54 protein-coding genes (2 of these 54 cut by a window edge) are annotated in these 57,671 nt (G+C 60.7%); 37 read left to right on the top strand and 17 right to left on the bottom strand.

The genetic code is table 11. From position 1 onward, the window contains the following. A protein-coding gene (locus DT594_RS12665) for an efflux RND transporter permease subunit (protein ID WP_149332996.1) crosses the window boundary here: on the bottom strand, nt 1-2,191 show its 5' portion. 998 nt of this gene lie to the left of the window's left edge; only the first 2,191 of its 3,189 coding nucleotides appear in the window; the start codon lies at nt 2,189-2,191; its stop codon lies beyond the left edge, outside the window. Nucleotides 2,192-2,272: 81 nt separating this feature from the next. Continuing rightward, a complete protein-coding gene (locus tag DT594_RS12660) occupies nt 2,273-3,424 on the bottom strand; it encodes an efflux RND transporter periplasmic adaptor subunit (protein WP_218574513.1) in 1,152 nt (383 codons plus the stop codon). 336 nt (nt 3,425-3,760) lie between these two features. Between DT594_RS12660 and DT594_RS12655 the strand changes: the two genes are divergently transcribed. Then, nucleotides 3,761-4,741 (top strand): AraC family transcriptional regulator, encoded by a 981-nt coding sequence (locus tag DT594_RS12655; RefSeq protein ID WP_149332995.1) that lies wholly within the window; start codon nt 3,761-3,763, stop codon nt 4,739-4,741. Nucleotides 4,742-4,793: 52 nt separating this feature from the next. On the opposite strand, the gene DT594_RS12650 is transcribed toward DT594_RS12655, so the two are convergent. Both DT594_RS12650 and DT594_RS12645 read right to left on the bottom strand, forming a co-directional pair. Next, nucleotides 4,794-6,167: a sensor histidine kinase gene (locus DT594_RS12650; protein ID WP_149332994.1), complete on the bottom strand. Its 1,374-nt coding sequence runs from the start codon at nt 6,165-6,167 to the stop codon at nt 4,794-4,796. Then, nucleotides 6,164-6,832 (bottom strand): response regulator, encoded by a 669-nt coding sequence (locus DT594_RS12645; RefSeq protein WP_149332993.1) that lies wholly within the window; start codon nt 6,830-6,832, stop codon nt 6,164-6,166. Before DT594_RS12645 ends, DT594_RS12650 begins: the two co-directional genes overlap by 4 nt. 184 nt (nt 6,833-7,016) lie before the next feature. Between DT594_RS12645 and DT594_RS12640 the strand changes: the two genes are divergently transcribed. The 7 genes from DT594_RS12640 (at nt 7,017) to DT594_RS12610 (ending at nt 13,855) form a co-directional block, all read left to right on the top strand. Continuing rightward, a complete protein-coding gene (locus tag DT594_RS12640; RefSeq protein ID WP_149332992.1) occupies nt 7,017-8,279 on the top strand; it encodes an OprD family porin in 1,263 nt (420 codons plus the stop codon). Between the two features lie 61 nt (nt 8,280-8,340). Then, entirely contained in the window at nt 8,341-9,321 is a 981-nt protein-coding gene (locus DT594_RS12635; protein ID WP_149332991.1) for a Bug family tripartite tricarboxylate transporter substrate binding protein, read from the top strand. A 96-nt stretch (nt 9,322-9,417) separates the two neighbouring features. Beyond that, nucleotides 9,418-9,876 (top strand): tripartite tricarboxylate transporter TctB family protein, encoded by a 459-nt coding sequence (locus DT594_RS12630; protein ID WP_096345386.1) that lies wholly within the window; start codon nt 9,418-9,420, stop codon nt 9,874-9,876. Between the two features lie 2 nt (nt 9,877-9,878). Next, nucleotides 9,879-11,387 carry a tripartite tricarboxylate transporter permease gene (locus tag DT594_RS12625; protein WP_149332990.1) on the top strand — a complete coding sequence of 503 codons (1,509 nt, stop codon included), beginning with the start codon at nt 9,879-9,881 and terminating at the stop codon, nt 11,385-11,387. Beyond that, nucleotides 11,380-12,417 carry an AbrB family transcriptional regulator gene (locus DT594_RS12620; protein ID WP_246164631.1) on the top strand — a complete coding sequence of 346 codons (1,038 nt, stop codon included), beginning with the start codon at nt 11,380-11,382 and terminating at the stop codon, nt 12,415-12,417. Before DT594_RS12625 ends, DT594_RS12620 begins: the two co-directional genes overlap by 8 nt. An 87-nt stretch (nt 12,418-12,504) precedes the next feature. Next, nucleotides 12,505-13,389, top strand: coding sequence for an alpha/beta hydrolase family protein (locus DT594_RS12615; protein WP_149332989.1), 885 nt, complete (start codon nt 12,505-12,507; stop codon nt 13,387-13,389). Between the two features lie 34 nt (nt 13,390-13,423). Further along, nucleotides 13,424-13,855, top strand: a complete 432-nt coding sequence (locus DT594_RS12610) for a PaaI family thioesterase (protein ID WP_096345390.1) — start codon at nt 13,424-13,426, stop codon at nt 13,853-13,855. Between the two features lie 15 nt (nt 13,856-13,870). Here the strand turns inward: DT594_RS12610 and DT594_RS12605 are convergent, their stop codons facing one another. Further along, entirely contained in the window at nt 13,871-14,548 is a 678-nt protein-coding gene (locus tag DT594_RS12605; RefSeq protein WP_149332988.1) for a type 1 glutamine amidotransferase domain-containing protein, read from the bottom strand. Between the two features lie 83 nt (nt 14,549-14,631). Here DT594_RS12605 and DT594_RS12600 point away from each other — a divergent pair, with 83 nt between their 5' ends. From DT594_RS12600 to DT594_RS12585, 4 genes are all read left to right on the top strand, one after another. Next, on the top strand, nt 14,632-15,375 hold the full coding sequence (locus DT594_RS12600) for a 5-oxoprolinase subunit PxpA (protein ID WP_149332987.1): 744 nt from the start codon (nt 14,632-14,634) through the stop codon (nt 15,373-15,375). Then, nucleotides 15,372-16,079: a 5-oxoprolinase subunit PxpB gene (pxpB, locus tag DT594_RS12595; RefSeq protein WP_149332986.1), complete on the top strand. Its 708-nt coding sequence runs from the start codon at nt 15,372-15,374 to the stop codon at nt 16,077-16,079. The genes DT594_RS12600 and pxpB overlap by 4 nt, the downstream gene beginning before the upstream one ends. Beyond that, entirely contained in the window at nt 16,076-17,020 is a 945-nt protein-coding gene (locus DT594_RS12590) for a 5-oxoprolinase subunit C family protein (RefSeq protein WP_149332985.1), read from the top strand. Before pxpB ends, DT594_RS12590 begins: the two co-directional genes overlap by 4 nt. Before the next feature lie 187 nt (nt 17,021-17,207). Continuing rightward, complete coding sequence (locus DT594_RS12585; RefSeq protein ID WP_149332984.1) at nt 17,208-18,275, top strand: BMP family ABC transporter substrate-binding protein; 1,068 nt, start codon at nt 17,208-17,210, stop codon at nt 18,273-18,275. Between the two features lie 65 nt (nt 18,276-18,340). Here DT594_RS12585 and DT594_RS12580 read toward each other — a convergent pair whose 3' ends face one another. Further along, nucleotides 18,341-19,699, bottom strand: a complete 1,359-nt coding sequence (locus DT594_RS12580; protein ID WP_149332983.1) for an amidohydrolase family protein — start codon at nt 19,697-19,699, stop codon at nt 18,341-18,343. A gap of 546 nt (nt 19,700-20,245) precedes the next feature. On the opposite strand from DT594_RS12580, the gene DT594_RS12575 reads away from it, so the two are divergent. Continuing rightward, on the top strand, nt 20,246-21,265 hold the full coding sequence (locus tag DT594_RS12575; RefSeq protein WP_149332982.1) for an isopenicillin N synthase family dioxygenase: 1,020 nt from the start codon (nt 20,246-20,248) through the stop codon (nt 21,263-21,265). A 48-nt stretch (nt 21,266-21,313) separates the two neighbouring features. Here the strand turns inward: DT594_RS12575 and DT594_RS12570 are convergent, their stop codons facing one another. Genes DT594_RS12570 through xdhA form a run of 7 tightly spaced genes read right to left on the bottom strand, consistent with a single transcriptional unit; the run spans nt 21,314 to nt 29,390 of the window. After that, complete coding sequence (locus tag DT594_RS12570) at nt 21,314-22,513, bottom strand: urate hydroxylase PuuD (RefSeq protein WP_149332981.1); 1,200 nt, start codon at nt 22,511-22,513, stop codon at nt 21,314-21,316. Further along, nucleotides 22,494-23,867 carry a guanine deaminase gene (guaD, locus tag DT594_RS12565; protein ID WP_149332980.1) on the bottom strand — a complete coding sequence of 458 codons (1,374 nt, stop codon included), beginning with the start codon at nt 23,865-23,867 and terminating at the stop codon, nt 22,494-22,496. Before guaD ends, DT594_RS12570 begins: the two co-directional genes overlap by 20 nt. After that, complete coding sequence (uraH, locus tag DT594_RS12560) at nt 23,867-24,211, bottom strand: hydroxyisourate hydrolase (protein ID WP_149332979.1); 345 nt, start codon at nt 24,209-24,211, stop codon at nt 23,867-23,869. The genes guaD and uraH overlap by 1 nt, the downstream gene beginning before the upstream one ends. Then, a complete protein-coding gene (gene uraD / locus DT594_RS12555) occupies nt 24,208-24,708 on the bottom strand; it encodes a 2-oxo-4-hydroxy-4-carboxy-5-ureidoimidazoline decarboxylase (RefSeq protein ID WP_149332978.1) in 501 nt (166 codons plus the stop codon). Before uraD ends, uraH begins: the two co-directional genes overlap by 4 nt. Continuing rightward, nucleotides 24,705-25,574 (bottom strand): xanthine dehydrogenase accessory protein XdhC, encoded by an 870-nt coding sequence (gene xdhC / locus DT594_RS12550; RefSeq protein WP_149332977.1) that lies wholly within the window; start codon nt 25,572-25,574, stop codon nt 24,705-24,707. Before xdhC ends, uraD begins: the two co-directional genes overlap by 4 nt. After that, nucleotides 25,559-27,928: a xanthine dehydrogenase molybdopterin binding subunit gene (xdhB, locus tag DT594_RS12545; protein WP_149332976.1), complete on the bottom strand. Its 2,370-nt coding sequence runs from the start codon at nt 27,926-27,928 to the stop codon at nt 25,559-25,561. The genes xdhC and xdhB overlap by 16 nt, the downstream gene beginning before the upstream one ends. Then, nucleotides 27,921-29,390 carry a xanthine dehydrogenase small subunit gene (gene xdhA / locus DT594_RS12540; protein WP_149332975.1) on the bottom strand — a complete coding sequence of 490 codons (1,470 nt, stop codon included), beginning with the start codon at nt 29,388-29,390 and terminating at the stop codon, nt 27,921-27,923. Before xdhA ends, xdhB begins: the two co-directional genes overlap by 8 nt. Nucleotides 29,391-29,628: 238 nt before the next feature. Between xdhA and DT594_RS12535 the strand changes: the two genes are divergently transcribed. The 7 genes from DT594_RS12535 (at nt 29,629) to DT594_RS12505 (ending at nt 37,088) form a co-directional block, all read left to right on the top strand. Beyond that, on the top strand, nt 29,629-31,179 hold the full coding sequence (locus tag DT594_RS12535) for an ABC transporter ATP-binding protein (RefSeq protein WP_149332974.1): 1,551 nt from the start codon (nt 29,629-29,631) through the stop codon (nt 31,177-31,179). Continuing rightward, nucleotides 31,166-32,254 (top strand): ABC transporter permease, encoded by a 1,089-nt coding sequence (locus DT594_RS12530; RefSeq protein WP_149332973.1) that lies wholly within the window; start codon nt 31,166-31,168, stop codon nt 32,252-32,254. Before DT594_RS12535 ends, DT594_RS12530 begins: the two co-directional genes overlap by 14 nt. Nucleotide 32,255: 1 nt before the next feature. Beyond that, on the top strand, nt 32,256-33,182 hold the full coding sequence (locus DT594_RS12525; protein ID WP_149332972.1) for an ABC transporter permease: 927 nt from the start codon (nt 32,256-32,258) through the stop codon (nt 33,180-33,182). 51 nt (nt 33,183-33,233) lie between these two features. Next, a complete protein-coding gene (locus DT594_RS12520; RefSeq protein WP_149332971.1) occupies nt 33,234-33,986 on the top strand; it encodes an outer membrane protein OmpK in 753 nt (250 codons plus the stop codon). A 60-nt stretch (nt 33,987-34,046) separates the two neighbouring features. Beyond that, entirely contained in the window at nt 34,047-34,694 is a 648-nt protein-coding gene (locus DT594_RS12515) for a TetR/AcrR family transcriptional regulator (protein ID WP_218574526.1), read from the top strand. Nucleotides 34,695-34,775: 81 nt separating this feature from the next. After that, entirely contained in the window at nt 34,776-36,122 is a 1,347-nt protein-coding gene (locus DT594_RS12510; RefSeq protein WP_149332969.1) for an amidohydrolase family protein, read from the top strand. Nucleotides 36,123-36,137: 15 nt separating this feature from the next. After that, a complete protein-coding gene (locus DT594_RS12505; protein ID WP_149332968.1) occupies nt 36,138-37,088 on the top strand; it encodes an isopenicillin N synthase family dioxygenase in 951 nt (316 codons plus the stop codon). Between the two features lie 49 nt (nt 37,089-37,137). Here the strand turns inward: DT594_RS12505 and DT594_RS12500 are convergent, their stop codons facing one another. Continuing rightward, on the bottom strand, nt 37,138-38,505 hold the full coding sequence (locus DT594_RS12500; protein WP_149332967.1) for an 8-oxoguanine deaminase: 1,368 nt from the start codon (nt 38,503-38,505) through the stop codon (nt 37,138-37,140). Nucleotides 38,506-38,885: 380 nt separating this feature from the next. On the opposite strand from DT594_RS12500, the gene DT594_RS12495 reads away from it, so the two are divergent. Both DT594_RS12495 and DT594_RS12490 read left to right on the top strand, forming a co-directional pair. Then, nucleotides 38,886-39,827: an isopenicillin N synthase family dioxygenase gene (locus DT594_RS12495; RefSeq protein WP_149332966.1), complete on the top strand. Its 942-nt coding sequence runs from the start codon at nt 38,886-38,888 to the stop codon at nt 39,825-39,827. A gap of 25 nt (nt 39,828-39,852) precedes the next feature. Then, the gene (locus DT594_RS12490; RefSeq protein ID WP_218574512.1) at nt 39,853-40,842 is read left to right on the top strand and encodes an ABC transporter substrate-binding protein; all 990 of its coding nucleotides are present in this window, start codon (nt 39,853-39,855) and stop codon (nt 40,840-40,842) included. Nucleotides 40,843-40,892: 50 nt separating this feature from the next. Here the strand turns inward: DT594_RS12490 and DT594_RS12485 are convergent, their stop codons facing one another. Both DT594_RS12485 and DT594_RS12480 read right to left on the bottom strand, forming a co-directional pair. Next, complete coding sequence (locus DT594_RS12485; RefSeq protein WP_149332964.1) at nt 40,893-41,657, bottom strand: alpha/beta fold hydrolase; 765 nt, start codon at nt 41,655-41,657, stop codon at nt 40,893-40,895. Continuing rightward, a complete protein-coding gene (locus DT594_RS12480; protein ID WP_149332963.1) occupies nt 41,650-42,615 on the bottom strand; it encodes an isopenicillin N synthase family dioxygenase in 966 nt (321 codons plus the stop codon). The genes DT594_RS12485 and DT594_RS12480 overlap by 8 nt, the downstream gene beginning before the upstream one ends. A gap of 124 nt (nt 42,616-42,739) precedes the next feature. On the opposite strand from DT594_RS12480, the gene wrbA reads away from it, so the two are divergent. The 9 genes from wrbA (at nt 42,740) to DT594_RS12435 (ending at nt 50,705) form a co-directional block, all read left to right on the top strand. After that, nucleotides 42,740-43,393, top strand: coding sequence for an NAD(P)H:quinone oxidoreductase (wrbA, locus tag DT594_RS12475; RefSeq protein ID WP_149332962.1), 654 nt, complete (start codon nt 42,740-42,742; stop codon nt 43,391-43,393). Nucleotides 43,394-43,584: 191 nt separating this feature from the next. Beyond that, nucleotides 43,585-44,625, top strand: a complete 1,041-nt coding sequence (locus DT594_RS12470; protein WP_178091517.1) for an ABC transporter substrate-binding protein — start codon at nt 43,585-43,587, stop codon at nt 44,623-44,625. A gap of 93 nt (nt 44,626-44,718) precedes the next feature. Continuing rightward, nucleotides 44,719-45,597, top strand: a complete 879-nt coding sequence (locus DT594_RS12465; protein WP_246164630.1) for an ABC transporter ATP-binding protein — start codon at nt 44,719-44,721, stop codon at nt 45,595-45,597. After that, nucleotides 45,597-46,400, top strand: coding sequence for an ABC transporter permease (locus DT594_RS12460; RefSeq protein ID WP_149332961.1), 804 nt, complete (start codon nt 45,597-45,599; stop codon nt 46,398-46,400). Before DT594_RS12465 ends, DT594_RS12460 begins: the two co-directional genes overlap by 1 nt. A 1-nt stretch (nt 46,401) precedes the next feature. Continuing rightward, complete coding sequence (locus tag DT594_RS12455; protein ID WP_149332960.1) at nt 46,402-47,358, top strand: DMT family transporter; 957 nt, start codon at nt 46,402-46,404, stop codon at nt 47,356-47,358. Nucleotides 47,359-47,629: 271 nt separating this feature from the next. Continuing rightward, a complete protein-coding gene (locus tag DT594_RS12450; RefSeq protein WP_149332959.1) occupies nt 47,630-48,625 on the top strand; it encodes an ABC transporter substrate-binding protein in 996 nt (331 codons plus the stop codon). Nucleotide 48,626: 1 nt separating this feature from the next. Continuing rightward, entirely contained in the window at nt 48,627-49,430 is an 804-nt protein-coding gene (locus tag DT594_RS12445) for an ABC transporter ATP-binding protein (protein WP_149332958.1), read from the top strand. A 7-nt stretch (nt 49,431-49,437) separates the two neighbouring features. Further along, entirely contained in the window at nt 49,438-50,199 is a 762-nt protein-coding gene (locus tag DT594_RS12440) for an ABC transporter permease (RefSeq protein WP_149332957.1), read from the top strand. Nucleotides 50,200-50,228: 29 nt separating this feature from the next. After that, the gene (locus DT594_RS12435) at nt 50,229-50,705 is read left to right on the top strand and encodes a nucleoside deaminase (protein WP_218574511.1); all 477 of its coding nucleotides are present in this window, start codon (nt 50,229-50,231) and stop codon (nt 50,703-50,705) included. Nucleotides 50,706-50,723: 18 nt separating this feature from the next. Here DT594_RS12435 and DT594_RS12430 read toward each other — a convergent pair whose 3' ends face one another. Then, nucleotides 50,724-51,707: an AraC family transcriptional regulator gene (locus DT594_RS12430; RefSeq protein ID WP_149332956.1), complete on the bottom strand. Its 984-nt coding sequence runs from the start codon at nt 51,705-51,707 to the stop codon at nt 50,724-50,726. 448 nt (nt 51,708-52,155) lie between these two features. Between DT594_RS12430 and DT594_RS12425 the strand changes: the two genes are divergently transcribed. The 6 genes from DT594_RS12425 to DT594_RS12400 form a co-directional block, all read left to right on the top strand. Further along, nucleotides 52,156-53,484: a flavin-containing monooxygenase gene (locus DT594_RS12425; protein ID WP_149332955.1), complete on the top strand. Its 1,329-nt coding sequence runs from the start codon at nt 52,156-52,158 to the stop codon at nt 53,482-53,484. Beyond that, nucleotides 53,481-54,374: a bile acid:sodium symporter family protein gene (locus DT594_RS12420; RefSeq protein ID WP_149332954.1), complete on the top strand. Its 894-nt coding sequence runs from the start codon at nt 53,481-53,483 to the stop codon at nt 54,372-54,374. Before DT594_RS12425 ends, DT594_RS12420 begins: the two co-directional genes overlap by 4 nt. Beyond that, the gene (locus tag DT594_RS12415) at nt 54,367-55,296 is read left to right on the top strand and encodes an SDR family oxidoreductase (protein WP_149332953.1); all 930 of its coding nucleotides are present in this window, start codon (nt 54,367-54,369) and stop codon (nt 55,294-55,296) included. The genes DT594_RS12420 and DT594_RS12415 overlap by 8 nt, the downstream gene beginning before the upstream one ends. A gap of 57 nt (nt 55,297-55,353) precedes the next feature. Further along, a complete protein-coding gene (locus DT594_RS12410; protein WP_149332952.1) occupies nt 55,354-56,166 on the top strand; it encodes an SDR family oxidoreductase in 813 nt (270 codons plus the stop codon). Between the two features lie 37 nt (nt 56,167-56,203). Continuing rightward, nucleotides 56,204-56,950 carry a sulfite exporter TauE/SafE family protein gene (locus tag DT594_RS12405; protein WP_149332951.1) on the top strand — a complete coding sequence of 249 codons (747 nt, stop codon included), beginning with the start codon at nt 56,204-56,206 and terminating at the stop codon, nt 56,948-56,950. A gap of 407 nt (nt 56,951-57,357) precedes the next feature. After that, nucleotides 57,358-57,671: the 5' portion of an ATP-binding protein gene (locus DT594_RS12400; protein WP_149332950.1), read on the top strand. 712 nt of this gene lie beyond the right edge of the window; 314 of the gene's 1,026 nt are visible here — the first part of the coding sequence; the start codon lies at nt 57,358-57,360; the stop codon falls past the right edge of the window.

Raw genomic sequence — 57,671 nt, 5'->3', positions numbered from 1 at the left:
ACTGCGGCACGTTGGCCTGGTAGGAGCTGAACGGGTAGAACATGCCGGGCGTCTCGCTCAGCGCCAGGGCCAGTTCGTTGGTGGCGTTCTGCAGTTCGCCGTAACCGGCGCCGCGACGATCCTGTACGTACAGCGAATACCCCGAACCCGCGCCCAGACCGAACACCGGTGGCGGCATAAAGGTTATGGCGAAGCCTTCGTTGATGCCGCCCAGTTGCGCGTTGATGTCATCGGAGATCGCCTGTGCGGTGCGGTCACGCACCTCGAAGTCGTCGAACACCATAAACACCGTACCTACGTTCGGTGTGTTGGTACCCTGCAGCGCATTGAAGCCGACAAAGGCCAGCGCGTCAGATACGCCTTCTGTCTCCAGTGCCAGCTCACTGACCCGCCGCGCTACCGCTTCGGTACGGTCCAGCGAAGCACCTTCTGGCAAGCGGATACTACCGATCAGGTAAGTCTTGTCCTGAATCGGAATAAAACCGCCGGGCACCTGGGTGAACATCAACGCAGTACCGCCCAACAGGAGTAGATAAACGCCAAAGACCAGGCCGCGTTTACTCAGGCTGCGACCGACCAACGATTCATAGCGTTGCGCATTGCGCAGGAAAAAGCGATTGAACGGACGGAATATCCAGCCAAACAGACGGTTGATGATGCGCGCCGGCAGATCCGGCGGGGCGCCATGCGGTTTCAACAATGCAGCCGCCAGAGCGGGCGACAGGGTCAACGAGTTGATCGCTGAAATCACCGTGGCAATGGCGATGGTCATCGCAAACTGACGGTAGAACTGTCCGGTGATGCCATCCAGAAAGGCCATCGGCACGAATACCGCACAGAGCACCAGACTGATGGCAACGATCGGCCCGCTGACCTCACGCATCGCCTGATGCGCAGCAGCCAGCGGCGACAGTCCTTCCTCGATATTACGTTCGACGTTCTCCACTACCACGATGGCGTCGTCCACCACGATACCAATCGCCAGCACCATGGCGAACAGAGTCAGGGTGTTGATCGAAAAGCCCATCAGCAGCAAGACCGCAAAGGTACCGACAATGGATACCGGTACCGCCAACAGGGGAATCAGCGACGCGCGCCAGGTCTGCAGAAACAGAATCACCACCAGCACCACCAGCGCGACAGCCTCGAGCAAGGTCATGATCACGGCCTTGATCGAGGTGCTGACGAACACGGTCGGGTCGTAAGCTACTTCCCAGCTCAGGCCCTCTGGAAAATCTTCTTCCAGTTCAGCCATTTTTGCCCGTACTGCCGCGGATACGTCCAGGGAGTTGGAGCCGGGCGCCTGGAAAATCGGCAGAGCCACGGCCTGGCGGTTATTCAACAGCGCGCGCAAGGAGTCCTGCGAGGCCGCCAGCTCGACCCGCGCCACGTCCTTGAGCAGCGTCACCTCACCTTCCTCACCGGTTTTCAGAACAATATTTTCGAATTCCTCGACCGACTCCAGACGGCCCTGGGCGTTGATCGAAATCAGCAGATCCGAGCCGTCCGGCATCGGTGGGGCACCGATCTGCCCGGCTGAAACCTGAATGTTCTGCTCGCGCACCGCAGCGCTGATATCACCGGCGGTCACGCCGAGCGCAGCAGCACGCTGTGGGTCTATCCACAGGCGCATGGCGTAGTCGCCGGCACCGAACAGGCCGGCCTGACCGACACCGGAAATGCGTGCCAGCTCGTCACGAATATGCAGCACCGCATAGTTACGTATATAGGTGGCGTCCAGACTGTCATCCGGCGAGGTCAGGTGCACCGCCATCATCAGGTTGGGCGACTGCTTCTGGGTAGTCACGCCGAGCTGGCGCACATCCTCCGGTAGCCGCGGCAACGCCTGGGATACGCGGTTCTGCACCTGCACCTGAGCCTGATCCGGGTCGGTACCCAGGGCAAAGGTCACGGTCAGCGCCAGGCTGCCATCGCTGCCGGCCACCGATTTCATGTAGATCATGTCCTCGACGCCGTTAATGGCTTCTTCCAGCGGCGTGGCCACGGTCTCGGATATGGTCTTGGGGTTGGCACCCGGATAGCTGGCGCTGACCAGCACGCTGGGCGGCACGACCTCGGGATACTCGCTGACCGGCAGCAGCGGAATACTGATCAGCCCGACGACGAAGATAATGATCGACAGCACCGAGGCAAAGATCGGTCTGTCTACGAAGAAACGCGAAAAATTCACGGCAACAGCCTCCCGGAACGCATCCGGAAGACGCGCCCGTATCAGTCAGATGAAGGAAAGGTTAAATGGAGCGCTACTGCCTCACGGCGCTGTCGCGACGACTACAGGTTCCTCGCCACGGCGCATATCCACCTGCTGCGGAACCACTTCAATGCCGGGGAATGCGATCTTCTGCAACCCGTTGACCACCACGCGCTCGCCCGCGGCCAGACCCTCGGTGATTACCAGCAGCCCATCGACCCGGCGGCCGGTTTCGACAATGCGGCGCTCGGCACGATTCTCATCGTCGAGCACATACAGGTAGCGGCGATCCTGGTCAGTCATCACGGCTTTCTGATCAACCAGCAATGCGGCACTGGCCGAGGCCACCGGCATTTCTACCCGGGCAAACTGGCCAGGGCGCAGGGCGCCGTCGGGATTGGCCACCTGTGCGCGGTACTGCAGGGTGCCGGTGCGCGAGTTGTACTGGTTATCGACGAAGTCCAGTTGTCCTTCAAACGGGAAGTCCTGCCCGCCTGGCAGACCGATGCGCACCGGCACGGCCTGACCGTGGGGATTGTCCTGCACGGTTTGCTGATCACTCTCGAAATAGACGTAGAGCGGATCGACCGAAACCAGCGTGGACAGCAAGGTCGCATCGGCGCTGGCCAGATTGCCGCGGGTCACCTGAGCACGGCCAATACGACCGCTGACCGGCGCCTTGACCTGGGTATATTCCAGATCCAGTTGCGCGCTTTGCAAGGACGCCGCAGCTGCATTGACTGCCGCCTGGGCCATGGTCTTGGCCGCATTGCGCTGTTCGAACTCCTCACGGGAGATCGCCCGGCGCTCCCACAATTGCTCGGACCGCGCAGCCTCGCTGCTGGCCAGCGTCAACTGGCTGCGCATGCGCGCCAGTTCTGCCTGGGCCAATTGTTCGCGGGCTTTGTAGGGGCGTGGATCGATAACGAAGAGCACGTCGCCCTCGCTGACCAGCTCGCCTTCTTCAAAACCGACCTTATCTATATAGCCGCTGACGCGCGGGCGCAGTTCCACCGTTTGCGGCGCCTCAACGCGGCCGCTGAAGGCGCCCCACAGGGTCACAGGTTCAGCACGCACTTCGGCGACCTCAACCTCTGGCGGTGGGGGTGCGGCGGAGTTGTCCTGGCCTTGAGCCTCGCAGCCGGCCATAACGGCCAGCAGCAGGGCGCCAAGCAGCGTCACTTTGGCGTCCTTGAAGGTGATTGCTTGCATGTGGTTCTCACTTCCCATCGGGGTCACTGAACATGATCATTTACAGAAAGACGCCGAGGGCGCCTTGGTAGGGGTAAACGATACGATCAGTGCGCCAACGGCGGGTAGCGCATTACTGCCATATGATTGCCTAATTCTATTTAGCCAGAAATAAGCAGTAACGGTGCCTTACCCAAAACAGGTCATCGACTCCAACAATTGCACCGTCATAGGGCTTGTTTCAAGCATGTTTGCGCGATCCTGCCGGTTTATTGCCTAATTCTGCAAAAGTCATACAAGCGTCATCTGCCTTACCTGATCCTGTATATACTACGTGCAAGCCTTTGGAGGTCAATCATGAATACCGTCGCCCACTCAAGTGTTGTTCTCGACCCCGCCCTTAGTTCCACGTCCCTGCCGGTCGAGCCGATGTGCCGCGAGCTGGCCGACCTGGTCGCCGCCAGAATGACCGAAGAAGGTGTCTATGAAACCGACATTCCAGGTCTGGATCTGTTTCGCGTGGATGCGCCTACGAGCTGCATGTCTACCGTTTACGAACCCTCGCTGTGTGTCATCGCCCAGGGCCGCAAGATAGTGCAGTTAGGTGATCGGGAAATCGTCTACGGCGCCCTCAGCTATATGGTCTCCAGTGTTGATCTGCCGGTGAACGGCTATGTGGTCGATGCATCGCCGGAGAACCCGTTTCTGGCAGTGAAGATCAATATCGACCCGGCCGAGGTCGCTGAACTGGTACTGCAGCTGGGCGACGCCGCACCATCAGAACCGGTTGATTGCCCTTATTCGGCCTGCGGCCTCTGCGTGGCCCAGGTCGATCTGGGCATCCTCGATGCCATGACCCGTCTGGTAAGGCTGCTCGATTCGCCCACCGACGCGCGCTTTCTGGCGCCCTTGATCCAGCGCGAGATAATCTACCGCGCGCTGGTGGGCGAAATGGGCTCGCGCATGCGCGAGTTCGTATCCGCCGACAGCCAGTCGCACCGCATTTCCAGGGTAATTTCGGTACTCAAGGACCGATTTGCCGAACCGTTGCGGGTGCGGCAACTGGCCGAAGACGTGAACATGAGTGAGTCGACGCTGTATCACAGCTTCAAGCAGGTCACGCGCATGTCCCCGGTGCAGTTCCAGAAGAAGCTGCGATTGCACGAAGCGCGTCGACTAATGCTTAGCGAGGGCCTGGAAGCGGCCACCGCCAGCTACCGGGTCGGCTACGAAAGCCCCTCGCACTTCAGCCGTGAGTACAGCCGCATGTTCGGCGCGCCACCGCGTGCCGATGTGATCAAATTGCGTGGTGAGACGCGTATGAGTGTGCCTGCCTGAGCATTCGTTTCAGTAGCGGCTGGAGCATCAACCAACCGAGCAATAGCTGAGCTCAGGCAGGGAAACCAACCCTGACCAGCAACCCGCCGAGTGGGCCTTGATGCAAGGTGATCTCGGCGCGGTGGGCACGGCAAATTTCGCCGACGATCGACAGGCCCAACCCGGTGCCTTCGCCCTGGTGATAAAAACGCTGAAAGACCTTTTGCCGCTCGCTCTCGGGGATGCCGGTACCGGTGTCTTCAATCTCCAGCGAGCGCGGCGCGCGCAAGCGCAGAATGACCTGCCCGCCCTTTGGCGTGTGTTGCAGAGCATTGGATATCAGGTTGCTGATCAGCTCCTGCAGCAAGGTCGGTTCGCCCCACACCTCGAACGGCCGCTCCGCCTCCAACGCCAACTCAATACCCTGCGAATGGGCCAGCGGCACCATGCTGATGGCCAACTCCTGCACCAGTGGCTGCATCGCCACCCGCTCGGCACTGCCTTCGGCCACAGCCCGCGCGCCCCGCTCAATGCGCGCCATCGACAGTAGCCGATTCGCCAGCTGAATAGTCCGGTCCGTACTTTGCTGCGCTTCACGCAGCGCCTGTTTCCAGGCCTCGGGCTCGGGAGCACGCAAGCCCAGCTCAATCCGCGCCTTGAGCGCCGCCAGCGGGGTGCGCAGCTCGTGGGAAGCCTCAGCAATAAAGTCGCGCTGGCGCTCGAAGTTCTCACGCAAGCGTCCGGTAAAGTGGTTGATAGAATCGACCAGCGGGGCAACCTCACGCTGCAAGCCCTCGGTACTGATGGGACGCAGATCATCACTGGCGCGCCCCGCGACTTCTTCGCGCAACCGCTTGAGTGGCCGTAATGCAGCGCTGACCGCAAGCCATGCGAGTAGCAGTGCACTGACGGCCAGCAACCCCAGATTGATCAACGACTGGCGTAATAGCGTGTGCGCCATGCGGTCCCGGGCTTCGAGGGTTTCAGCGACGCGAATCTCGGCCATACCCGGATTGGCACCGCCGCTGATCGGCTGCAACAGGCTGACCAGTCGCACACCAGCACCGCGATAATCGGCATCGTAAAAGCGGGCCAGGGCAGGGTAGTTACGGGTCATCTCTACGCTGGCGTCAGGGCCGGGGAGGTCCTCGTAACCGGAGACCGGCTCGCCCTCCAGGTTCAGCACCTCGTAATACAACCGGCCGGTGATGTCGTAGGCGAAATTGTCCAGCGCGATATACGGCACTTCCACCACCAGCTTGCCGTCGTCGTCATACAAGCGCTCGGCGATCGCCCGCGCCGAGGACAGCAACGAGCGATCATAGGCCACATCCGCAGCCCGGCGGGCGTTCCAGTAAGCCGCAGTACTGCCCAGCACCAGCAGGATCGCCAACATCAGCGCCAGGCGCCGTAACAGGCGGCCGCGCAGGCTGCCGGAATCGCTCATGTCTGGACTTCCAGCAGATAGCCCAGGCCGCGGAAGGTAACAATGCGTACCGGGCTGGCTTCCAGCTTGCGCCGCAGCCGCGAGATATAAATTTCGATAGCTTCCGGGTTGGCATCCTGATCCAGCCCGAAGACCTTGCCAGCCAGTTGCTCCTTGCTCATCAGCCGGCCCGGACGGGCAATCAGATTTTCCAGCACGGCGTGTTCGCGTGAAGGCAGTTGCAACGCCTGGCCACACAGCGTGAAGCGTCGGTCATTCAGATCGTAGACCAGCTCACCACACTGTTGCTGACGCTCGCCGCCCATCAGGCTGCGGCGTAGCAGCGCGTTAACGCGCGCCTCCAGCTCACTGAGTTCGAAGGGTTTGGCCAGATAGTCATCGGCGCCCAGGTTCAGCCCGCGCACCCGGTCAGCCACCTCGCCGCGCGCGGTAAGCATCAGCACTGCCAGGGTCTGGCCGCGTTCACGCAACAGGCGCAAAACCTCAAACCCATCCATGCGCGGCAGCCCGACATCGAGGATGGCCAGCGCATAGTCTTCGCTGCGCAGGGCCTGATCAGCGACCACCCCGTCGTGCAGGGTATCCACCGTCCAGCCCCCGGCCTTGAGCATGCGGGTCAGGCTGTCGGCCAGTTCCGGATCATCTTCCACCAGCAAAATGCGCAATGCAGTGCCTCTCGTTTCGCCGCTTTCGACAGAGTGTACACCGCCAAACATGGGCGGCGAGCATGAAAGGTTGGCGAAAGGTTAGCGCTTTAGGATCCCTCTCAAGCTCACCCAAACACCCGGGTGCAGTACGACTCAGGGCGCAGAGATCGCCCGGAACAAAAACAACAATGGAGTTTATCTGATGCAAGCAAAGTTGCACCTCACGCGCCGCCTTCCTGCGGTATTACTGCTTGGCTCGTCGACCCTTATAGCGCAAGGCGTTTCAGCCCAAGGGTTTGTTGAAGACAGCAGCGCGACACTGAGCACCAGCAATATCTATTTCAACCGTGACTTCCGCGAAGGCGATGGCCAGTCCAAACGGGAAGAATGGGCACAGGGTTTTATCCTGCACGTTAAATCCGGCTTTACTCCCGGCACCATTGGCTTCGGCCTGGACGCCCAGGCGATGCTCGGCCTCAAGCTTGACTCCAGCCCGGACCGCACCGGCACCGGCCTGCTGCCGGTACATGATGATGGCCGCGCGCCGGACGAATACAGCAAATTGAATCTGACCGCCAAGGCGCGCGTGTCCGAGTCCACTTTGCTGGTCGGCAGCCTGTTGCCCAAGCTGCCGACGCTGAACCCGAATACCAGCCGGATTCTGCCGCAGACCTTTGAAGGTGGCATGGCGACGATCAATGAATTCGACAACCTGAGCATCAGCATCGGCCGCTTGACCAAAGCCAAGGATCGCAACTCCACCGATGCCGAGGATCTGACCTCGAACAACAAGAACCAGCGTTTCGGCGGCTCGTTCACTTCAGATCATTTCGATTGGGTAGGCCTGGACTACAAGTTCAAGCCGACCCTGGCGGGCAGTTATCACCTGGCACAACTGGATGATATCTACCGCCAACATTTTATCGGCCTGACCCACCAGTTGGCCCTGGGCGAGGGCAGCCTGAAATCCGAGCTGCGCGTGGCCATGTCCGAAGAGCAGGGCGCGGCCCAGGCAGGCGATATCGACAACCAGGCGTGGCAGGCTCTGTTCAGCTATGCCATCGACGGTCATCGCGTTGGTTTCAACCTGCAGAAAATGCGCGGCGATAACGCCTTTCCGTATATCGATGGCAGCAACCCGACTCTGGCCAACTTCGTGCAGATCAACGACTTCGCCGAAGCCGGACAGCGCTCCGCGCAGGTGCGTTATGACTACAACTTTGCCGCCCAGGGCCTGCCCGGCCTGAGCTTTATGAGCCGCTACACCAAGGGCGACCAGGCAGAACTGGTCGCAGGCGGCGAAGGCAAGGATTGGGAACGTGATACCGAGCTGCAGTACGTGATTCAGGCCGGGCCGTTGGAAAATCTTGGCCTGCGCTGGCGCAATGCGTCCTACCGTTCCAGCTATGCCCGTGACGTGGACGAGAACCGTCTGATCGTCAGCTACAGCCTGCCGATCTGGTAAGCGTTGTTTCAGAAAACCCTGCGGCGATATCGCCTAGAATAAGAAACAAGAGGAACCACCCATGAAATCAGTTCTGTGTTCATCCTTGCTGGCCATTGCCTGCCTTGGCATCGCCACTTATACGCTGGCCGACGAGCCCAGCCGCCCAGAGTGTATTGCCCCGGCTTCGCCCGGCGGCGGTTTTGACCTGACCTGCAAGCTGGCGCAGAGCGCGCTGCTGGACAGCAAGAAGCTCAGCCGGCCGATGCGCGTTACCTACATGCCCGGCGGCATCGGCGCTGTGGCCTACAACGCGGTGGTCGCCCAGCGCGCCTCGGAAGGCGGCACCATTACTGCGTTCTCCAGTGGCTCATTGCTCAACCTGGCGCAGGGCAAATTTGGCCGTTTCGATGAAAGCGCGGTGAAGTGGCTGGCCGCCGTAGGCTCCAGCTATGGCGCGATTGCCGTACGTGCCGATTCCGAGTTCAAGACGCTGGATGACCTGATTGCTGCACTGAAAAAAGATCCGTCCAAGGTAGTGATTGGCTCCGGCGGCACCGTCGGCAGTCAGGACTGGATGCAAACTGCGCTGGTCGCGCGCACCGCCGGTATCGATCCGCGCGAATTGCGCTACGTGGCGATGGAAGGAGGTGGGGAACTCGCTACCTCGTTGCTCGGCGGCCACATTGACGTAGCCAGCACCGATATTTCCGACTCCGTGCCGCATATCGAAAGTGGCGGTATCCGCATTCTGGCGGTGCTTGCTGACGAGCGCCTGCCTGGCGATGCCGTAGCCGATATTCCGACGGCCAAGGAGCAGGGCTACGATGTCAGCTGGCCGGTGATCCGCGGCTTCTACATGGGACCGGACGTCAGCGAGGAAGACTACAGCTGGTGGAAGGGCACCTTCGAGGACGTTCTGGCTTCCGAGGACTACGCCACACTGCGCGAGCAGCGCGAACTCTTCCCGTTCTCCATGACCGGGGAAAAGCTCGACACCTACGTCAAGAAGCAGGTCGCCGATTACAAGCAGTTGGCGTCCGAATTCGGCCTGACGCAGTAATCCCAACCGCTAGTGCAACCCGCTAGCTCAACCCCGTAATCCGACCCTGATGGCCGGTGGCGCAATGCCCCGGCCTGTACCCGCGAGGACTCCACCATGTTGTACCACCGCCTGTTTGCGGCGTGCCTGCTATTGGCCTGCGTTGGCCTTGGTCTGACCGCCTGGGGCTATCACGCGCCCTACTCCTATGAGCCGGTCGGGCCACGCGCCTACCCGCTGATGCTGCTGATCCTGCTCGGCGCTGGCGCGCTGCTGCTGGTGTTCAAGCCGGGGCTGGAAACCGGCGATGAACCTGAGCCAAGGATAGTCCCGACGATGCTGCGCAAAACCCTGATTTGCCTAGCGTTGCTGCTGGCTCTGGCGGCGCTGTTCGAGCGGGTCGGGTTCATCGTCACCGCGACCTTGTTTGGCCTGGGCATGGCCCGGCTATTCGGCGGCCGCTGGCTGCCCAGCGCGATCCTCGCCGTGGTATTGGGCATCGGCCTGTACTTCCTGTTTGACCGCATTCTTGACGTGCCCCTGCCCATGGGCGTGCTGGCCGTACTGGAGAACTGATCATGGATACGTTGCAATATCTCGGACAGGGTTTTGGCGTTGCGCTGAGCCCCAATAATCTGATTACCGCCTTGGCGGGTACCACCATCGGCACCATCGTTGGCCTGCTCCCGGGGCTGGGGCCGATCAACGGCGTCGCTCTGCTGATCCCGGTGGCCTTTGCCTTGGGCCTGCCACCCGAGACAGCGCTGATTTTGCTCGCGGCGGTGTATCTGGGTTGTGAATACGGCGGACGTATTTCCTCGATTCTGCTGAACATCCCCGGCGAAGCGTCTGCGGTAATGACCACACTCGACGGTTACCCGCTGGCCCGTCAGGGCAAGGGCGGTATCGCGCTGTCCATCTCGGCCTGGAGCTCCTTTATCGGCGGCATGATCGCGACCGTCGGGGTGGTCGCGTTCGCGCCATTGTTGGCGGGCTGGGCAGTGTCCTTCGGGCCGGCCGAGTATTTCATGCTGATGGTCTTTGCGATTGTCTGCCTGGCCGGCATGGCCGGAGACAAACCAGTGAAGACCGCCGTGGCGGTGCTCATAGGGCTGATGTTGTCGTGCGTGGGCATTGATGCCAACAGCGGCGTCTATCGCTTTACCTTCGGCACACTCGGCTTATCCGACGGCATCCAGTTTGTAGTGCTGGTGCTCGGCCTGTTCAGCATCAGTGAAATTCTCATGCTGCTGGAACGCACTCACCATGGCCAGACCGCGGTCAAGGCCAGCGGGCGTATGCTGTTCAATTTCAAGGAAGGCGCTTCGGTCTTCGCCACCAATATTCGCAGCGGGCTGCTGGGCTTTATCTTCGGCATCCTGCCCGGCGCCGGCGCTACCTTGGCCAGTGCGGTGAGCTATATGTCCGAGAAGCGCATCGCCGGGGCCAGTGGCCGCTTTGGCGAGGGTGATCTGCGGGGTCTGGCCGCGCCGGAAACGGCCAACAGCGCCTCCGCCTGTGGCTCCATGGTGCCGATGCTGACCCTGGGTATTCCCGGCTCCGGCACCACCGCCGTGATGCTCGGCGCCCTGACTCTGTACAACATCACCCCCGGCCCGCTGCTGTTCCAGAACCAGCCGGAAATTGTCTGGGGTCTGATTGCTTCGCTGTTCGTCGCCAACGTGATTCTGATCATCATGAACATCCCGATGATCAACCTGTTCACCCGTATTCTCTCGGTGCCGAACTGGACGCTGGTGCCGGCCATCGCGATCATCACCTCGATCGGCGTTTACGCCGTGCACGCGACCACGTTCGATCTGTTCCTGATGATTGCCATCGGCGTGTTCGGCTATATCCTGCGCAAGCTGGACTTCCCGCTCTCGGCGCTGCTGTTGGGCTTTATCCTCGGCGGCATGATGGAAAGCAACCTGCGTCGCGCGCTGTCCATTTCCGACGGCAATCTGGGCATCCTCTGGAGCAGCCCGATTACCCTGGGTCTCTGGGTGGTGGTGGCCTTTATGGTCGCACTGCCGTTCTGGCGCGCCCATCGCGCTCGCCGCGCGGTGCCACTGACCGATGCCTGACAGGTCCATGTGGCTGGGCCGGGCCAAGCTCTGGTCCACGCCACTGGTTGGGCTGGTGGGCGGCTGGTTAGCCAGCCTGGCTGACTGGCCGCTACCCTGGATGGTCGGCTCCTTACTCGCGGTCATTCTGGTGCGTTGCAGCGGCTGGATGCTGGTCGAACTGCCCGGCGGTCGCCAAACCGGGCAATGGATCGTCGCCAGCGCCATCGGCCTGCATTTCACCGCCCCGGTATTCGAGCAGATCCTCGGCTACTGGTGGGTCATCATTCTCGGTTCCTGTATTACCGTGTTGCTCTGCCTGATCGGCATTGGCGTACTCAGGCGCAGCGGGGTGGATCGGGCGACCGCCTATTTCGCCAGCATGCCCGGAGGCGCCAGCGAAATGGTCGTGCTCGCCCTGCGACACCAGGCCGAGCCAGCCAAAGTCGCCGCCGCGCACAGCCTGCGCCTGTTGATGGTGGTGCTGATCATCCCCGCGCTGTTCACTTTCACCTTGCCCGAAACACCCACACCCGAGCCGGACAGCACTCACTGGGGCTGGCTGGCATTGCTGATGCCGCTGGGCGCAGGCCTGGCCATGCTCTGGCGCCGGCTCGGACAACCCAACCCCTGGATGCTCGGCCCGCTGACCGTCTGCGCGGTGGCCAGCGTCTGGTTTGATCTGGACATAGCACTGCCAGCCGGTGGCGGCGAGCTCGGCCAATGGTTGATTGGCTGCGCGCTGGGTTGCCATTTTGATCGTAAATTCTTCCGCAGCGCCCCGGCCTTCATGCTCAGAGTAGTGCTGTTCACTCTGCTGGCGATGCTGGTGGCGGCGCTCGGCGCCGAGGTACTCAGCTGGTTTGCCGCGGTCGATGACATCAGCCTGATGCTGGGTATGATGCCGGGCGGTATTACCGAGCTGTGCCTGACCGCAGAAGCCTTGCATCTCTCTGTAGCGCTGGTCACTGCCCTGCAGGTATTGCGGCTGTTTCTGGTGATGTTTCTGGCTGAACCTGCCTTTCGCCTGTGGACCCGCCTCCAACCCTGAGGCAAAGTCTCGAAGAATACTTTTGCGTTATAGACCGACCGGTCTATATACTTGCTGGTATCGCAATCGAGAATTTCAGGTGACCGCATGTCTCATTCCCATGGCGACCTCTCCAGGCGTTTTACCCTTATCGCTGCAGATGGCTATGCCCTCGGCGCAACCTTGTTTCCAGCCGACCAGCCGCTGGGGCAAATCCTCGTCGGTAGTGCCACAGGCGTGCCACGGGGCTTCTACCGGCGCTTCGCCGAGTACGCTGCCGCGCGTGGCTACACCACGCTGACGCTGGATTACCGCGGTGTCGGCGAGTCGCGTCCGGCGACGCTGAAGGGTTTCGAGATGGATTATCTTGACTGGGCCCGGCTGGACCTGGCCGCCGCGCTGGAGCATCTGCATCAACCCGAACTGCCCACCTTTATGGTCGGCCATTCATTCGGCGGCCACGCTTTTGGCCTGTTGCCCAACCATAAGCACGTCAGCGGCCTGTACACCTTCGGCACCGGTGCCGGCTGGCATGGCTGGATGCCGCTGGCAGAACGGCTGAAGGTGCTGACCATGTGGCGCGTAATCGGCCCCTTGGTGACCCGTAGCAAGGGCTATCTGGCCTGGAGCAAACTGGGTATGGGCGAGGACCTGCCACTGGGGGTATACCGCCAATGGAAGCGCTGGTGTCGCTACCCGCGCTACTTCTTTGAAGACCCGAGCATGCCCGGGCTGGAAGAACAGTTCGCGCAGATCACCACGCCGATTATTGCGCTGAACGCGACGGACGATCTCTGGGCTTCCCCGGCCTCGCGGGATGCTTTCATGTCGGCCTATCGCCAGGCAGACTATCAAGGGTTGACCTTGATACCCGCCGAGGCTGGGCTTCCGCCCATCGGCCACATGGGCTATTTCCGGCCCAGCGCACAACCGCTTTGGCAGGACGCCCTGAACTGGTTCGATCAGTTGGGCCAGTCCCGTCAGGCAGCCTGAAACGACCTACCGAACGCCCACACAGGAAAGCTAGATGAACCCGAAAGAAATGACCGGCCTGCAAATCATGCAGGCCGCCGCCGCAGGCTTGATTCCGCGCGCACCGATTTCCAGAACCATTCCGATGGAAGTAAAAGAAGTAGAACTCAATCGCGTGGTGTTCGAAGCCACCGCCAATGAAACCCATACCAACCCATTGGGCGGCGTACATGGCGGCTTTGCCGCCACCGTGCTGGATTCGATTACCGGCTGCGCGACCCACACCACCCTGGGTGTCGGCGAAAGCTACGGCACCATCGAGCTGAATGTGAAGATGTGCAAACCCATCCCGTTCAACAAACCGCTGATCGCCGAAGGCAAGGTCATTAACAAGACGCGCCGCCTGGTGATCACCGAAGGCTACATCCGTGATGAAACCGGCTCGCTCTATGCCTACGGCACCGCGACCTGCATGATTATCAGCTGATCGCGGTGCTGCGGTTTACTGCAGCAGCTTGAGCAGCGCCTTGGCCGCCTCTTCCGAGGAGCCAGGGTTCTGCCCGGTAACCAGCTTGCCGTCCACGCGCACGTACGACGCCCAGTCATCACCCTTGCTGTAGTTCCCGCCCTTTTCCTTGAGGCTGTCTTCGAGCAGGAAAGGTACGACATCGGTCAGGCCCACTGCCTCTTCTTCAGAGTTGGTGAAACCGGTCACCTGACGGCCTTTGACCAAGGCTTCGCCATCAGTACCGCGGGCATTGAGCAATACGGCAGGGGCGTGGCACACCGCACCGACCGGCTTATCCGCCAGCACAAAGGCTTCGATCAGCGCGATGGAATGACTGTCGTGGGTCAGATCCCACAGCGGGCCATGGCCGCCAGGATAGAACACCGCGTCAAAAAAGCTTGCCGATACGTCCGCCAGCGGCAGCGTAGAGGCCAGCTGTTTCTGCGCCAGCTCGTCTGACTTGAAGCGCTTGGTCGCTTCTGTCTGCGCGTCCGGCTCATCGCTCTTCGGATCCAGCGGCGGCTGCCCGCCTTTGGGCGAGGCCAGCACCACTTGCGCTCCGGCATCCTTGAGCACGTAATAGGGGGCGGCAAACTCTTCCAGCCAGAAGCCGGTCTTGTTGCCCGTATCGCCCAGTTCATCGTGGGAGGTGAGTACCATCAGAATCTTCATTGCGTACCTCGTATGTTACTGCGGCATGTGGCTGTTGGACTGGAACTCCGGTAATTTGTTCAGCATCAGCGAGGAGCGGATGTGTGAAAAAATTACTGCTTAACTGCGACATGGGCGAAAGCTTTGGCGCCTGGACCATGGGCCTGGATGACCAGGTCATGCCGCATGTCGACTGCGCCAATATCGCCTGCGGCTTCCATGCCTCGGACCCCGGCGTGATGCGCAAAACGGTAGGTCTGGCACTGACCCATGGCGTACGCATCGGCGCGCATCCAGCCTACCCGGATCTGGCCGGCTTCGGCCGACGTTCCATGCAGTGTAGTCCACAGGAAGTGACTGACATGCTGCATTATCAGATAGGTGCGCTGGACGGTATTTGCCGCGCCCAGGGCGGGCAGGTGAGCTACGTCAAACCACATGGCGCGCTGTATAACGACATGATGCAGAACCCTGAGCTGCTGCGCACCGTGATGCAGGCCGTTCGCGCTTATGATCCGGCAATGCCGCTGATGCTGCTGGCTCGCCGCGACAACCAGCCGGCCCGCGATCTGGCCAGCGAATGTGGTATCGAGCTGCTGTTTGAAGCCTTTGCCGATCGTGCCTATGACCGCGAGGGCTATCTGGTAGCCCGCTCGCAACCCGGCGCGGTGCTGCACGACACCGAACAGGTCGTGGCGCAAGCCTTGAAACTCGCCAGCGGTCAGGCGCTGACAGTAAGCGATGGCAGCGAATTGCGGTTGGATGCCGATACTCTGTGTGTTCACGGAGACAACCCCGCCGCGGTAGAGGCGGTCAAACAGATTCGGGCCGCGCTTGGTCGGCTATGAAACTGCGTGTAGAAATTGCCGCCCTGGACGTGCTGACCCTGCGGTTATTCGATGAAATTGACGAAACCAATATGCCCTGGCTTATCACTGCCGGCGAACAACTACGCGCCCAGTTCGGCGATCATCTGGTCGATCTGGTGCCGTCCTACACCACGCTGATGCTGCACTACAACGGCCAGCAACTCACTGAAGCCGAAGCCCTGCGACGCGTGCACGCCGCGCTGGATAACTTGCAGCCTGCCAGCACGGCAGCTCAAGGCCAGCTGCACCAAATCGAGGTCTGGTATGACCCTAGCGTGGGTCCGGACTTGCCACGCCTGGCGCAACTCAGTGGCCTAAGCATCGGCGACGTAATCAACAGACACGGCGCGCGCGATTACAGCGTATTTGCCCTGGGCTTTGTGCCCGGCTTTGCCTATATGGGCCTGGTCGAGCCCGAGCTGGCCGCGCCACGCCTGAGTACCCCACGCCAGAAAGTGCCGGCGGGCAGCGTCGGTATTGCCGAACGCCAGACGGCGGTCTATCCACTGCTCTCACCGGGCGGCTGGAATCTGCTGGGACGCACAGCAAGCCGGCTATTCGATCCGCAACGCGAAGGCTACAGCCTGCTCAAACCCGGTGACCGAGTACGTTTCGTCGCCATTGATCGCGAGACCTTTATCGACCAGGGTGGCGATGTCACGCCAATGGCGGCCGAGCAATGAGCGGACTGAAGATCGAAAAGACCCTGGGCCTGGCGCAACTGCAGGACCAGGGAAGATTCGGCGTACGGCATCTGGGCGTCACCCAGGGCGGCGCACTGGACTGGGTAGCCGCGGGCTGGGCCAACCGGCTGCTGGGCAATGATGCTGACTGTGCGCTGCTGGAAATACCCTTTGGCGGCGTGAGCCTGCTGTGTCAGCAGCACACCACTCTGGCGCTGACCGGTGCGGACTTGCAGGCGACTTTGGATGGTCGTCCAGTGGCTGCCTGGCAGAGCTTCCAGGTGGCGCCGAACCAGACCCTGATTCTTGGCCCACCCCGCAGCGGAGCCCGCGGCTACCTGGCGGCGCCCGGCGGATTCACCGCGCCGCTGGTATTGAATTCACGCAGCGAAGTCCGCCGCGAACAGCTCGGCGGCTTGCATGCCGATGGCAGCCCGTTACGGCCCGGCGATCTGCTGCAATGTGGGAGCGCCAAACCCGTGCCTGCCGCAGTGCCACAGCAACATGTACCCGACTACCTGGCACCCGCTTGCCTGGACGTGATCCTTGGCGCCCAGATCGCGCTGTTCAGCGGTCAGAGCCTGTTTGATCTGTTCAACCAGACCTGGCAGGTAGATCAACGTGCCGACCGCATGGGTTTACGCTTGCTCGGCAAGACGCTGCGCTATCAAGGCCCGCCCATCATCTCCGAAGGTATCCCGCTGGGTGCGATCCAGGTACCCGCCGATGGCCAGCCGATCATTCTGCTCAACGACCGCCAGACCATCGGTGGCTACCCGCGCCTCGGCGCACTGACCCCCGCCAGCGTGGCGCGGCTAGGGCAATGTGCGCCGGGCCAACAACTGACGTTTAAACCCGCCACTCGCGCCAAAGCACGCAGCCAGCAACTCGCCCTGCACAACGCTATCCAGACCACCTTGCTGGTGCAGCGCGAGATTTGATGCTCCGCCATCGTGCACGGATCGCCAAAGCCTGGGGTTTCATGCTCAAGCCAAGCCGCCAGAACTCGCCTATCTAACCGCTTTGCAAATTTCCTGAACAAATGGCCAGCTTTTTGCTGTGAATAGACAGGCGCGCTCGACAGCGGAAGCGGGCGGCTCTCAATTACCTATCCCAGGAGAAGTATCCATGAGTTTTAAACGCAGTCTGGCCCTGGCGGCAACCCTCACCCTGTCGGCACAGGCCATGGCAGATGATCCATTGAAAGTCGGCTTTGTGTATGTCGGGCCCATTGGCGATCACGGCTGGAGCTACCAGCACGACCAGGGTCGCCTGGCCATGGAAGAACACTTTGGTGACAAGGTGCAGACCACCTATGTGGAAAACGTCAACGAGGGCGCTGACGCTGAACGCACCATTCGCCGACTGGCCCAGGCTGGCAACGATCTGATTTTCACCACCTCGTTCGGTTTCATGAACCCCACTGCGCGGGTGGCAGCTGACTATCCGGACAAGACTTTCCTGCACGCCACCGGCTACAAGCAGGCCGAGAATCTGGGCACCTACCTGTCCGTTACCTATGAAGGCCGCTATGTCACTGGCGCAGCCGCCGGCATGGTGACCGAATCCGACACCATCGGCTATATCGCCTCCTTCCCGATCCCGGAAGTGATCCGCGACATCAATGCGGTGTACCTGGGCGCGCGCTCGGTGAATCCCGATATCAAGATCAAGGTGATCTGGGCCAACACCTGGTTCGATCCAGCCAAGGAAGCCGATGCGGCTAATACTCTGATGGATCAGGGCGCGGACGTGATCGTGCAGCATACGGACAGTCCGGCACCGCTGCTGGCCGCAGAAAAGCGTGGCCACTGGGGCGTCGGCCAGGCATCGGACATGAGTCACTTCGGTCCCAAGGCGCACCTGTTGTCGGTAGTCAACGACTGGGCTCCCTATTACATCGACACCGTGGACAAAGTCATGGCTGGCACCTGGGAATCCGGTGACTATTGGGGTGGTATTGGCGATGACGTGATCAAGATCGTCGCGGTGAATGAGAGTCTGACCGACGAGCAGCGCAGCAAGATTGACGAACTGACCAAGGCAATCGGCAGTGGCGAACTGCATCCGTTCACCGGCCCGCTGAACAATCAGGCGGGTGAACTCAAGGTGCCGGAAGGCACGACCATGACCCGCGAAGAGCTCGCTGGCATGAACTGGTATGTGGAGGGTATAGACGCGACCATTCCCCAATAAGCAAACTGTGTTGGCAAACGACCCGGACACGTCCGGGTCTTTTTTTGCCTGCGTCTCAGTGCTGCTCAGGCACGCAATAACTGCTGTACCGACTCCTGCACGCGCGTGGTCAACTCCGCTTCATCCAGGCCCTGAATATCGCCGTCACTGATTGCCGGCTTGCCTTGGATAAAGCTGTACTTGATCGACACCGGTTCACCGCACATCAATGGCGCCAGGAGCGGGGTATGCACGCCAGCAAAGCGCGGCTGATGAATATCGTAAAGCACCAGGTCCGCCGCCATACCGACGCTCAGCTCGCCAACATCATGCAACCCGAGCAGCTGAGCACCATTGCGGCTACCCCAGGTCAGCACCTGTTCCAGAGTGGTAGCGGAGGGCCCGTGCAGGGCTCGATGCAGCAGCCAGGCCAGGTTCAGCTCCTGCAGCATGGATCCGGATTCGGCCGACGCCGAGCCGTCGACACCCAGGGTGATGCTGATGCCGGCCTGCTGCATGGCGATCACCGGCGCTACACCGCTGCCCAGACGGCAGTTGGAAGTAGGGCAGTGGGAAATGCGTGTGCCGGTCGCCGCCAGGCGCTCGATTGCATGCGCATCGCTATGTACCAGGTGCGCAAACCAGACTTCCTCGCCGAGCCAATCACAGCTCTCGGCGTGGTCTATTGCGCTCTTGCCGTATTTGGCCTGCGCCTGCTGCTGATCGAACCCCACCTCAAGCAGATGCGAATGCATACCCAGACCCATTTCCCGGGCGTAGCTGGCCTGAACGCGCAAGCCATCCGGCGAACTGGAATGGATCAGGCTGGTGGGCGCCACCACCAGTTTGCGCATCGCATCACCGGCGTTCTGATGGTAGCGGCCGCGGGTCTGCTCAAGCCGCTCGAGCACCTGATCCAGCGTTTCCGGGCGGATGCCATTGTCGATCATGCCCTGATGGCTACCCTGCTCGGTGGCCGTGCCGCGGCACAGCACCAGGCGCATGCCCAGTTCATCGGCCGCCTGCCAGACCGCATCTTCCAGCTCCGGGCTGGTGGTGTCGTGGTACAGGTAGTGATGGTCGGCGCAGGTAGTCGCCCCTGAGCGCAGCAGCTCATATAACCCCAGGCGTGCAGCGTGATACATCAGCTGCGGCGTGACCTTGGGCCAGAAGCGGTAGGGCACCGAACTCAGCCAGTCGCCCAGGCCCTGATTGAGTGCGGCGGGCACACCCTTCATTACTGACTGGGCCAGGTGATGATGGGTATTGACCAGCCCCGGCCAGACCACGCAGCCGCGAGCGTCGATCTGCGTCTCGGAATAATCGGTAGCGGGGCGCAGATCGCGGCCCATCTCGGTGATCCGCCCGTCACGGATACGGATATCCGTGGCATCGGACTGGCTCGGGGAAAATACGGCTTCGGCGTGTTTGATCAGATAAGCCACTGCGGTGCTCCTTTGGTGGTCAAAGAGCAATGTCCCGGGGCTGGCCCCTGACCGCTTCTACTCTGGTACGTTGGTTTCCGGTTGTTGAACCCCGACTTGACTCTGCAATTTTCTCACCAACCTCATGCCTGGTCCAAGCCGCCAAACAAGCGGCTAGAGGCGGTACGCAGATCGCCCTTATGAACAAAAGTGGTGCAGATGGTCGGTTTTTGCACGTCCGCAGTGCACTCGTGCAAAGCTAGATAAAAACGCGGTTGGCGGCGGCCCCGAGAGCGCCTGACATTCGTCGGGAAACGGCATCTTGGCGCGCTTCCTGCTTGATATTTATTGCAGGGTTACTATGCTCTGCACCTTGAGTAGAAGCTGTCAGGGGGCCAAACCCCAGGTCATTGCTCAGTTCATGGTCGGACGCTGTGCCAGGCACAACGACGGATCGGACTGACCTGCCAGCCCCGCTGACTCGCCTTCCGCCTTCCCGTGCCCTCCGATGCGTTCCGACCCTTTGTCTGCCTTGTGCTCAGCACGGGCATAACTTGGAGCATCATCATGACTGACAATACCGCTACGCCCGAATATGGCTTGAAAGAGCTGCAGCTGGAAACCACCTTTGGTGGCATGGGCCGCGAGACCAGCAAGGATATCCCGCTGATTGATCTCAGCGACTTCGACAATCGCCGCCAGGAAATTACCGAGCAGCTGTGGCAAGCCGCTACCGACGTCGGCTTTTTCCAGTTGGTCAATCACGGGCTGAAGCTGGATTCGGTACGCGACGCGTTCAAGCTCTCGGAAGCCTTCTTTTCCCTGCCCGCCGAGCAGAAACAGGCCTTCCCGCTGAAAAAGGGCCTGAATGCCGGTTGGGAATTCATGTCCCAGGTACGTCCTTCGACACGCACTGCCGATCAGAAGGAATCCTTTCAGATCACCCTGCCACATATGGATGATCTCTGGCCCAACCAGACGGTGGTGCCAGAATTTCACCGGGTAATGCTGGATTTTGAATACCGCGCCTGGCTACTGGGCATGCAGGTGTTGTCCTGCTTCGCCGAGCGCCTGGGTTTCGAGCGCGATTTTTTCACCCGGGCACACGATCGCCGCAAGCCGGATTACCAGAGCACCCTGCGTCTGCTGCACTACCTGGCCATGCCCGAGGAGTCCCAGGATGAAAGCCTGTGGCGCGCCGGTGCGCATACCGATTTCGATTGCCTGACCATGGTCTTTCAACAAGAAGGTCAGGGCGGCCTGCAAGTCAGCCCCGGCAAGGATGCCGAGGGCGCGGGTGACAATCGTGAATGGAGCAGCGTGATCCCGCGTGATGACATCATCACCTGCAATATCGGCGACATGCTGATGCGCTGGAGTGATGATCAGCTCAAATCCACCCTGCACCGCGTGCGCATGCCAAAACCCGGCGAGTACCGTGGCCCGCGCTACAGCCTGGCGTTCTTCTGCCAGGCCAACAAGGAAGTGATGATCCAGGGCCCCGCTGGCAAGTATCCACCCATCTCTGCTGCGGACTATCTGTTGCAGCGTATCCAGGCCAACTTTGCCGAGAAAAAAGCGGGCTAGGCCCCAGGTTCCTGCGAGCCTAGCCGGGCTCGCAGGAACCTGGAACAATCACTCCGCCTGTCTCAACCAAGCCCCCAACATATCGCGCTCTTCGCGTGTCATTCCGGTGGTATTGCCCAACGGCATATAGTCGGTTGCTACAGAGGCCTGATAGACCTGATCGGTGTGTTCCCTGAGTTGCTCCAGCGTGCCCAGCGAAATACCGGCGGGCGGCGCCTGGAAGGCCGGATGCGTCGGCCTATCCGCATGGCAACCCTGACAATGGGTTTCCACCAGCGCGGTAATGGCGATGTCGCTGACCTGCTCAGCATCGGCAGCCTGGCTGGCATCCGGGCGGCTTGGTGCCATCGCCCAGATCAATCCCAGCGTCAGCACCGCACTGATGACCAGGATTGATGGCCGGGTGATGCCCTGGTGGCGCAAATTGAAAAAGTGCCGGGCGAACGCGGTTATGAAACCGATGGCAGCCAGCACTGCCCAGCCATGCGCATGCCCATAGAACATCGGGTAGTGGTTGCTGATCATGATAAAAATGACCGGCAGGGTCAGGTAGTTATTATGCGTCGAACGCAGCTTGGCCCGCTCCGCCAGCAGTGCTACATGAGCATCCGGCTCCTCGCCTCGCTCAATCGCACCGACCAACGCGCGCTGGGCCGGAACGATGCCGAGAAACACGTTGGCGACCATGATGGTGCCAATTACCGCGCCCACATGGATGAAGGCTCCACGCCCGGCAAATACCTGGAACATGGCCCAGGACACGGCCACCAGAATAACGAACAACACCGCGCCGAAGGCCAGACCGTTGCGCGATAACGGACTGCGGATCAGCGCCTCGTAAATCAGCATTACGCCCACCAGCGTGCCCATGCCGACGGCAATGGCGCCACCGGTACTCAGCGCCAGCTTGCTGCTGTCGATCAGATAGCCCGGGTTGCCGAAGTAGTACACCGCAAACAGCAGTGCCATGCCGCTCATGAGGGTGCTGTAGGCTTCCCACTTGAACCAGTGCAGCTTGCGCGGCATCTGTTCCGGCCCCAACCGGTACTTGGCAACCTCGTAAATACCGCCACCATGGATCGCCCACAGATCGCCCTTGATGCCTTTCTGCTTTTTCCAGTCCGGCGGCTCGCGCAGGTGATTGTCCAGCCAGACAAAATAGAAAGAGGCGCCAATCCAGGCCACCCCGGCAATCACATGAAACCAACGAATTATCAGACTCAGCCAATCAGCCAGATACGCATGCATTGAGCGCAGCTCCTTCTACGGTATCGCGATCGTACCGGCACTGCCCGGCAATATAGGTGCGACGTATGGCCCGGTCGTCGCCAAGAATCATCAGATCGAACAGCATCCCCGACAGGTCCGAGTCGGGCGTGCTCTTGAGTTTAAGGATCGGCCCGGCGGCGCGGTCCAGCACCAGAAAATCGGCATATTTACCCGCCTGCAAATTGCCGGTCTGATCGGCCTGATGCAGCACTTCGGCATTGCCCAGCGTGGCCATGTAGAAGGCTTTCAGCGGGTTCAGCGACTGGCCGCGCAGTTGGCAGACCTTGTAGGCCTCGGCCATGGTCACCAGCATCGACAGACTGGTGCCGCCGCCGACATCGGAGGCCAGGCCCACCTGCACACCCGCATCGACAGCGCTGCGTAGATCGAACAGGCCGCTGCCCAGAAAGGTATTGGAGGTCGGACAAAAAGCGATGCGTGTACCGGTTTGCGCCAGACGTTGGCGATTCTCGTCGCTGATATGGATGCCATGCGCGAGCACACTGTGATCACCAAGCAGACCAAAGTGATCGTAGACGTCCAGATAGTCCTTTCGCTCGGGAAACAACTCCTTGATCCAGGCAATCTCGGCATGATTTTCCGCCCAGTGGGTCTGCATCAACACGCCTGGGCAGTCAGCCAGCAACTGCCCGGCATAACTCAACTGCTCCGCGGACGAGGTGGCGGCAAAGCGCGGGGTAATCGCGTAGCGCTGGCGACCTTTGCCGTGCCAGCGGTCAATCAGTTCGCGGCTTTCCCGGTAGCTGGCCTCAGCGGTGTCACGCAGGCCGTCGGGCGCGTTGGTGTCCATCATTACCTTGCCGGTGGTCAGCGCCATGTTGTAGCGATCGGACGCAGCAAAAAGCGCATCGGCAGACACCTGATGCGAGGTGGCAAATACCAGCCCGGAGGTGGTGCCGTGCGCCAGCAGCAGATCGAGAAACAGTTGTGATTGGCTGGCGGAAAATGCCTGATCGGCGAACCGCGATTCGGTCGGAAAGGTGTAGGTTTCCAGCCACTCCAGCAACTGCGTGCCGTAACTGGCCATGACCCGCAACTGCGGCATATGCACATGAGTGTCGATAAAGCCCGGTACGATCAGACTGTTCGGCCAATGCTCCACAGCGGTAGCGGCGGGTAGCACCGGCAACAGCTGCTCGGCCTCGCCAGTCGCCAACACGCGCCCACCTGCTACTACCAGCAGACCATCCTGCAGGTATTCATAACTGCCAGGGGCAGGTTTGCCCAAACCCGGATCAGCAAGAAAATGCAGTAAAGGACCGCGGAAAGCGCGGCAGCCGGGGGGAAAGACGGTGGGTTTGGAATCAGTCATTAGCTCCCCCGATAAGTCGAGTAGCCCCACTGATTCAACAGCAGTGGTACGTGATAGTGGACGTCGGCCTCGTCGAGGCAGAAGGCGATGGTCACCAAGGGATAGAAACAGCGCTTTTCCTGCTGCTGGAAATAACCCTGAGTGTCGAAGGTCAGACGGTAAGTGCCGGCATCAACCTTGAGCGGGAAGGCATCAAGAATACGGCCATCGGTATCGGTGCTGGCGCTGGCCAGCTCGCGCCAGCCGGTATCGGTCTGTTGTTCCAGGCGGACGCTGACCCCGGCGGCAGGCCGGCCGGAACCGAGATCAAGAATATGCGTGGTGATCTGACTGCGGGTGCTCATAGCAATTTATCCAATCGAATATGCGTTATTTTCGCCTGTTCGGCGGCGGCGATACGGATTTCCTCGGCGCGCTCATTGGGCAGGCGCGCTTCAAGCAACTCGAGCATCTGCTCAGCGGACTTGCCGGTGGCGCAGACAATAAAGATGAAACCGAATTTGGCGTAATAGGCATCATTGCCCTCTTTCAGCCTGTGCAACACGGCTTCGGACGCGACACGCGCGCCAGCCTGTTCGCCGCTGGCCATGGCTTCGGTACTTGCGTAACGTGCCTTCAGGCTTTTGATGTCGCCAATCTTCGGGTGGGCTTCAAAAGCCGCCAGCCAGTCACTTTCCATCAGGCTGGGCCATAAAGCTCGAGCGGATCCATGCAGCGCCTCGGGCGAAGCAAAAGGCCGTGCACCGACCATGCCACGCACCCAGGCTTCGGCTGCGCAGCAGTCGCGCATCAGCGTCTCCGCCTCGGCCTCGGGCATCTGATTGAATTGTTCCAGGGTCATGAATGCTCCGTTGTCTGGTTATCACTGTCTGCCCGCATCAGGCCGCGTAACTGTGGCCAGCTCACACCACGGCGCTGCAAGGGTGCGGCCGCCTGACTGCCGGCCAGCGTCAGCAGCTCGGCCATAATGGATACCGCGACTTCCATGGGTCGCTTGCCGGGCACGTCCTGGCGGCCTACCGGGCAACGAATGCATTCAATCTGTTGTGCACTGTGGCCACGGTGCTCCAGGCGCTTGCGGAAACGCTCGGCCTTGGTCTGCGAGCCGATCAAGCCAATGCTTAAAGCACTACCCGCATTGAGCAGTGCACGGCACAGCTCGTAATCCAGCTGATGGTTATGCGTCAGGATCAGCGCATGGGCGTTAGCGCAGAGGCTCGCAGCATCGCCCGCAGGGTCTTCGCTGAAATGCACATTGACGTTATCCGGTATCTCCTGTGGAAATCCGTCTTCACGCGAGTCGACCCAGGTGACCCGCCAGGGCAGTTGCCCCATGATAGTCATCAGCGCACGGGCGACATGCCCGGCACCGAACACCACCAGCCGGGCATCACTGCCACGCTGACCTTCCAGCAAAACACTGACGCTACCGCCGCAACACTGGCCCAGACTGGCGCCGAGCGGAAAATGCTCCATATGCGACTCGAAGCGCCCTGCGGCCAGCTGCTCGCGGGCACGGGCGATTACCTGATACTCAAGATGCCCGCCACCAATGGTGTCGTAACTGTGCTCACCGGTGACCACCATCTTGCTGGAGGGCTCACGCGGCACGGAGCCGGCTACGCCGAGAATGGTGACCAGCACATAGGGTTCGCCCTGACGCTCGCACTCGGCGACCGCCTGGTACCAAGTCATGCGATGCTGCATGGCTGTTCCTCCCGTTGTTGTGCGGCCCAGGCGCGCGTGACGTTCATTGCGGTCAACATGCGTTCGGGCGTGGCTGGCGTGTCCAGTGGTGGGCTGTAGCGATAATCCGCCAGGCTGGCGACCGCATCACGCAGGGCACTCCAGACCGAAATACCCAGCATCAGGGGTGGCTCGCCGACCGCCTTGGAGCGGAACACCGTGGATTCCGGATTCGGGCTGGAGGCCAGTAGCGTCACGCGCATGTCCGGTGGCGTATCCGACACAGCAGGGATCTTGTAGGTCGCCGGGCCAGTGGTCAGCAACTGACCGGTATCGCTGTACACCAGCTCCTCGGTGGTCAGCCAACCCATGCCCTGAATAAAACCGCCCTCGATCTGACCGATATCGATCTCCGGATTCAGCGACTGCCCGGCATCATGCAGAATGTCGGTGCGCAATACGCGGTACTCGCCGGTAAGCGTATCCACTACCACCTCGGAACAGGCCGCGCCATTGGCGTAATACAGGAACGGATGGCCCTGACCCTTCTCGTGGTCGTAATAGATCTTCGGTGTGGCATAGAAGCCGGTTGAAGACAGCGACACCCGTTGCATATAGGCGGTCTGGACGAACTTGGCCCAGTCGACCCGCTGATCGCCAGCCACCACCTGGTTGTTTTCGAAGCGCACCTCGCCCGGCTCACAAGCAAAGTGCTCGGCAGCAAACGCCACCAGCCCGGCCTTGATCTTTTCGCAGGCATCCAGCGCCGCCATACCGTTCAGGTCCGACCCCGAGGACGCGGCCGTGGGCGAGGTATTGGGCACCTTGTCAGTCCGTGTGGCCGAGACCTTGACCCGCGCCAGATCCACCTGAAAGGCCGAGGCCACGACCTGGGCAATTTTCACGTACAGCCCCTGGCCCATCTCGGTGCCGCCATGATTCAGGTGAATACTGCCGTCGGTGTAGATCAACACCAAAGCGCCAGCCTGGTTCAGGTGTTTGGCGGTAAAGGAGATACCAAACTTGATCGGCGTCAGCGCCAGGCCGCGCTTGAGTATCGGGCTCTTGCGGTTGAACGCGGTGATCTGCTGACGTCGCGCCTGGTAGTCGGAGCTGGCTTCCAGCTCATCGACCAGCCGCGGCAACAGATGCTGCTCGATGGTCTGGCCGTAATGGGTAGTATCGCGCCCTTCACGGTAGAGATTGCGCTTGCGCACCGTCAGCGGATCAAGTTGCAGGTAACGGGCGATATCGTCCATGGCCTGCTCGATAATCATCATGCCCTGCGGGCCGCCAAAACCACGGAAGGCCGTATTGGACACCGTATGGGTTTTGCAGCGGTGGCCGGTTACCCGCGCCTGATTGAGAAAATAGGCGTTGTCGGCATGGAACATCGCGCGGTCGACAATTGCATCAGACAGATCCGGTGAAAATCCGCAGCGCCCGGCGACCATCAAGTCCGCGCCGTGCAGCATACCGTCCTGATCAAAGCCGACATCATAGGTATTGAAAAAGTCATGGCGTTTGCCGGTCTGCACCATGTCATCCGCGCGTGACAACCGGTATTTCACCGGCTTGCCAGTCACATGAGCGAGCAGGGCGGCGACACAGGCCAGTGCCGCAGCCTGGGTTTCCTTGCCACCAAAGCCGCCGCCCATGCGTCGTACTTCCGCCTGGACTTCATGGATCGGCACGCCGAGCACTTCGGCCACCAGTTTCTGCACTTCAGAGGGATGCTGACTGGAGGTGTGCACGAACATGCCGCCATCCTCGGTCGGCTCGACCAGACAGGCCTGACCTTCCAGATAAAAATGCTCCTGCCCGCCAACGTTGAGTTGCCCACGCAAACGATGCGGTGCATCGGCCAGCGCCTGGTCCGGCTCGCCGCGCTGCTGGGTATGGCTGGGCCGCACATAGAAGGCCTTTTCCAGCGCTTCGGCGGTGGTCAGCACCGGTGGCAGCGGTTGGTACTCGACCTTGGCCAGACGCGCGGCCTTGCGCGCGGCATCGTGACTGATGGCAGCGACGGCGAAGATTGGCTGACCGATATGCTCAACAATCTCGCCCGCCAGCACCGGGTCACCCGGAAATACCGGTCCGATATCCGTATGCCCGGGTACATCGGCAACGGTGACCACGGCGATGACACCGGGGTAGCTGCGTACCGCGCTCAGGTCCATGTTCAGCACCCGCGCATGCGCCTGCTCACTGTGCCCGACAGCTGCATGCAGCAGGCCTTCCGGCTCCGGCAGGTCATCGATATAGCGCGCCTGACCGCGTACGTGCTTCCAGGCACTGTCGTGGTGGGCGTTATGTCCGGCTAGCCCGACGGGCTGCCCGGGGTGATTGGTCAGGGCTTCGGGAAGCTTACGCATAATCGGTCACCATCAGTTTGTCATCGCTGTCAGCGCCGGCACTGTATTCCAGCAACGCGCGGCGCAGCAGATTGCCGGCTACCTGCGCGCGGTACGCGGCCGAGGCACGCACGTCCGACATCGGGGAAAAATCGCTGGCCAGCGCAGCAATGGCATGGGAAATACTGACATCGTCAAAGGACGCACCGCGCAAAGCGGCTTCCGCTACACGCGCACGCTTGGGAGTGGCCGCCATGCCGCCATAGGCCAGACGGCAATCGATGATCTGCTCGCCGTCAAACTGGAACCAGAAGGCGCCCAGCACCGCAGAAATGTCATCATCCAAGCGCTTGGAGACCTTATAGATAAACAGCCGCTCGACTGCTGTCGATGCGTCTGACCGCGGCTCCGGCACCCGCACCGTACGAATGAATTCACCTGCGCGCAGAGCGGTCTTGCGGTAATCCAGGAAGAAGTCCTCCAACGCCAACCAGCGCGTCCCTTCAACGCTGTCGAGCTGAATCTGCGCGCCCAGCGCGATCAGCGGCGGTGGCATGTCGGCGATCGGAGAGGCGTTGCCAATATTGCCGCCCAGGGTGCCGCGATTGCGAATCTGCAGCGAGCCAAGGCGCTCCAGCATCGGGCCGAAGGCAGGCCAGCGGTCGTTCAGCACACTACCGGCGCGGCGATAGCTGACGGCGGCGCCAATACACAAACCTTCATCTGTGGTGTCGATGCGCTGCAGCTCCGGCACCTGCTCGGTGGAGACCAGATGCGGCAGCGTTTTCAGCTGCTGGGTAATTTCCAGAGCCAGATCGGTACTACCAGCCACCAGCCGCGCATCAGGCGACCCGGCCAGCAGGTCACGCAACTGCTCCAGGGTCACCGGGGCGTCGAAGCGTTTGCCCTGGGCATCTCGCAGGCTGGCTGCGGGGGTGTCCTTGACTGAGGGAACGGCCGCCTTCAGCAAGCCGCCGCCATCCCATTCCTGCACGCCGTTGACGATGGATCGCGTCGCCGCATCCATGATCGGCCGGTAACCGGTGCAGCGACACAGATTGCCCGACAGCGCTTCCAGCACCCGATGGCGATCACATGCCGGTTGCTTGGCTGCCTCATGATGCAGCGCTACCAGCGACATAATGATGCCTGGCGTACAGAAGCCGCATTGCGAACCATGACACTCGACCATGGCCGTCTGCACCGGATGCGCCGGCTCGCTCTGCAATGCGTCAATAGTCACCAGATGCTTGCCGTGCAGGCTGCCGATCAGGGCTATACAGCTGTTAACGCTCTGATAGCTCAAGCCATCCTGTTCCGATGGCGTACCCAGCATGACGGTACAAGCGCCACAATCGCCAGACGCACAACCTTCCTTGGTGCCGGTGAGCCGCATTTTGGTGCGCAGCCATTCGAGAATGCTCAGGTTTGGGTCAGCACTTTCCAGCGTCTGGGGCTGACCGTTCAGATGAAACTCAATCACAGTGTTCTCCGCGCTCTCTACTGTTAACCGTATTCCCCGGCGTTGGCCAATTCAGCCCAGCAAGCGCTGGCGCGGGGTTCGAGGTAGTGAATGCAAACAACTGCAAAAAGCTGACCACTTAGTCCATTTAAAAAATATTTAACGTTTCAGCTTATGTGGCAAGCAAATTGCTCATGGAGTAAATGTTGATTATTTGGTCAGTTTATTACACCTACGTTATTACACGCCGGGGATCGCAATGCTAGCGGCTGAACGCCTGAAACTGCAGAACATCGTCAAGCAATACCCCGGCTGCCGGGCGAATGACGGTGTCCAGCTGACCGTCAGCGCCGGCGAGATCCATGCGTTGCTGGGTGAAAACGGCGCCGGTAAGAGCACCTTGATGAAGATCATCTATGGTGTCATCCAGCCGGACGAGGGCTCTCTCACCTGGAATGGTCAGCCGCTGGTATTGCAGGGTCCGGCGCATGCGCGTGAGCTGGGCATCGGCATGGTATTCCAGCATTTTTCGCTATTCGACACCCTGACTGTAGCCGAGAACATTGCGCTTAGCCTGCCCGCCGCCGAAGCGCGCAACCGCGGCCGTCTGGACACGCGCATTCGCGAAGTCTCTGCCCATTACGGCATGACTCTCGACCCTCGTCGCTACGTCAACACCCTGTCCATTGGCGAGCGCCAGCGGGTAGAGATCGTCCGCTGCCTGATTCAGGAAAGCTCGCTGCTGATTCTTGATGAACCCACTTCCGTGCTTACACCGCAGGAAGTCGAGGTGCTGTTCCGTACGCTGCGGCAGCTGTCCAGCGAAGGCTGCAGCATTCTGTTTATCAGCCATAAACTGCAGGAAGTGCGCGATCTGTGCCACCGCGCCACGGTCTTGCGCCAGGGCCGGGTTACCGGTGAGTGCCGGCCCGCCGACGTATCCACCGATGACATAGCGCGAATGATGGTGGGCAACGATACGCCGCTGTCTACCCAGGTTGCTCCGGCCGAACCGGGTGAAACGCTGCTGACGCTGAAGGATCTCAGCTACGCCAGCCGCGACCCCTTTGGCACCAGCCTGGGCAACATCAACATGCAGCTGCGCGCCGGCGAAATCGTCGGCATCGCCGGGGTGGCCGGCAACGGTCAGGACGAGTTGCTGCGCGCGCTCTCCGGCGAAGTGCTGGTCGCCGCCGACAGCCTGCAGCTCGGCGGCATGCCGATTGGCCGCCGTGGTGCGGCCCAGCGCCGCCGCCTGGGTGTCGCCGTGGTGCCCGAGGAGCGTCTGGGGCGTGGCGCCGTGCCGGCAATGTCGCTGACCGAGAATACCCTGCTGACCGCCTACGACCGCGGGCTGGTCAAACGCGGCTTGCTCAAGGGCGGCAAGATCCGCGAGTTCGCCACGCGCATACGCGAGCAGTTCGGGGTGCGCTGCAGCGGTATCGACAGCCCGGCGGCCAGCCTGTCCGGGGGTAACCTGCAGAAATTCATCATCGGCCGCGAAGCCTTGCAGGAGCCACGCCTGTTGGTCGCCTCGCATCCGACCTGGGGTGTGGATGTCGGCTCGGCCGTGGCGATCCACGAGGCGCTCGTAGCGCTGCGTGACCAAGGCGCCGCCGTCCTGTTGATCTCTGAAGACCTCGATGAGCTCTACCAACTGTGCAACCGCATGGGTGCGATCTGCAGCGGCCGCCTGTCGCCGCTGGTGCCCACTGCGGAATTGAGTATCGAACAACTCGGCCAGTGGATGGCCGGTGACTTCCCAACGGGCGCAGCCCAGGACAAGGGGCCCACCCATGCTGTCGCTTGAACGCCGAGCCACCGATTCGCGGCTGATGCAGTGGGCCTCACCACTGCTGGCCCTGGTGCTGACCGTGATAACCGCGTTGGGTCTGTTTATGGCGCTGGGCAAAGATCCCATTGAAGGCCTGACGTTTTTCTTTCTGATCCCCCTGAGCGATGCCCATGGCTGGGCCGAACTGGGTCTGAAAATGGCGCCACTATTGCTCTGCGCCGCAGGCCTGACCATCTGCTACCGCGCAAAGCTGTGGAATATCGGTGCCGAGGGCCACTTTCTCATGGGCGCACTCTGGGCCTCGGTGGTGGCCCTGCAACTGACCGAACACGGCGGCTTCTGGGTATTGCCCGCCGTGCTGCTGGCCGGGGCAATCGCCGGAGCACTCTGGGCCTGGATCGCCGCGGTGCTGAAAACGCATTTTCACTGCAATGAAATTCTCACCACCATCATGCTCAACTACATTGCGCTGAACCTGCTGCTCTACACAGTGCACGGCCCGCTCAAGGACCCGATGGGCTTCGGCTTTCCGCAATCGGAAATGTTCGCCGCCGCCGCCCTGTTGCCCAAACTGATCCCCGACACGCGCCTGCATATCGGCCTGTTGTTCGCGCTGCTGGCCGCCGTGGTGGTGGGCGTGCTTTTTACCCGTACCTTCGTCGGCTTTCAACTCAAGGTGCTGGGTCAGGACACCCGCGCTGCTGCCTTTGCCGGGTTCGGCGCGCGGCGGCTGACCTGGCTGGCGTTTCTGCTGGCCGGCGCGATGGCCGGTCTGGCCGGCGCCTCCGAGGTCAGTGGGCCGATTGGCCAGTTGGTGCCTCAGGTGTCTCCCGGCTACGGCTACACCGCGATCATCGTGGTGTTCCTCGGCCGTATGCAGGCACTGGGCATTGTGCTGGCCAGTGCGCTGCTGGCGCTGACGTTCATGGGCGGCGAGATGCTGCAGATCGCGATGAACCTGCCCAAGGCGATTACCGGGCTGTTTCAAGGGCTGCTGCTGTTCTATCTGCTGACCTGTGACGCCTTTATCCATTATCGCCTGCGGCTGCGCCGACCGCTGGCTGCTGCTACAACCGGGCAGGAGGCCTGATATGGATACGCTGCTGATCACCAATATACTCGCCGCTACCGTTATCGCCGGCACACCGCTACTGCTGGTGGCGCTGGGTGAACTGGTCTGCGAGCGCTCTGGGGTCCTCAACCTGGGCCAGGAAGGCATGATGCTGATGGGCGCGGTCATGGGTTTTATCGCCGCCGTGACCAGCGGCAGCCTGGCAGTCGGGGTTCTCGCTGCGATCGCTGCCGGCATTCTGATGTCGATGCTGTTCGCACTGATGGCCGTCACCCTGGCCGCCAATCAATACGCGGCCGGTCTGGCGCTGACCATCTTCGGAACCGGTTTGAGCGCCTTTATTGGCAGCGGCCACGTCGGTAGTTCGATCTCGGGCTTCCCCAAAATTGCCATTCCCTACCTGTCCGAGATTCCCGTGCTCGGCACCGTGCTGTTCCGCCAGGACCTGCTGGTCTACCTGTCGCTGCTGCTGTTCGTGCTGGTGTTCGTATTCCTGCGCTACAGCCGGGGAGGGCTGATCGTGCGAGCCGTGGGTGAATCCCCAGAGGCGGCCAATGCCAATGGCATGCGGGTGCTGGCGGTGCGTTACCTGGCGGTGGCCTTTGGCGGCGGCATGGCCGGTCTCGCTGGCGCCTATCTGTCGCTGGCCTACACCCCGATGTGGACCGAAAACATGACCTCGGGGCGTGGCTGGATTGCGCTGGCGCTGGTGGTCTTCGCGACCTGGAAGCCGGAACGGGTGCTGCTTGGCGCCTATCTGTTCGGCGCCGCGAGCATTCTGCATCTGGTCCTCCAGGGGCTCGGCTGGCGCAGCTCGACCGAGCTGCTGGCGATGCTGCCTTACCTGGTCACCATCGTCGTGCTGGTGCTGCTGTCGTGGAATCCCACGCGGACGCAACTGAATACCCCTTTATCAATCGGCCAACCTTATAGGCCGAGCAAGTGACTTGAACACCCATATGCCAAACCAAAACTAAATCACATCTAGGAAACGACCATGACGACATTGCGCAAAACCCTTATGGCAGTCTGCATCGCAGCCTCTTTCGCTCCCGCAGCTCACGCCGAGAAATTCTTCTCTGATTCGAGTATCTCTGTGCTCTACAGCGATGACTACGAGGCTTTCGGCCCGCAGAAGCGTACCGATACCTACTTCACTTTCGAAAATGCTACTGGGCACAACTGGGGCAGCACCTTCTTCTTCGTCGACCGTAACCAGGGCCACGGTAAAGATGCCGACTCCGACGACCTGTACGGCGAATTCGCGCCGAACATCAGCCTCGGCTGGCTGACCGGCAACGACCTGAGCGACGGCCTGATCAAGGACGTCACCCTGTCCGGCCAGTACGAAATGGGCGGCGGTACCGACGTCAACAACCTGATGCTGGGTATGGGTCTGGACTGGAACATCCCCGGCCTGCAGTTCTTTGGCACCCGCGTTTACCACGTCAACAACAGCGAAACCGATAATGACTACCAGTTGACCGTAGTCTGGGGCGCACCCATGGAATTCGGTCCTACCCGCATTCTGTTCGACGGTTATATCGACTGGTCTTCCGCCGCCGATGACCACGAGTCCGACTTCCACTTCAACCCGCAATTGAAGCTGGATATCGGTAACTACTTCGGCAGCCCGAGCGTTCTTTATGCGGGTATCGAGTACTCGTACTGGAACAACAAGTACGGTCTGGATGAAGACGTGATGGATACCGAAAGCGCTGTCAGTGCCCTGGTTAAATTTCACTTTTGATCAAGTCAGGGAGTTCGGCTAATGTCGAACTCCCTACCGCGTAGAAGTGACGACAACGGCATGACCACCAAGACCCGATCCAAGACCTACCGACCCGGACGTATTCGCGAGCGTAATCGCGAAATCATTCTGGCTGCGGCGGAGCAGGAATTCGCCCAGCACGGTTTTCGCGGTGCCACGATCCAGGATATTGCCGAGCGCGCAGAGCTGCCGAAATCCAACGTGCTGTATTACTTCAGCAACAAGAAGGAAATCTACGGCGCCATGTTTGACGACATCCTGTCGCGCTGGAATGCGGTGTTTACCTCAGTCTCACCGGAGGACGATCCGGCCAAGGCACTGACGGCATTCATCCGCACCAAGGTCGAGCTGTCCCGCACTCACCCGCTGGCTTCGCGGCTGTTCGCCATGGAAATCATCCAGGGCGCGCCCTTTCTGATGGACCATTTGCGCGGCACCATGCGTGACTGGGTCAGGGGCCGAGCCATGGTTATCCAGCAATGGATAGACGAGGGGCGCATGGCCCAGGTGGATCCGGTGCAGTTGATCTTCCTGATCTGGTCATCGACTCAGCATTACGCCGACTTCCAGGTGCAGATTCTGATGGTGGAGAACAAGGCCGAATATGAAAAGCAGGACTTCGATCATGCGGCCGAGTTTCTTACCGGGGTGATTCTGCGTGGTTGCGGTCTGGACGTTCCCACATGACAACACGCGCCTGATTATCCAACCGCTGAGCCGCGACAGACTCGCACTCTTCGGCGAAGTCATGGCCCAGAGGTAAAACCGTTGAACCGCTTCGCCATTCGCAATGCCGCACTTTTTACCGTGGATCCGCACAACCGGGTCATCGCCAATGGCATCCTGATCGTCGAAGATGGGCGTATCCGTGCATTGGGCGAGGCAAGTGACATAACCGTACCGGACGGTTACCCGATTATTGACGCCGAGGGGCACGCGTTGCTGCCCGGCCTGATTGACTGCCACTCGCATACGAGCCTGATGCGTGGCGTCACCGAAAACATGCAGCTGATGGACTGGCTGCCGTACTACCAGCTTGAACACCGCGCGCTTACCGAAGAATACGCCTACCACTCCGCACGGCTGTGTTATCTGGAAGCGCTGAAAAGCGGCACCACCTGCGTCATGGATATGTATCGCTTCATGCACCGCTGCGCCGACGCCGCCGGCGAGATCGGCCTGCGGGTGAATCTCGCGCCCTATGTGGCCGATGCGCCGGGAAAGGACTTCTTCGCTACCCGCGCGGAGAATCGCGCGCTGATTCACAGCCACCACGGCAGCCAGAACGGCCGCATTCAGGTATGGATGGGCCTTGAGCACCTGTTCTATTGCACCGCCGATGCCTACGCCGAAGCCTTGCAGTGCCAGCGCGATTACGGCGTCGGCATCCATACCCATGCCTGCGAGCAGCGTGAGGAAGACCAGGCTGTCGAGGAGCATTTTGGCCGCCGCTCGATCGCGCAACTGGACCACTACGGAATTCTCGGTGAGCGTACCCTGCTGGCCCATTGCGTCTGGTTGAATGATGAGGAAATCAAACGTCTGGCCGACGCCGGCACAGCCATTGCCCACTGCCCGATCAGCAACGCCAAACTGGCCAGCGGCGTGGCACGGGTACCTGAGATGCTCGCGGCCGGGCTGACTGTCGGCCTGGGTACCGACGGCCCGGTGTGCAACAACAGCCTGAGCCTTTTCGAGGAGATGAAATTTTCCTCGTTGATTCAGAAAGCCACCCGCCTGGACGCCACCGTGCTGCCGGCCGAGCAGATGCTGCGCATGGCGACCATCAACGGCGCCCGCGCATTGGGTCTGGAGCGCGACATCGGCTCGCTGGAAGTAGGCAAGCGCGCCGACCTGCTGTTGCTTGATCTGAAGACACCAAACATGACCCCGGCCGAAATCACTCCCCAGGGCGGCAATGTGTTGTGGAATCTGGTATTTGCCGCGGGCAGCCAGAACGTCGCCAGTGTCTGGGTCGATGGCCGGCAACTGATCGCCGATGGCCACGCTACCCAAGTCAATGAAGCCGAAGTGCTGAGCCAGGCACAGGCGCAAGGTCTGCGGCTGTTTCAGCAATGCCGCGATATCGCCCACTTACGTACCCGCATGCTCTAGGCAGAGGAGTTCAGCATGAAGACCCTACCCATCATTTCCGTCGCCGGCCTGCGCAGTCAGAATCCCGAGGAGCGCGCGCTGGTAGCCCATCAATTGGGCGTCGCCTGCCGTGAAGTGGGCTTTTTCTATGTCATCGATCACGGTATTGATCCCGAGCTGATAAAACACAGCTTCAATAATGCCAAGCGCTTTTTCGCGCTGCCGTTGGCCGACAAACAACGCCTGTCGATCAAGCTGTCACCGCATAACCGCGGCTACGTGGCCATGGCCGATGAAAAGCTCAACCCCGCATCCGGCGCCGACATGAAGGAAGCCTTCAATATCGGCACCGACTTTGCGGCCGATCACCCGGACGTGCTCGCCGGCAAGCCGTTCCGGGGCGTGAACTTCTGGCCCGAGGTGCCACGCTGGCGGGAAGAGATGCTCGCCTATTTGGACGCCTGCCTGGACCTCGGCCGGCTGATCCATCGCGGCTTCAGCATTGATCTGGGACTGGCCGAAGACTACTTTGATGCGCACCTGAGCATGCCCATCGCCACCCTGCGCATGTTGCGCTACCCGGCCAGTGCCGGCCATTCGCAACGCGAGGACGGCGGCGCCGGCGCGCATACCGACTACGGCAATGTCACCCTGCTGGCGACCGATCAGGTGGCCGGGCTGCAAGTGGCCAACCGCCAGGGACAATGGATTGAGGCGCCCCACGTGCCGGGTGCCTTCGTGTGTAATATCGGCGACTGCCTGATGCGCTGGAGCAACGATACCTACGTCTCCACGCCCCACCGCGTGCGGCCACCGGAACAGGAACGTTACTCCATGGCGTTTTTTCTCGAGGTGAATCCCGAGTCGATTGTCGATCCACGCGATATCCTGCCGGACCAGCAGCCCAAATACGCGCCGATCAGTTGTTCCGACTACCTGGCTTATCGCCTCAACGCGACTTACGAACACCGCACCCGCGAGCAATAGATTCCAGCCCGCAGCACCGCAAGGCGCTGCGGGCTGCGGGCTGCGAGACCTAGCGCCCCTGCAACAACTCCATGGCCAGGCGATTATGCTCCTCGATAATCAAGGGCACTTCGCGGGTCAATAGCTGCCCGTCTTCGATCACCTGCCGCCCGTTGATAAAACTGTGCGCTACCCGTGGCGGCGTGCAGAACACCAGCGCTGCCAACGGATCACTCTGGGCACCGGCCATGCTGATGTCATCGGTACGAAAAGCGATGATATCGGCGCAATAACCCGGTGCGATGCGGCCAATCACATCATCCCGCCCGAGCACCTCGGCGCCGCCACGGGTGGCAATATATAACGCTTCGCGCGCGGTCATGGCACCCGGATTCTGATCTCTTACCCGCGCCGACAGCATCGCCAGGCGCGCTTCATCCAGCAGGTGATTACTGTCATTCGAAGCGCTGCCGTCCACACCCAGCCCGACCTTGACCCCGGCGTCGCGCATCTTGCGGATCGGCGCTATGCCCGAGGCCAGGCGCATATTCGAGCAGGGGCAGTGGGCGACCCCGGTACCGGTGCGCGCGAACAGCGCGATGCCCGGTTCATCCAGATGTACGCAGTGGGCATGCCACACATCCGGGCCGACCCAACCCACCGACTCGGTGTACTCGGTCGGCGTCATGCCGTAGCGCTCCTTGCTGAACGCCAGATCCTTGCTGTTCTCGGCGGTGTGCGTATGCAGGCCCACGCCGTATGAGCGCGCCAGACTCGCCGCTTCGCGCATCAAGTCGGTGGTCACGGTAAAGGGCGAGCAGGGCGCCAGCGCCACGCGAATCATCGCATCCGGGCTGGCGTCATGCAGTTCTTCGACCACCCGCTGCATCTCGCGCAGAATCGCCTGCTCATCCTGTTCAACCAGTGCGTCCGGCGGCAGCCCGCCTTGGCTCTGACCCAGGCTCATCGCGCCACGCGCCGCATGAAAACGCATGCCCATCTCCTGGGCTGCCTGAACGCTGTCATCCAGGCGCGTACCGTTGACGTACAGGTAGGCATGGTCTGCCGCCGTGGTGCAGCCAGACAGCATCAGTTCGGCCATGGCCGTGCGCGTAGCGGCGCGCTGCATCGCCGGAGTGATGTTCTGCCAGACCGGAAACAGTGCGGTCAGCCAGTCAAATAGCTCGGCATCCTGCGCGGCCGGGAGCGCGCGGGTCAGTGACTGGAACATGTGGTGATGCGTATTGATCAGGCCTGGCAGCAGAATATGACCGCTCATATCGATCACCTGGTCAGCCGTATCGGGCATTTGAGCGACCGGGCCCACTGCCTCGATACGGTTGCCGCGGATCAGTATCGACCCTTCGGCAATCTCCCGCTGCTGATCATCCATGGTTGCGATCAGGTGGGCATTTTTGAGTAACAGGGTCTTGCTCATATTCAATTTCCTTGGCCAATTCAACGTATTCAATAACGAAGTGTTCAGTAACGGAGGCTCCTAACCTTGCAGGACTCGGCTCCGCGCCAGTGCGAATGCAAGACCGAGGCCGGCCTGCGGCCAGCGGAAACAGCCATTATTTGGTGCCCCTGACGGATTAGCGGTCCAGGTCAGTGCAGGTGCGCCTCTGAATGACGCAAAAAAGCCCGTATAAAGCCTCTTTCCGGGCATGGCACACCCCTTGCTTTTAAATTCCTGATTATCTGGTCAGGTTATGAGCCACCCGCTTTTGTAGCACAACCGGGGCTAAACCAGGGACCGTTTTCGCAGCGATATTCGCGAGGGCACATGGCCCATTACAGCATCCCGGAGATACACCTATGAGCGAACAAGCACTATCCATTCCGATTATCGACTTTGGCCCTTTTATCCAGGGCGACCCGACTGCCAGACAACAGGTTGCTGCGCAGATGCGCGAAGCCAGCAGCCAGTGGGGGTTCTTCTACCTGGCCAATTGCGGTATGCCGCAAGCCAGTGTCAGCGAGGCTTTTCAGGCCTCAAAGGATTTCTTTGCCTTGCCTGATGAGATCAAGCAATCGGTGGCCTGGCAAAATGCGCAGAGCAACAGAGGCTATGTCGGTGTGCGCCGCGAGCGCCTGGATCCGAGCAAACCGGGTGACCTGAAAGAGGCCTTCAACGCCGCTCCGGAAGATCGCGACGCCAGCGCGGCGCGTAATCTCTGGCCTGCGGATCAGCCCGAATTCCGTGAGCACGTCGAGACTTTCCTGTCGGATTGCATCACCACTGCAGACCGCATTCTGGAGGCCTTCGCGGTCGCACTTGACCAACCGGACAATTTTTTCGTTAACGCGCATGACCTGCACCATCACACCCTGCGGCTGCTGCACTACCCGCCACTGCCAGAGGGCTTTATCGCCGAGCAGGGGGAGAGTCGCGCCGGTGCGCATACCGATTACGGCAGCATCACTTTGCTGTTCCAAGACGACGCCGGCGGGCTGGAAGTCTGCACTCGCCAGGGTGAATGGGTCCAGGCCACACCGATTCCGGGCACGGTGGTGATCAACACCGGCGACCTGATGCACCGCTGGACCAACCATGTGTTCTGCTCAACCCCGCATCGGGTCAACGTGCCCAAGGCCGCGATGCACCGCCACCGCTACTCGATCGCGTTTTTCTGTCACCCGAACAAGAACGCCAATATCGAATGTATCGACAGCTGCACCGACGCCAGCAATCCGGTGCGCTACCCACCAATTTCCGCAGGGGAACACCTCCTGCAACGCCTGAATGCCACCTACTGAAAACATCAACCCAGGAGTTTCAACCATGCACAACAAGAGCCGACTCGCCCTTGCCCTGACACTGGGATTGGGCCTTACCAGCCTGACCGCCAGTGCCGACGAACTGACCCCCGTGACCGTTATCACCACCTGGTACGCCCAGGCTGAGCACGGGGGGCTGTATGCCGCCAAGGCCATGGGCATCTACGAAGAACATGGCCTGGACGTGACCATCCGCATGGGTGGTCCGCAGGTCAATAACGTGCAGTTGCTGATGGGCGGCAAGAGTGATTTCAGCATGGGCTACGCGCTGCAATCACTGAACGCAGTCCAGCAGGATATTCCGCTGGTTACCGTCGCCGCGTTCTTCCAGAAGGATCCACAATCGCTGGTCGCCCATAGCGGAGTGGGCAACGACTCGTTGGAGGATTTGAAGGGCAAGGGCCTGCGCATTCCAACCGCCGGCCGCGTGGCTTACTGGCCGTGGCTGAAAGCCGAATACGGCTTTACCGATGATCAACTGCGAGCCTATGACTACAGCTTTGGCCCCTTCATCGCCGACGAACAGGCGGTGCAACAGGGCTATGTCACCAACGATGGCTACTTCCTTGCCAAGGAAGGCGTTGAAGCCCAGAGCCTGCTGCTGGCCGATTACGGCTGGAATGCCTATTCCGCAACGCTGGACACCACTCAGAAGCTGATTGAAGAGAATCCAGAGCTGGTACAGAACATGGTCGCCGCCACGGCCAAGGGCTGGGCCGCCTACTTTGAGGATCCGGCACCGGCCAACGCGCTGATCAAGGAGGACAACCCGGAGATGGCAGATGATCTGCTGGCTTACAGCAAGGACAAGATGCAGGAAGAAGGCATGCTGCTCTCAGGTGACGCCGCCGATGGTCAGTACGGCATCATGACCCGTGAGCGCTGGGAGCTGTTCTTCAAGGACATGGTCAAGGCCGGCACCCTGCCGGAAGATCTGGACTGGGAAAAAGCCTTCGATCTGCGCTTTGTTGACGCGCTCTACACAGAAGAATAATCGCGGTTAAACCGACAACCCACCGCGCCGTCGAGCGCGGTGGGTTGTTTTCATTCTTTCAGGGCATGCCGCGAGGCGAACGCCGCTATCAATTCGGCCAGTACATCGGGCGCTGATGCCTGAGGCACGTGGCCGGTATCCAAACTCACTACCTCTGCCCCCGGCACCAACGCCTGCATGCGGCGCTGCGCGGTCAGGACCACCGAGCGATCCTGCAAGGCCTCGACATACAATCGCGGCAAGCGCCCGAAACGCTCCTGCGTCCAGACCGGCACCAGCGTGCGCGTCCCTTCAGGCTGCAAGGAGAAGCGCTCGGCCGCAGCCAGAGCCGGATCATCCGGCAGATCCTGTAGAAATATTTCGCGTATCGCCTCAACCGGCACCCAGGAGGCGCTGCGGTCAGCGGACCATTGCAGGTAAGGACCAATGCCGGAAGCGGCCGGTTCACTCTTGACCAGTTCAGCGACCAGCTCGGCAAAGCCGCTGCCGGAGGGCAGCATCATGCCGGCAATATAGATCACCCCAACCACCCGCTCCGCCATCAGCTCGGCCACCTGGGTAACGATGGCGCCACCACCGGAATGCCCGACCAGCATGATTGGCGCGTCGATCTCGGCGCAGCAATCCAGCACATGCTCAACGCAGCCCTGCAGCGAGAGCTTTTCTGGGGCCGCTGGGTGCTGGGGCGAGCCCGGCATATCCGGCGTCAGCACCGCATACCCCTGTGCCTGCAGCAACGGCGTCAGTTGCGCCCACACCCAACTGCCAGCCCAGGCCCCGTGGATCAATACCAGCGTCGGTCTGCGTTCAGACATAGGTCCTCCGGTACATCTCCTTCAGATGCTCGCCCACTGTGGTCGGCGGATATTTCGCGCTTTCGCCAGGGGCCAAACAGGCCGGCAGGCAGCGCACCTGGTGATTCAGCGCACCACTGTAGAAGAACGGCACCGAATAGCGCTCGGTACCCGAGGTATTGACCACGCGGTGCAGGGTCGAGCGATAGCGATCATTGGTCCAGCGCGCGATCATGTCGCCCAGATTGACTACAAAGGTGCCGGGAATCGGCGCTGCATCCAGCCAGCGATCACCTGTCGCATCCCAGACCTGCAGCCCGGGCTTGTCATCCAGCAACAGGATGGTGATCCCGCCGAAATCGGTATGCGCGCCGCAGCCCTTTTCACCCGGCAGCGGTTTGGCTGGCTGCGGCGGGTAGTGCAGCAGACGCAGCGTAGCCAAGGGCTGTTCGCAGAAATCGGCGAAAAAGTCCTCCGGCAGATCCAGCGACAGGGCGAGACCCGCCATGATCCGCTCGCTCAGCGCCAGCATGGCCTCGAAGTAACTGTCCATCGCCGTGCGAAAGCCGGGCAACGCGGGTGGCCACTGATTCGGCCCCAGATTGAAGCCGCCGGCCAGCACCCGAGGATCGTCTTCCGGCAATTCCTCGCCAATATAGAAACCCTCCTTCAGGTCCGGCGGCGCGCCGGGCTCCAGGGTTTGCCCGCCCAGCGTTTCATAGCCGCGGTTGGCCGCGGAGCTGGCCTTGTCAACCTTCTGCTTTTCCGCCACCGGCTGGTCGAAAAACGCCCGCGATTCGGCGAACACCAGGTCGATCAACGGGTCCGGAATGCCGTGCCCGGAAATGTAGAAAAAACCGGTATGCAGACAGGCATCGCGCAACTGCCGACCGGTCTCCAGCTTGTCTGCCTGCACGTCGCCGCGCAGCGCTGACAGATCAATCACCGGCAGCGCCGAGGGCGCATCAGTTACCAGCATGATTTTGTGCCTCCAATAAATTCATGTCCGAACGGTCAGTTATTCACGATATATGCCAGTTCATGGCATGCGGGTTGCAAAACCACTCTACAGGCAAATTCATCTGGATTAACTGGAGCAGTTAATGACCTCACACATCACCGTGATCGTGGACTCGCGCTACGGCAGTACCCTGACCCTGGCGAAAAAAATTGCGGAGGGCGCGCGGGAAGAGGGTGCCGAAGTGCGCCTTTGTCGGGTGGCACTGAGTGAACCGGAGTTCAGCGTCGACCCCTCACGGGTCGACTTTATCGCCGCGCAAACGGAGTTCCGCGACCTGCCACAGGCCTGCGCGGAAGATCTGGAATGGGCTACCGGTATCATCTGGGGTTCGCCCACTCGTTATGGCCTGATGAGCACGCCACTGCGCGCCTTTATCGACGAGATCGCCCCGCTGTGGCGCCAGGGCGCGCTGATTGGAAAGGTTGGCGCCGCTTTCACCTCTACCGGCGGCATGCACTCGGGCAATGAAATGACTCTGATGTCGCTGCTGATGCCCTTCATGCAACACGGCATGATCATTGTCGGCGTGCCCCACAGCGTGCCGGAACTGGTCCACACCCGCAGCGGCGGTTCGCCCTATGGCGCTTCAGTGGTCACCGGCTTCGACGGCCGCCTGGGAGTCGATCCGCACGAGCTGGCGATCGGCTACGCGCTGGGTGCCCGGGTGGCACGTATCGCCGGGCAGGTGATTCCGGAACCGGCTTCGGTTGAACTGGCTGCACAGGCCGCCCGCTAGCATCTGGCTGTTATAACTGTGTTCACTTGAGGTGCAAAACGCCGAAGACCGATGCAATCCGGTGCATAAATTTACTGACCAAATGATCAGGAAATAGAAAACAAGCGCTTTCAGCCTTATGGCACGGTGCTTGCTCTACTCCAAATATTGATTAACTGGTCAGCTAATTTAAATCATGCGGAGTAAGTCTAATGCGTTATGGAAAAAAACCGGCAGTTGCTGCCGCAACAGGTGCGGCTAACAACAAAAGCGCTCTGTCACTCATGGCAGGTCTGCTGCTGACTGGCGTCGCAGTGGCGCCCGGCGTGTCTGCCGAGGAACTGGACAAGATCGTATTCGGCACCAACTGGTACGCCCAGGCCGAACATGGCGGTTTCTATCAGGCCAAGGCCACGGGTATCTACGAAAAACACGGCCTGAATGTGTCCATTCAGATGGGCGGGCCACAGGTTAACGGCATGCAGTTGCTGGTGGCCGGGCGTCGCGATTTCTCCATGGGTTATCCCATCGGCAACGTCAAGGCCAGGGAAGAAGGTCTGCCGGTGCAAACGGTCGCCGCAGCCTTTCAGGGTGATCCGCAGTCGCTGATCGCGCACCCCAACGTCACATCCATCGAACAGATCAAGGAAGAGAACCTGCCGGTGTATCTGGCCGCCTTCGCCCACACTACCTTCTGGCCCTGGCTGAAGGCCGAATATGGTTTTACCGATGACGTGACCCGCCCCTATACCTTCAGCGTGGCGCCGTTCATGGCTGATCCGAAGATCGTCCAGCAGGGTTACCTGTCTTCCGAACCTTACGCAATCAAGCAGGGCGGCATCGAGCCCTCGGTCTTCCTGCTGGCTGATCATGGCTACCCCGCCTATGCCACTACCATCGAAACCACAGACAAGATGATCGAGGAAAACCCCGATCTGGTCCGCCGTTTTGTGCAGGCGAGCATGGAAGGCTGGGCCAGCTATTTTGCCGATCCGGCGCCGGGTAACGAGCTGATCAAGCAGGAAAACCCGCAAATGACCGACGCTCAGATTGCCTACGGCATCGACAAGATGAAGGAGCATGGCCTGGTCACCGGCGGTGATGCCGAGACCGGCGGTATCGGCGTGATGACCGATGAGCGCTGGAAGGCCCTGCATGACTTCATGCTGGAAGCCGAGCTGGTATCTGCCGACCTGGATATCAAGGACGTTTACACCCTGGACTTTCTGCCCGCAGAACCGGTGCTCAAGTAAGGGCCACGCTCAAACCTCCCTGTTTTCAGCCAGCCTGAGTCTATCTATCGAGTGGGTGACCCTGCGCCAGCAGGTCACCCCAGGAGCCACAGCATGAATGCTTCACCCATCACGCCGGGTAACTCCGCCATGTCCCCGGCACCGGCGCCCGGCACGCCAGCCGATGCCACCCAGACCAGCCGTCCGGTGCTGCAGGTCAGCGACGTCAACAAGATCTACGCCAACGGCACCGTGGCGCTCAAGGGCGCTGATCTCACCGTACGCCAGGGCGAATTTGTCAGCCTGCTCGGGCCTTCGGGCTGCGGCAAAAGCACCTTGCTGCGGATCATGGCCGGGCTCGGCGATGTGACCAGCGGTACCGTCAACTGGTGGGAACATGACTACAACGTGATCGGCGACAAGGGTCGCAAACTGGCATTCGTGTTCCAGAACGCCACGCTGATGCCCTGGGCCCGCGTGCGCAAGAATGTGCGCTTGCCGCTGGATCTGGAGGGCGACAACAGCCCCGAGATCGAAGGCCGCATTGACCGCGCACTGGAAATGGTCGGCCTGACCGGCTTCGATAATGCCTTCCCGCGCGAGCTGTCCGGCGGTATGCAAATGCGCGCCTCGATTGCCCGGGCGATGATCACCGAACCCAACCTGCTGCTGATGGACGAACCCTTTGGCGCACTCGACGAAATGACCCGCAACAAGCTCAACGACGACGTACTCAAGCTCTGGCAGAAGAACGGCTGGACCATCGTCTTTGTCACCCACAGCGTCTATGAAGCGGTATATCTGTCCAGCCGCGTGGTGGTGATGGCCGCACGGCCCGGGCGCATAGTCGAGGATATCCGTATCGACGAACCCTACCCGCGCAGTGCTGATTTTCGCGTGTCATCCGAATTCGCCGGCTATTGTCGTCAGGTCTCGCAGGCACTCGAACGTGCTAGCGCCATGGGTGCGTCAGCACCCCAGGAGGCTCACTGATGGGCACGCCACTGATCCAGAACGAAAACTTCGTCAAGATTGCCGCGCCATTAGTCGTCGGCGTACTGTTTTTACTGCTCTGGGAAGGGGCAGTAGTCGCCATGGAGGTGCCGCGCTACATTCTGCCCGGGCCCTCGGCGATTTTTGATTCGCTGGTTACCGATTGGCGGCCGCTGCTGGCGGCGCTGATGATCACACTGAAAGTCACCTTCATGGCCTTTGCCATCTCCGTGATACTCGGCGTGGCCGCATCGCTGCTGTTCGTACAGAGCAAGTGGATCGAGCTGAGCCTGTTTCCCTACGCGGTGCTGATGCAGGTCACGCCCGTGGTGGCCATCGCGCCGCTGATCATTATCTGGATTGACGACACCACCTGGGCGCTGACTGTTTGCGCGGTGATCATTGCCATCTTCCCGATCATCTCCAACACCACCCTGGGCTTGCGCAGCGTGGATCCGAATCTGCTGAGCATGTTCCGCATGTACCGCAGCAGCCGCTGGCAGGAGCTGATTCGCCTGCGTATTCCCGGCGCGTTGCCGTATTTCTTCGGCGGGCTACGCATCAGCAGCGGTCTGGCGTTGATTGGCGCGGTGGTCGCAGAGTTTGTCGCCGGTACCGGCGGAGCCAAGGCGGGTCTGGCCTACATGATTCTGCAGTCGGGCTATAACCTGCAGATTCCGCGCATGTTCGCCGCTCTGGCACTGATTACCCTGACCGGCATCGCGCTCTTCGCGCTGATGGTCTGGCTGTCAGACCGGGCGCTGCGCAACTGGCATGAAAGTGCACTGAAAGTGGAGCACTAAAGTGCGCGTCAGCCGCCCCGCAACACCGCAATACGCCTGGGGTCTGGGTTACCTGTTGCTGGCGGCCACCGCACTGGGCTGGGGGCTTAATTTTCCAATCCTCAAGCTGGGTCTGGAAAACAGCCCGCCACTGCTGTTCACCAGCCTGCGCATGGCACTCGGCACGGTGACGATGTTCCTGATCGCCGCAGCCATGGGCATATTGCGCTGGCCAGCGCGGGGCGACTGGCCGGTGCTGTTTTCGGTCGGCGTGCTGCAGAACATGGCGTTTATCTCGCTGGTCACCCTCGGGCTGCAATTCCTGCCTGCGGGTCGTGCGGCGATTCTGGCCTATACCACGCCGATCTGGGTGGTGCCGGCAGCAGCGCTGTTCCTTGGCGAGCGCTTTACCCGGCCCCGAGCCATCGGCGTCGGGCTGGGCATGACCGGCCTGTTGGTAGTGCTCAATCCCCTGTCACTGGGCTGGGACAATCCCGACGTGCTATTGGGCGCCGGGCTGATCATGCTCGGCACCCTGGTCTGGACCGCCGGCCTGATCCACGTGCGCCGGCATCATTGGCACGGCGAAGTGCTCGCGCTGATTCCCTGGCAACTGCTGATGTCGGTACTGATACTCACGCCCATCGCGCTGTTGGTAGAAGACCCCGGTGAGATTATCTGGGACACCACCTTTCTCTGGCCACTGCTGTTCAGCGGCACTGTCGCCTCCGGGCTTTGCGTGGCCGCTCAGGTCGCGGCGATCAGATCCCTCCCGGCAGTCAGCTTGTCGCTCAGCTCCGCTTCGGTGCCTGCAGTTGGCCTGCTCTCCGCCGCCTGGTTCCTGGGCGAGCAACCCAGCCAGACTGATATTGTCGGCTTTGTGCTGATTGCCGCCGGCATCCTCGTGGTCGGCTTGGCCGACCGTCGCCAGGCTGTACGGTCCCGCGCCGCAGCTGCAAGCGAATCATCCCCGTCCTGAGTCCGGGCCAGCAGGCCAGCGTACTCGGCCTGCACTCCGCCCGTGCGAGAACCGTCAGGCTGCACCGTTTTCGCGCACATCCCCTGGCGCTGCCATACCGGGAAACCGGCGTGGGAGCGCGACCCGGGGCTTCCGGCCCCTGACTTGCAGGCGAACCCACCAAGACATCGCCAATCACCAGAAGTGGCCCGCATTTTGCTCATCCAATTAAAACCTGCCTAACTGGTCAGGATATTTGACCACTGCTTCACCTATCCCGGAGAAATGAAAAATGTTGAAGAACACGTTCAAGGTTCTGGCGATCACCCTCGCCATCGCAGGCAGTGGTCTGGCCACCGCAGCAGACAAGGTAACTTATCAGCTCGACTGGCTGCCGGGCGGGGACAAGGCACCGGTCTATGTTGGTATCCAGCAGGGCTTTTTTGCCGATGAGGATCTGGAAGTCAGCATCGCCAGCGGTCGCGGTTCCACCGATGCGATCACCAAGATCGCCACCGGCCAGGCCGATCTGGGCAGTGCCGACATCGGCGCATTGATGGCTGCACGGGCCCAGGAAGACGTCCCGGTCAGTGCCATCTACACCATTTTCAACCAGGCACCCCACGCGTTCTTCATGCTCTCGACCAGCGACATCAAGAGCATCACCGATATTCAGGGCAAGAAAGTCGCTACCTCGCCCTTCACTTCATCCAACGCCTTCCTGCCGTTGGTACTGAAGGAAAACGGCATGCCCGAAGACGCCGTGACCCTGACCAAATCCGACCCCGGTGCGCTGGGGCCGATGCTGATCACCGGCAATACCGATGCCATCATCGCCTGGGTCACCAACGTGGCGCTGTTCCAGGATCAGGCCGCCAGTGCCGGGAAGGAAATTCGCGTGCTGCCCTGGTCGGACGCGGGCCTGTCGCTGTACAGCTCAGCCGTGGTCGCCAGCGACAGCTTCCTTGAGGAACGCCCGGATGTTGCCAAGCGCTTCATGAAGGCTTACGCCAAATCGCTGGAGTTCACCATGGCCAATCCTGAAGCGGCCGCCGAAGATCTGCACACCATGGTGCCCGAGGTTGACCCTGCCGTTGCCGTGGGTCAGATCAATGACACCAAGGTACTGATCGACAACGAGATCAGCGCTGCCGACGGCGTCGGTGCCTTGACCCCCGAGCGCGTTGCCAGCACCTGGGAATGGGTGGCCCAGGCCAATGACCTGAGCACCGACTCGCTGGACCCGGAAACCATCATCAACCGCGGCTTCATGCCGGAGTCGAAGTAATATGAGCCAAGCCACCGAGCGCGCTTTCGTTCGGATGGATGGCGTCGGACACCGCTATGATCCGGCGCCAGACAGCCAGATGGCCGTGCGTAATATTGATCTGGAGATCCACCGTCACGAGTTCGTGGCGGTGGTCGGGCCATCCGGCTGCGGCAAGTCGACCTTGCTGCGCATGGTCTCCGGCCTGCTGTTACCCAGCGAAGGTCAGGTCAGCGTATTCGGCAAACCGGTCAGCGGGCCGCGCGACGACGTCGGCATCGTCTTCCAGAAGCCGACCCTGCTGCCCTGGCTGAACGTGCGCAAAAATGTGCTGTTCCCGCTCAAACACAAGTTCGGCCGCTATGGCCGTGCCGACGAGCAGCGCGCCAACGAACTGTTGGCGATGGCCGGCCTGGACGCCTTTGCCGAGAAGATGCCTGATGAATTGTCTGGCGGCATGCAACAGCGGGTCGGCATCGTTCGCGCGCTGCTGCTCAATCCAGACATCTTGTTGATGGACGAACCCTTCTCCGCACTGGATGCCATGACCCGTGAACAGATCGGCTTCGATCTGCTGAAGATCTGGGATGAGCAGCCCAAGACGGTACTGTTCATTACCCACTCCATTTCCGAGGCCGTGCTGCTCTCGGACCGGGTGCTGGTCATGAGCAAACGCCCTGGCAGCGTGCTCGATCTGATCGACATCGACCTGCCACGACCGCGCTCACCTGACACAATCAAACTACCCGAGTTCAGCGCCCTGACGGACCGGATCAGAAAACACATTTACGAACCGGCGGCGGCTGCCCAACCGGGTGCGGCCTGAGGTGGCTATGCGCAAGATGATGATGAATGCCTCACCCTGGCTGTTCTTCGCCGGATTGATTGTGCTCTGGGAAGTGGTTTGCCGGGTATTCGAGCTGCCGGCCTATGTGCTGCCCGCACCCAGTGCGATTGGCGCGGCCTTCTTTGAAGTGGAGATGATCCGCTGGCTGGATCACCTCTGGGCGACCTTGCGTGTGGCGCTAATGGGCTTTGCGCTGTCGATCGTGATCAGCATCCCGCTGGCCATCATCATGATGCGCTCGGAGTTGCTGTCACGCACCCTGTACCCATTACTGGTAGTGGTTCAGGCAACTCCGGTGGTCGCGGTAGCGCCGCTGATCATCGTAATGATGGGCTCGGACGATCCCTCACGCGTGCTGATCACTTGCCTGCTGACGTTCTTCCCGCTGGTGGTGTCTACCGCCACCGGCATCAACGAAACGCCACCGGAACTGATTGAGCTGAGCCGCTCACTGGACGCACCGCTGCGCCGGGAAACCTGGCAGATCCGCATCCCTTACGCCATTCCGCATATTTTCAGCGGGCTGAAAGTGGCGATCACCCTGGCGATTATTGGCGCCGTGGTCGCCGAATTCGTCGCGGCAGAGAAGGGCCTAGGCTACTTCATCCAGTTCTCCACCTCGTTCTTCAAGATTCCCCAGGCCTTTGCCGGGCTGTTCTTCCTCGCCGCTGTCAGCCTGCTGCTGTTCAAGTCGGTGCAGTGGACCCAGCAAATCTTCTTCGCCTGGAGCCTGCCGAAGAAAAAATAAACACCACCCATGAATAACAGGACCACGTTGTGAACCCAACCGAGACTGACATTGCCTTTCTGCGCCAGAGTTTTCGCCTCGCCGAAGAAGCTGGTCGCCAGGGAATCCACCCCTTCGCTGCAATCCTGGTCGATGATCAGGGCCAGGTGCTGATGGAACAGATCAACGCCTTTCTGCCCGACAAGGACATGACCGGCCACGCCGAACGCGTGTTGATGACCCGCGCCAGCACCACCTATCCCGCCGAGCTGCTGGCCCGCTGCACCATGTATACCTCCGCCGAACCCTGCGCCATGTGCGCCGGCGCGGCCTACTGGGCAGGTATTGGTCGAGTAGTGTATGGCGCCAGCGAAAAGCGCTTGAAAGAGCTGACCGGCAATCACCCGGAAAACCCCACGCTCGACCTGCCATGCCGGGTGATCTTCAGTGCCGGCCAGCGCCAGGTAGAAGTGATCGGACCCTTGCTGGAAGAAGAGTCCGCGCAGATGCACGTCGGCTTCTGGTAAGGCTCGCAGGCGGGCGGTTCAATCCCGTCCGCCACCCTGCGCCTTGAAGCGCGCCGGTGTCAGCCCCTGCCACCGGCGAAAGGCGCGCACAAAGGCATTCTCATCGGAAAACCCCAACTGCTCAGCAATCTCCGCCACGCGTTTATCCGCCTGCAAGGCATCACAGGCAATCTGCTGCTGCACGCTCTCACGCAAACTCTTGAATGACAGACCCTCTTCAGCCAGCTTGCGATTCAGGTGGCGGCCGCTCAATTCGAGTTGTTCGGCGATCCGCTCCTTGCCCCAACGTGGATGCGTCCGCACCAGTTGCTGCACCCGAGCGCTCAGGCTGTGCTGGCCCAGCTCGGTCAGCGTCTGATCCGCCAACCGGCGCAGGTGGTCACGCAGGGCACTGTTGGCTTGTATCTGCGGCAGCTCCAGCTGCGCGGCGGCAAAACCCAGATGGTTGCAGGGCGCATTGAAATGGACAGGGCAGCCGAGCAACTGCTCATACTCAGCCAGCGGCGCCAAGGGCGCATGCGCAAACCAGATACCGCTGGGTTGAAAGCGCTCACCGGTGGCCCAGCGCGTCAGTTTCAACATGCTCGCCATCACCGCCTCAACCCGCTCAGATTGCCGCACCGACATGTGTGGCTGATAGTCGATATACACCTGACCTGAATGCCGATGGAGCTGAAACTCGCCGCCGTCACCAATCACCGGTGCGTACTCGATCAACTCTTCCAGCGCTTCGCCCAGGGTATCGCAGGTCACCAGCAGCATGCCGACGCTGTCCAGATGCCCCACCTGAATCTCCAACCCCAGACGCAGCCCCGCCAGCGGATCGCCACTGGCCGTACAAAACGCCTCCCACAATTCATCCTGCCAGCTCAACGGTACCCGCTCGGCGTGTCGCAAGCGTTCGGTCAGATGGGCGGGCAGGGCCAGACCCAGACGCTCGGCGGTCTGCACGATGGCCTGGCCGTAGCGCGGGGTGACACTGTGTTCGGCAGAATCCGTCATGGCCTGAATTGCTGGTCCCTTGTCCCGTTTGGTGCGATACCGCCCGCAGGCGTTCGACTAGACTCAGGATCATAACCTTGCACAAAGATGCAGGGAACGTTGATTGATTGCACAAGGGTCATGAAGAGGGAAATGCTTATTCGCACGGAGCCAGACAAGCGCTGTTGCCCACCCGCTGTTTCAGACCGTCGATGACCAGGGATGGTCATCGCCGAGCGAACAGGGATGTACTTGTAGCGCGTCTGGAACAGCGGGTGGGCAATAGCGCCACCACGCAAACCTGGCAATCAGCATTTCCCGAGAGCCCCATGGATGGCTCGTAGCGTGTCCGCCCCAGGCTATCCGCAATGACGCGGAGACCTCGGAGCAGCCTCAATCAAGGTTCCCAAACGCAGAGCTAGTACATAAAAAAACGAAAGCACAAAAAGAACAACAAGAGGAAACACCCATGTACGCCGTCATTGGAGCTGGCCCGATGGGTCTGGCCGCCGCCCGCAATCTGCAGAAGCAGGGCATCGCCTTTACCGGATTGGAACTGCACAACGACGTGGGCGGGCTGTGGGATATCGATAACCCGCACAGCACCATGTACGACACTGCACACCTGATCTCCTCCAAACGCATGACCGAATTCAGCGAATTCCCCATGCGTGACTCGGTGGCCTTCTACCCGCACCATAGCGAACTGCGCCAATACTTTCGCGACTTCGCCGAGCACTTCAACCTCAAGAACCACTACGAATTTGCTACCCGCGTCATCAGCATGGAGCCCGAAGGAAGCGGCTGGCGGCTAGTCAGTGAATGTAATGGCGAGCAGCAATCGCGGCTGTTTGATGGCGTGCTGATCGCCAACGGCACCCTGCACACGCCGAATATCCCCAAGCTGCCAGGCGAGTTCGCCGGCAAGCTCATGCACTCATCCGAGTACCGTAGCCCCTCCGTCTTCCAGGGCAAACGCGTGCTGATCGTCGGCTGCGGCAACTCCGGTGCCGACATCGCCGTGGATGCCGTGCATCACGCCGCCTCAGTGGATATCAGTCTGCGCCGCGGCTATTACTTCCTGCCCAAATTTCTCAAGGGCCGGCCCATCGACACCCTCGGCGGCAAGTTGAAACTGCCGCGCCCGCTCAAGCAACGCATGGATGCCGCGATGATCCGCATGGTCATCGGCAAGCCTTCCGACTATGGCCTGCCCAATCCCGATTACCGCATGTACGAATCACACCCGGTGGTCAATTCACTGGTACTGCATCACCTCGGCCATGGCGATATCAAACCGCGCCGCGACATCCAGCAGATCGATGGCCATACCGTGACCTTCACCGATGGTGAAAGCGCCGACTATGACCTGATCCTCATGGCCACAGGGTATTTGCTCGACTACCCCTTTATCGACCGCCAGCAGCTGAACTGGCCCGCCGGCCACGACGCCCCGCAGCTGTACATGAACGTCTTCCATCCGCAGTACGACAACCTGTTCATGATGGGCATGATTGAAGCCGCCGGGCTGGGTTGGGAAGGGCGCAACCAGCAGGCCAAACTGGTCGCGCTGTATATCCGCGAACACCAGCAGGGCAGCGCCGCAGCCAAGGCCTTCAAGCAGATCAAGCAGGAGCGGGCAGGGGTCAATCTGGACGGCGGCTACGAGTACATCAAGCTCGCGCGCATGGCCTACTACGTCAACAAGGACGCCTACCTGCAGGCGCTCAAGACGCATATCGATGAACTGGAGGCGCCACCCGCCGAGCCCGCAGCAGCCAAAGCGGCCCACGCATGAGTGGCGCGTTGCCGATCCAGTTCGACCCGGCGAGCCTGATTCTGCTGAACATCATCATGGCCTGCATGATGTTCGGCGTTTCACTCAGCCTGCGGCTGGAGGATTTCAAACGTATCGCGCTGGCGCCGGTCGCACCGCTGGCCGGCCTGTTCGCCCAGTTTCTGCTGCTACCATTGGCCACCTGCCTGTTTACCTGGGCGCTGAAGATCGATGCCGAACTGGCCCTGGGCATGATTCTGGTTGCCTCCTGCCCGGGCGGCAGCTTCTCCAACATCATGACCTGGCTGGGCCGGGGCAATGTCGCTGTCTCGGTGAGCATGACTGCCGTCTCCAGCCTGGCTGCTACCCTGCTGACGCCACTCAACTTCGCTTTTTACGGCTGGCTGAATCCGCACACCCGCGAATACCTGACGCAAATCACCCTGGAGCCGGGCGGCATTCTGCTGCTGGTGCTACTGGTACTGGCGCTGCCACTGGTGCTGGGCATGACCACCGGCCGCAAGTTGCCGGGGCTGGTTGAGCGCAGTGAAAAGCCCCTGCGCATCGCCTCGCTGCTGGTATTTCTGGGCTTTGTCGGCATCGCCTTTTTCAACAACTTTGGCCTGTTTATCGAGCGCTTTCACAGCTTCTTCTGGCTGGTGGTCTTCCACAATCTGCTGGCGCTGTCGCTCGGCTACGGCATGGGGTGGCTGCTGAAACTGCCGGTGCCCGACCGCCGCGCGGTGACCATGGAAGTCGGCATCCAGAACTCCGGCCTGGGTCTGGTGATCCTCTTTACCTTCTTCCCGGAAGCCGGCGGCATGATGCTGATCACCGCGTTCTGGGGCGTCTGGCATCTGGTTTCCGGCCTCACTCTTTCACAAATCTGGGCGCGTACCGCACATGACTAAACGTATTCTGATCACCGGCGCCGCCGGCTATATCGGCCATCAACTGGGCAACCGGCTGGCCGCCCATTACCACGTGATCGGCACCGACATTCGCGCGCGCGATGATCTGGCCTTCCCCGTTCAGGTACTGGATGTGCGCGATCCTGGACTGGCCAGGGTGCTTGAGGAAGAAGGCATCACCCAAGTGGTGCACCTGGCCTCGATTCTCCAGGCCTCGAAGGATCGCGCGCGGGATTTCGACATCGACGTCAACGGCACGCGCAATGTACTGGAATGCTGTATTCAGGCGGGCGTGCAACACCTCACCGTCACCAGCTCCGGCGCCGCCTACGGCTATTACGCTGACAACCCCGAATGGATCGACGAACAGGACGCGATTCGCGGCAATCCCGAGTTTGCCTACTCCGATCACAAACGGCAGATCGAAGAACTGCTTGCCAGCTACCGTCAGCAGCACCCCGAGTTGCAGCAACTGATCTTCCGCCCCGGCACGGTGCTGGGCAAAGACACGCGCAACCAGATTACCGACCTGTTTATGGCGCCGCGCATTCTCGCGCTCAAGGGTAGCGACTCGCCCTTTGTCTTCATCTGGGATGAAGACGTAATCGGCGCGATGGAAATGGGCCTGCGCGAAGACAAGAGCGGCATCTACAACATGGCCGGCGACGGCGCCCTGACCATGGCCGAAATCGCCAAACGCCTGAACAAGCCGCTGCTGACCCTGCCGGTGTGGCTGGTCAAAGCCGGCCTGCAAATCGCCCAGTGGCGCGGCAAACCCACCAGCCCCGCACAGGTCAACTTTCTGCGCTACCGGCCAGTACTGAGCAATCGACGTTTGAAGGAAGAGTTCGGCTACCCGCTGAGCAAAACCTCTGCGGAAACCTTTGAATATTTTGTCGAGTGCAATCGACTGCGACAGTAATCGACCACCCATTCGCACTCCGATCACCTGCAACTGGCGACCAAAGGGAGCCCCTCCATGCGCGTAATTTTGATCACCGGCGCCGCCTCTGGCCTGGGTTGGGCCATGGCCCAACATTGGTTCGCCGCCGGGCATAGCCTGGTACTGGCGGACATCGACGAAAGCGGCCTGAACGCTCGAGCTGCCGAACTGAATAATCCCGAACGGGTGCTGACGGTCACCTGCGATATCACCCGCGCCGCAGATATTCACTTTCTGATCGACGAAACCCAAGCGCGTTTCGGCCAGCTTGATCTGTTGGTCAACAACGCCGGCATTACTCACCGCTCGCCAGCGCACCAGACGGATCCTGCGGTGTTTCGCAAGGTCATGGCAGTGGACTGGCAGGGCCCGGTGGAGTTGACCCTGGCCGCATTGCCGATGCTGCGCGAGTCCACCGGACAGATCATCTGCATTGGCTCCATGGCCGGCTGGATGCCGGTACCCGGCCGCGCCGCGTATTGCGCCGCCAAGGCGGCACTCACGCAATTCTTCGAAGTGCTGCGCCTGGAGCTGGAAGCCGACGGCATTCATATACTGATGGCCTACCCCAGTTTTCTCGATACGCCCATCGAAAACCACGCCCTGGGCAAGGATGGCAACGTTGCCAAACACCCCCGCTCTATGGTCGGCGGCATGCGCAGCGCCCAGTGGATGGCCGAGCTGATCGACACCAGCCTGCAGCAGCGCAAACGCTGGATACTGCCCGAGCCGGTATCACGCTTCGGCGCGCTGCTGTGGCGCATTGCCCCGGCGCTGTACCTGCACCGATACGCAAACGCTTTGCCGGTGAGCTGCGATAAAGCGCCGCAGACAGGCGATTTGATATAACCAGTTGAGATAACATAGGCCGGATGAGAAAAACGTCATGATTGTCGATCCCTGGATCTGGGTCGGCGCCTTTATATTATTGGCCTACACGGTTGAAGCCATCACCGGCTTCGGCAGCCTGATCATCGCCCTGTCCCTCGGTGCGTTGCTGTTGCCCCTATCGCAGCTGATACCAGTGATGATCGCGCTGAATGTGCTGATGAGCGGCTATATGGCCTGGCGCAACCGCCGGCATATTCACTGGCCAACTCTGCTCAAGCTGATCCTTCCATTGATGCTAGCCGGCACCCTGGCCGGTTATCTGATGCGTCCCTGGCTCGGCGACCAACTGCTCAAGGCCGCCTTCGGCATACTGGTGCTCTGGTTCTCCACCCGTGAACTCTGGCGCATGTACCACAAACATACCGTGCACCCGCATCCCCCCATGCTCAGCCGCGTGCTGACCTTCGGCGCCGGCATTACCCACGGCCTGTTCGCCTCCGGCGGCGCACTGCTCGTCTACGCCATGGCCGGCACCCCACTGAACAAAAGCCACCTGCGCGCCACCCTGCTCAGCACCTGGTTCAGCCTCAACACCTGCCTGTGCGTGATCTTCCTGCTCGACGGCACCCTGATCCCCAGTCTGCCAAGGGTGGTCAGCTTTATGCCGCTGCTGGTGATCGGCGCACTGCTTGGCGAGTTTCTGCACCACCGCCTCAATGAACACCGCTTCCGCGTGTTTCTGTATAGCTTGCTGGTGATTTCCGGGACGTTGTTGTTGGGGAAGGCGCTGGTGGATATGTAGGTCAAAGCCGGGACCGCGCTCCGGCTTTATAACGCGCCAACAACCCTAGCGGTACGCTGCAAAAAGAAGGTTGGCAACACCGGTAAAAAAGTATCACTATGCCAGTAGCTGCCAAATTGCAGCCCCTTCTCGGTGGCATGGATGCCCGATCTAATTTCTCAAAACATCCACAGCCACCAGCCATTGCTGGTTGTCGTGGGGTGCTGCGCGTTTACTATAACGGGGTTAGATCGCGTGCGGTTTAAAGTACAACCGCTTGCAGGGAAGAAAGATCAAGGCATGATTAGGTTGAAGAATATCCCGCTTTAGAGGAAAGGTGTTATATCACTTATTAAAAGACGCGCGTACGCGCCCGATCTGATCATTATCAGATGCCTTTTGAGGTCATGAGATAAGCTGAAAAATATATGATAATTCAGGAAGAAATCGAAGAACTGGTTAGGCTGAAAGGTGCAACCCTTTTTCACAGAGAAGGGCAAGAGCTGGAGTTCAAGGAACAATTTAATCTTGCTGCGCTCGCTGATTACTTTAGAGATTTCGCCGCATTCTCAAACAACAGAGGTGGTTTTCTTGTTCATGGTGTCAAAGACTCACCTAGAACCTTAACTGGCATGTCCGAAAAGTCAGTTGACCAGTTTGAAAAGCTAGACCCAGAAAAGGTCACAGGTTATTTACTGGAAATATTTTCTGCGGAAATACGATGGGAAGCAGCATTAGTGGA

Origin of the sequence: Halopseudomonas laoshanensis (assembly GCF_008365385.1) — a bacterium.
GTDB lineage: Bacteria > Pseudomonadota > Gammaproteobacteria > Pseudomonadales > Pseudomonadaceae > Halopseudomonas > Halopseudomonas laoshanensis.
This window is presented reverse-complemented; position numbering and strand designations above follow the sequence as displayed.

Coding starts and splice junctions, on each gene's coding strand:
- DT594_RS12660 (WP_218574513.1), bottom strand. CDS start 3,424: ATGCAAGCAATCACCTTCAAGGACGCCAAAGTGACGCTGCTTGGCGCC.
- DT594_RS12655 (WP_149332995.1), top strand. CDS start 3,761: ATGAATACCGTCGCCCACTCAAGTGTTGTTCTCGACCCCGCCCTTAGT.
- DT594_RS12650 (WP_149332994.1), bottom strand. CDS start 6,167: ATGAGCGATTCCGGCAGCCTGCGCGGCCGCCTGTTACGGCGCCTGGCG.
- DT594_RS12640 (WP_149332992.1), top strand. CDS start 7,017: ATGCAAGCAAAGTTGCACCTCACGCGCCGCCTTCCTGCGGTATTACTG.
- DT594_RS12635 (WP_149332991.1), top strand. CDS start 8,341: ATGAAATCAGTTCTGTGTTCATCCTTGCTGGCCATTGCCTGCCTTGGC.
- DT594_RS12630 (WP_096345386.1), top strand. CDS start 9,418: ATGTTGTACCACCGCCTGTTTGCGGCGTGCCTGCTATTGGCCTGCGTT.
- DT594_RS12625 (WP_149332990.1), top strand. CDS start 9,879: ATGGATACGTTGCAATATCTCGGACAGGGTTTTGGCGTTGCGCTGAGC.
- DT594_RS12620 (WP_246164631.1), top strand. CDS start 11,380: ATGCCTGACAGGTCCATGTGGCTGGGCCGGGCCAAGCTCTGGTCCACG.
- DT594_RS12615 (WP_149332989.1), top strand. CDS start 12,505: ATGTCTCATTCCCATGGCGACCTCTCCAGGCGTTTTACCCTTATCGCT.
- DT594_RS12610 (WP_096345390.1), top strand. CDS start 13,424: ATGAACCCGAAAGAAATGACCGGCCTGCAAATCATGCAGGCCGCCGCC.
- DT594_RS12605 (WP_149332988.1), bottom strand. CDS start 14,548: ATGAAGATTCTGATGGTACTCACCTCCCACGATGAACTGGGCGATACG.
- pxpB (WP_149332986.1), top strand. CDS start 15,372: ATGAAACTGCGTGTAGAAATTGCCGCCCTGGACGTGCTGACCCTGCGG.
- DT594_RS12590 (WP_149332985.1), top strand. CDS start 16,076: ATGAGCGGACTGAAGATCGAAAAGACCCTGGGCCTGGCGCAACTGCAG.
- DT594_RS12585 (WP_149332984.1), top strand. CDS start 17,208: ATGAGTTTTAAACGCAGTCTGGCCCTGGCGGCAACCCTCACCCTGTCG.
- DT594_RS12575 (WP_149332982.1), top strand. CDS start 20,246: ATGACTGACAATACCGCTACGCCCGAATATGGCTTGAAAGAGCTGCAG.
- DT594_RS12570 (WP_149332981.1), bottom strand. CDS start 22,513: ATGCATGCGTATCTGGCTGATTGGCTGAGTCTGATAATTCGTTGGTTT.
- guaD (WP_149332980.1), bottom strand. CDS start 23,867: ATGACTGATTCCAAACCCACCGTCTTTCCCCCCGGCTGCCGCGCTTTC.
- uraH (WP_149332979.1), bottom strand. CDS start 24,211: ATGAGCACCCGCAGTCAGATCACCACGCATATTCTTGATCTCGGTTCC.
- uraD (WP_149332978.1), bottom strand. CDS start 24,708: ATGACCCTGGAACAATTCAATCAGATGCCCGAGGCCGAGGCGGAGACG.
- xdhC (WP_149332977.1), bottom strand. CDS start 25,574: ATGCAGCATCGCATGACTTGGTACCAGGCGGTCGCCGAGTGCGAGCGT.
- xdhB (WP_149332976.1), bottom strand. CDS start 27,928: ATGCGTAAGCTTCCCGAAGCCCTGACCAATCACCCCGGGCAGCCCGTC.
- DT594_RS12535 (WP_149332974.1), top strand. CDS start 29,629: ATGCTAGCGGCTGAACGCCTGAAACTGCAGAACATCGTCAAGCAATAC.
- DT594_RS12530 (WP_149332973.1), top strand. CDS start 31,166: ATGCTGTCGCTTGAACGCCGAGCCACCGATTCGCGGCTGATGCAGTGG.
- DT594_RS12525 (WP_149332972.1), top strand. CDS start 32,256: ATGGATACGCTGCTGATCACCAATATACTCGCCGCTACCGTTATCGCC.
- DT594_RS12520 (WP_149332971.1), top strand. CDS start 33,234: ATGACGACATTGCGCAAAACCCTTATGGCAGTCTGCATCGCAGCCTCT.
- DT594_RS12515 (WP_218574526.1), top strand. CDS start 34,047: ATGACCACCAAGACCCGATCCAAGACCTACCGACCCGGACGTATTCGC.
- DT594_RS12505 (WP_149332968.1), top strand. CDS start 36,138: ATGAAGACCCTACCCATCATTTCCGTCGCCGGCCTGCGCAGTCAGAAT.
- DT594_RS12500 (WP_149332967.1), bottom strand. CDS start 38,505: ATGAGCAAGACCCTGTTACTCAAAAATGCCCACCTGATCGCAACCATG.
- DT594_RS12495 (WP_149332966.1), top strand. CDS start 38,886: ATGAGCGAACAAGCACTATCCATTCCGATTATCGACTTTGGCCCTTTT.
- DT594_RS12490 (WP_218574512.1), top strand. CDS start 39,853: ATGCACAACAAGAGCCGACTCGCCCTTGCCCTGACACTGGGATTGGGC.
- DT594_RS12485 (WP_149332964.1), bottom strand. CDS start 41,657: ATGTCTGAACGCAGACCGACGCTGGTATTGATCCACGGGGCCTGGGCT.
- DT594_RS12480 (WP_149332963.1), bottom strand. CDS start 42,615: ATGCTGGTAACTGATGCGCCCTCGGCGCTGCCGGTGATTGATCTGTCA.
- wrbA (WP_149332962.1), top strand. CDS start 42,740: ATGACCTCACACATCACCGTGATCGTGGACTCGCGCTACGGCAGTACC.
- DT594_RS12470 (WP_178091517.1), top strand. CDS start 43,585: ATGCGTTATGGAAAAAAACCGGCAGTTGCTGCCGCAACAGGTGCGGCT.
- DT594_RS12465 (WP_246164630.1), top strand. CDS start 44,719: ATGAATGCTTCACCCATCACGCCGGGTAACTCCGCCATGTCCCCGGCA.
- DT594_RS12460 (WP_149332961.1), top strand. CDS start 45,597: ATGGGCACGCCACTGATCCAGAACGAAAACTTCGTCAAGATTGCCGCG.
- DT594_RS12450 (WP_149332959.1), top strand. CDS start 47,630: ATGTTGAAGAACACGTTCAAGGTTCTGGCGATCACCCTCGCCATCGCA.
- DT594_RS12445 (WP_149332958.1), top strand. CDS start 48,627: ATGAGCCAAGCCACCGAGCGCGCTTTCGTTCGGATGGATGGCGTCGGA.
- DT594_RS12440 (WP_149332957.1), top strand. CDS start 49,438: ATGCGCAAGATGATGATGAATGCCTCACCCTGGCTGTTCTTCGCCGGA.
- DT594_RS12430 (WP_149332956.1), bottom strand. CDS start 51,707: ATGACGGATTCTGCCGAACACAGTGTCACCCCGCGCTACGGCCAGGCC.
- DT594_RS12425 (WP_149332955.1), top strand. CDS start 52,156: ATGTACGCCGTCATTGGAGCTGGCCCGATGGGTCTGGCCGCCGCCCGC.
- DT594_RS12420 (WP_149332954.1), top strand. CDS start 53,481: ATGAGTGGCGCGTTGCCGATCCAGTTCGACCCGGCGAGCCTGATTCTG.
- DT594_RS12415 (WP_149332953.1), top strand. CDS start 54,367: ATGACTAAACGTATTCTGATCACCGGCGCCGCCGGCTATATCGGCCAT.
- DT594_RS12410 (WP_149332952.1), top strand. CDS start 55,354: ATGCGCGTAATTTTGATCACCGGCGCCGCCTCTGGCCTGGGTTGGGCC.
- DT594_RS12405 (WP_149332951.1), top strand. CDS start 56,204: ATGATTGTCGATCCCTGGATCTGGGTCGGCGCCTTTATATTATTGGCC.